We start from the raw sequence: 55,102 nt of genomic DNA on the forward strand, positions 1-55,102 counted from the left end.
CATGGTGCAGGACCTCACCGCCCTCGACATCGCCAACGCCTCGCTGCTCGACGAGGCCTCCGCCGTCACCGAGGCCGTGCTGCTCATGCGCCGCTCCGGCAAGAACAAGGGCCGCACCGTCATCGACGCCGACGCCCTCCCGCAGACCGTCGCCGTCGTCCGCGGCCGCGCCGAGGCCCTCGGGTTCGAGGTCGAGATCGCCGACCTCTCCGCCGGCCTGCCCGACGGCGACATCAACGGCGTCGTCCTGCAGCAGCCCGGCGCCTCGGGTGCCCTGCGGAACCACGCCTCCGTTATCGCCGCGGCCAAGGAGCGGGGCGCGCTCGTCACGGTCGCCGCCGACCTCCTGGCCCTCACGCTCATCACCGCGCCCGGCGAGCAGGGCGCGGACATCGCCGTCGGCTCCGCGCAGCGCTTTGGCGTGCCCCTCTTCTTCGGCGGCCCGCACGCCGCCTACATGGCGGTGCGCAAGGGTCTCGAGCGCATGCTGCCCGGACGCCTCGTGGGCGTGTCGAAGGACGCCGACGGTGCTCCCGCCTACCGCCTGGCCCTCCAGACCCGCGAGCAGCACATCCGCCGCGAGAAGGCCACGAGCAACATCTGCACCGCGCAGGCGCTGCTGGCGATCGTCGCGTCCATGTACGCCGTGTACCACGGCCCGGAGGGGCTCACGGCGATCGCCCGCACCACCCACCAGCGCGCCGTCGCGCTCGCCGCGGCTCTCGAGGGGACAGGCGCGGCCGTCGTGCACGAGGCGTTCTTCGACACCCTCCTGGTCCGCGTGCCCGGCAAGGCCGCCGAGTACGCGGACGCCGCCGAGGCCGAGGGCTACAACCTGCGCCGCGTGGACGCCGACCACCTCGGCATCTCCTGCGACGAGACGACCACGCCGGAGCACGTCGCGGCCATCGCCGCTGTCTTCGGTGCAACAGCCGAGGGGACCGCCCGCGGGGAGCGCCTTCCGGAGGACCTGCGCCGCACCTCTTCCTTCATGACCCACCCCGTGTTCTCGCGGCACCGCTCCGAGACGGCGATGCTCCGGTACCTGCGCAGGCTCTCGGACAAGGACCTCGCCCTGGACCGCACCATGATCCCGCTGGGCTCGTGCACCATGAAGCTCAACGCGACGGTGGAGATGGAGTCCATCTCCTGGCCCGAGTTCGCCTCCATCCACCCCTTCGCGCCCGAGAGCCAGACCGAGGGCTGGCGTGAGCTGATCACCGACCTCGAGGACCGCCTCGCGGAGATCACGGGCTACGCCCGCGTGTCCCTGCAGCCGAACGCCGGGTCTCAGGGCGAACTGGCGGGCCTCCTGGCCATCCGCGGCTACCACCGTTCGCGCGGCGACGAGAACCGCACGGTCTGCCTCATCCCGTCCTCGGCGCACGGCACCAACGCCGCGTCCGCCGTGCTGGCCGGGATGAAGGTCGTGGTGGTCGGCACCGCCCGGAACGGCAACATCGACCACGACGACCTGCTCGCCAAGATCGAGCAGCACGCCGACAACCTCTCGGCCATCATGATCACCTACCCCTCCACGCACGGCGTGTTCGAGGAGGACGTGCGGTGGGTCTGCGAGAAGGTGCACGACGCCGGCGGCCAGGTGTACATCGACGGCGCCAACCTCAACGCGCTCGTGGGCCTCGCCCAGCCGGGGGCCTTCGGCGGTGACGTGTCCCACCTGAACCTGCACAAAACGTTCTGCATCCCACACGGCGGCGGCGGACCCGGCGTGGGGCCCGTGGCCGTCGCCGCACACCTCGCACCGTTCCTGCCGGGCGACGCCAACCGCGACATCGTCACGGACGGCGGACCGGACGCCGCGGGCGGGACGCCCGTCTCGGGTTCGATGTACGGTTCGGCCGGCGTCCTGCCGATCTCCTGGGCGTACGTGGCCCTCATGGGCTCCGAGGGGCTCACGAGCGCGACGGCCCACGCCCTCCTCGCAGCGAACTACGTGGCCGCACGCCTGACCGAGCACTTCCCCGTGCTCTACACCGGTGTGCAGGGCCTCGTAGCGCACGAGTGCATCCTCGACCTGCGCCCCCTGACCGCCGCCACCGGCGTGACCGCCGAGGACGTCGCCAAGCGCCTGATCGACTACGGCTTCCACGCCCCCACGCTGTCGTTCCCCGTCGCGGGGACCCTCATGGTGGAGCCGACGGAATCCGAGGACCTCGCCGAGCTGGACCGCTTCGTTGACGCGATGATCTCCATCAAGGGCGAGATCGACCGCGTGGCCGCCGGGGAGTTCGGCATCGAGGAGAGCCCGCTGCGCCAGGCGCCCCACACCGCGCAGGTCCTCATCGGGGACGAGTGGACGCAGGCCTACCCGCGCGAGCTCGCCGCCTACCCCCTGCGATCGCTGCGCCATGACAAGTACTTCCCGCCGGTGCGGAGGATCGACGGCGCCCACGGCGACCGCAACCTCGTGTGCTCCTGCCCGCCCATCGAAGCCTTCGAAGACTAGGAACCCCTTGAGCGAGCAGAGCAGACACACGGCCCTCCACACACAGCACGAGGCGCACGGCGCATCGTTCACCGACTTCGGCGGGTGGCAGATGCCGCTGAAGTACCGCAGCGAACTCGAGGAACACCACACCGTCCGGAAGGCGGCGGGGCTCTTCGACCTGTCCCACATGGGCGAGGTGCTCGTCACCGGTCCCGAGGCGGGCGAGTTCCTCAACTACGCCCTGGTCAGCAATCTTGCGGTCATCGCCGTCGGGAAGGCGAAGTACTCGCTGATCTGCACACCCGAGGGAGGCGTGATCGACGACCTCATCACGTACCGTCTCGCCGAGGACTCCTTCCTGGTGGTGCCCAACGCCTCCAACGCGGGCGTCGTCGCGGAGGAACTGCGCGTACGGGCCAAGGGCTTCGACGTGGCCGTCGAGGACCAGTCCGAGGCCACGGCCCTGATCGCCGTGCAGGGCCCCACGGCCGAGGCGGTGCTCCTGGACCTCGCGCGGCCCGAGGACGCGGACACGATCCGGGGCCTGAAATACTACGCCGCCGTGGAGCTCGAGCTCGCCGGCCTGCCCGTCCTGCTGGCGCGCACCGGGTACACCGGGGAGGACGGCTTCGAGATCTTCATCGGCAGCGGCTTCGCCGTACGCCTCTGGGACGAGGCACTGCGGGCGGGGAGTGCCCACGGGCTGCTGCCCTGCGGCCTCGCGGCTCGCGACTCCCTGCGGCTGGAGGCCGGCATGCCCCTCTACGGGCACGAGCTCGGCCTCGGGACCAACCCCTTCGAGGCGGGTCTCGGACCCGTGGTGAGTACCAAGAAGGCCGACGACTTCGTGGGACGTTCGGTCCTCGAGCCGCTCAAGGCCGTTGAGCCCGCGCGACGCCTCGTGGGCCTGCGCGCCATGGGCCGCCGGTCGGCGCGCGCCGGGTACGACGTCGTCGTCGACGGCACGCGGGTGGGGTCGGTGACCTCCGGCCTGCCGAGCCCGACCCTCGGCTATCCGGTGGCCCTGGCCTACGTGGCGTCGGAGTACTCCGATCCCGGTACGCAGGTGCAGGTGGACCTGCGCGGCCGCCCGGAGCCCTTCACCGTGATCGCCACCCCGTTCTACAGGCGCGAGAAGCCCGCCGGTAGCGCGCAGTGACGATCAGCGCCTTCGACCTCTTCAAGATCGGCATCGGCCCTTCCAGCTCGCACACCGGCGGACCGATGACCGCCGCGTACCTGTTCACCGAGCTGCTCCGTGCCGAGGGGATGCTGCCCGACGTGCAGCGTGTGCAGGTGGACCTCTTCGGGTCGCTCGGGGTCACCGGGCACGGTCACGGGACCGTGAAGGCGGTTCTGCTCGGACTCGAGGGGGACCAGCCGCACCTCGTGGATCCGACGTCCGCCGACGCCCGAGTGGCCTGCATCGGCGAGTGCCGGTCATTGAATCTGGCCGCCGGGTACCGGATCTCCTTCGACCCCGAGACCGACGTGGTGCTGCACCGCAGACAGCGCCTCGACTACCACACCAACGGTATGCGATTCTCGGCATATTCTGCACAGGGCATTATGCGGGTGAGGGAATACTTCTCGGTCGGTGGTGGGTTCGTTCTCGACGAGGACCAGATCGGTACGGAGACGGCCGATTTCGCCCCCCTGCCGGCGTCCCACCCCTTCGACACCGCGGACCAGTTGCTGGACATCTGCCGGTCCACGGGCTGGTCCTTCTCCGACGTCGTCCTCGCCAACGAGCGGGCCTGGCGGCCGGAGGCCGAGGTGCGGGCCGGCCTGCTGGAGATCTGGGCCGTCATGCAGGACACCATCCGGCGTGGTACCACCACCGGCGGCATCCTGCCGGGCGGCCTGAGCGTACGCCGCCGCGCCGAGCGGCAGCGCCAACTGCTCGAGAAGGCCGACGACCCCTCCGACCGGCTCGGCACCATGGAATGGGTCACGCTGTTCGCCCTCGCGGTCAACGAGGAGAACGCCGCGGGCGGCCGCGTGGTCACCGCGCCCACCAACGGTGCCGCCGGGATCATCCCGGCGGTCCTGAAGTACTACGTGGACTTCGTGCCGGGAGCGGACGACGACGGCGTGGTGCGCTTCCTGCTCGCCGCCACGGCCATCGGATCACTGTTCAAGAAGAACGCCTCGATCTCCGGGGCCGAGGTGGGCTGCCAGGGAGAGGTGGGTTCGGCATGCGCCATGGCCGCCGGCGCGCTGGCCGAGGTCCTCGGCGGGACGCCCGAGCAGGTGGAGAACGCCGCCGAGATCGGGATCGAGCACAACCTCGGGCTGACGTGCGATCCCGTGGGCGGACTCGTGCAGATCCCCTGCATCGAGCGGAACGCCGTCGGGGCCATGAAGGCCATCACCGCAGCGCGCATGGCCGTGCGCGGCGACGGGCAGCACCACGTGTCCCTCGACGTGGCGATCAAGACCATGCGTGATACGGGTGCGGACATGATGGACAAGTACAAGGAGACCGCACGCGGCGGGCTGGCGCTTAACGTCGTGGAGTGCTGACCTGAGCACGGCCGGGCTGCCCGTCCGCATCGAGGTGGTTCCCGGGGACGGCCTCGTGGAACGGTTGCGCGCGCACGTGCCCGCTCCCGCAGCCGTGACCGTCACGTGCCTGCCGCAGCATGGTCCGCGGAAGGCGGTGGATGTGGCGGTGGGCCTGGCAGGAGCCGGGTACACGGTGATCCCGCATCTGGCCGCCCGTTCGGTCACGGACCGCGCCGAGCTCGCCCGGTACGTGGGGCAGTGCGGTGACGCCGGCATCACGGACGTGTTCGTGGTCGGCGGAGACGCTGCCGAACCCGCGGGTCCCTACGCGTGGAGCGGCGCATTGATGGAGGACATCGCCGACCTCTCGGGCGGGACCCTGCGCATGGGGATCGCCGTCTACCCCGAGGGACACCCCGGGACGTCCGATGCGGAGCTGGCCCGGACGCTGCGCGCCAAGCAGGAACTGGCGTCCTGGTGCGTCACCCAGCTCTGTTTCTCGCCCGCCACACTGCGCGCCTACCCGTCCCGGTTGCGCGAGGCGGGCATCGGTCTGCCGGTGTGGGCCGGCGTCCCAGGGCCCGTGCGCATGAGCCGCCTCGTCCGGCTCGCCGGACGGATCGGGGTAGGCCAGTCACTCGGGTTCCTCCGGCGATCGGTGGGCGGAGCGGGCGCCGGCTCGGTGGTCCGGCAGCTGCTCTCCTCGGCGTCCTACGATCCGGCGCCGCTGGTGGCTGCACTCGACGGCGCCGGCTACGCGGGAGTGCACCTGTACAGCTTCAACGACCTCGCGGAGCTCGTCTCCTCCGGACTCACGCGGTCCGCCGGCTAGGTCCGGAGGCGCGACGCCGCGCTGTGCCGGCTCACCCGGACACGGCACGAGCGCAGAGCGGAATATCCACGGAGAACTATGTCACCGACCTTCCTGCCGCCGATCGGACCGAGTGGGTGGCCGTCAGGAGAACAGGAGGCAGCGCGCCTTAATGCCGGGTGAACTCTGCCGGACAAGTCCGCCGGACGCCGCCGTTCCGGGGATTTCGGGCACTCGGCGCCCCTAGCCTTGCAAGAGTTCGAGCAGGCGGAGTGAAGGGCGATCGATGGAACAGGTGACGGACACCCCCGTGGTCTCCGGCGGACCGAGGGAGCGGACCGGCCACAGGTCACAGCCGTCGTCGCCCGCCGCCGGCCCTGCTCCGCGGCCGGTGCAGCGCAGGCACCGGACCCCCTGGAAAGCCTGGCTGCTGTTCCTGCTCTTCGCGGGGCCCAACGTGGCCCTGCTGGTGATCTTCACCTACAAGCCGCTCCTGCAGTCCCTGTACTACTCGACGCTGCAGTGGAACATCGGCTCGGCGGTCGCCATGCCCGTCGGCTTCCAGAACTACGCCGACTGGTTCACGGACCCGACGACGCCCCGGATCATCGCCGTGACGCTCGTCTTCACGCTCGCCACCGTGGGCGGCGGTATGGTGATCGGGCTCCTCCTCGCGCTCGTCCTCAACCGCAGGCTGCGCGGCACCGGCGCTGCGCGGACCGTCGTCGTCGCGCCGTACGTGCTGTCCGGCGTCGCCGTCGGGCTGCTCTGGCTCTTCGTGTTCGATCCGAACTTCGGTGTCACCGCGGCCCTGCTGCGGCTCGTGGGCCTCGCCTCGCCGGACTGGTACAACGACCCGCAGTGGGCGCTCGCCATGGTGATCGTGGTCTACCTGTGGAAGAACGTGGGCCACGTGGCGCTCATCTACCTGGCCGCCCTGCAATCGGTGCCGCGGGACCTCGTGGAAGCCGCCTCGATCGACGGGGCGACCTCCCTGCGGTCCTTCCGGTCCATCGTGCTGCCGCTGCTCGGTCCCACCACGTTCTTCCTCGCCATCACCACGCTGCTGACGTCGCTGCAGTCCTTCGACATCATCCAGGCCATGACCAAGGGAGGACCGCTCGGGGGGACCACCACGATGATGTACCAGATCTATCAGGAGGGCTTCCAGAGCGGGCGCGCCGGCTATTCGTCGGCGGTCGCCACCATCCTCTTCGCGGTCCTGCTGCTCGTGACGTTCGCCCAGCTGAAGTACGTCGACAGGAAGGTGCACTACTGATGGGTGCCACGACAACGCAGGCGGGCGTCGCGCGGCGCCGGACACCCACCCCCTGGGGGAGCTACCTCACGCTGACGGTCGCGGTGGCCGTCATGGTCCTGCCCCTGGTCTGGATGGTGCTGGCGGGCTTCAAGGACCCCGACGAGATCTACAGCTCACCCATCCAGTGGCTGCCCGCCACGGTGGATGCCACGAACTACGCATCGGCGATCAACGCCGTGCCCTTCGGGAACTTCTTCCTCAACAGCGCCATCACCACCGTGATCGGCGCCGGCCTCAAGATGATGCTGGGCCTGACGACCGCGTACGCGCTCGTCTTCCTGGACTTCCCGCTCAAGAAGCTCGTCTTCGGCGTGGTGATCTTCGCGCTGCTCGTGCCGCAGCAGATCGTCATCATCCCCAACTACACGCTCGTGGCCGAGCTCGGCTGGATCAACACCTACCAGGGCATCATCGTGCCCGGCCTCGCGAGCGCCTTCGGCACCTTCCTCTTCCGCCAGCACTTCCTCACACTGCCTGCCTCCATCCTCGAGGCGGCCGCGCTCGACGGCGCCGGCCACTGGACGCGCCTGTGGCGCTTCATCGTCCCGATCTCGGCCCCGACCATCGCCGCCGTGGCCCTCGTGTCGATCGTCGCCGAGTGGAACGAGTACCTGTGGCCGCTGCTCGTCGTCGACCGCGCCGAGATGATGACCCTTCCCGTGGGACTCACGCTGCTGCAGAACAACGACGGCATGGCCGACTGGGGCGTCCTCATGGCCGCCACGGTGCTCGTGACCGCCCCCGTCCTCATCGCCTTCTTCGCCCTGCAGAAGCGGATCGTCTCCGGCCTCACCGCCGGTGCCGTCACCGGCTGAACCCCACCTGTTCCCTCCGATACACCCCTACCACCCAGGAGTCCCCATGTCCCCGCGCCCGCAGATCGACCTCGACCGCCGCCAGTTGCTCCAGTTCACCGCGCTATTCGGGGGCGCCGCCGCACTCGCAGCCTGCAGCGGCCCGTCCGTCAGCTCCGACGTCTCCGGCGGTGCCGCCACGGAAGCCGCCACCGACTGGGCGTCGGTCACCCCGGCGAAGGAGATCACCTGGTGGAGCAACCATCCGGGTGCCTCCAGGCCCGTCGAGGAGGAGCTGATCAGGCGCTTCACGGCCGAGAGCGGCATCAACGTTAACCTCGTCACGGCGGGGGCCAACTACGACGAGGTGGCCCAGAAGTTCCAGGCCGCCACGGGCACCGGCAACGGGCCCGACGTCGTCGTCGCCAGTGACGTGTGGTGGTTCCGCTACATGATCAACGGGCAGACCCTGCCCATGGATCAGATCGCGGAGCACCTCGGGTTCGATACCGCGGACTACAACGAGACGCTCTACAGCGACTACCGGTTCAAGGACGCACACTGGGCCGTGCCCTATGCGCGGTCCACCCCGCTGTTCTACTACAACAAGGACGCCTGGGCCGCGGCGGGCCTGCCGGACCGCTCGCCCGAGACATGGGACGAGTTCATGGAGTGGGCCCCGAAGCTCGCCGCCGGTGGCATCACGCCGCTCGGCCTCGGCAAGGGCACCTCGTGGGCCGCCTGGTGGTTCTGCAACTTCCTCTGGGGCAGGGGAGGCGCGTACTCGGACGAGTGGACCATGACGCTGGACACCCCGGAGGCCCTGGACGCCGCGAAGTTCGTGCAGTCCATGATCTTCGAGGACAGGGTGGCCGCCATCGCGGCGACCGACAACGCCGTCGACTTCGGTGCTGGGCTCACGGGCTGCACGATCGCCTCCACCGGTTCGCTGACCGGGATCCTGAAGGCCGCGAAGTTCGAGGTGGGGACCGGGTTCCTCCCGGCGGGTCCCGAAGGTCCGGCCTGTCCCACGGGCGGTACCGGGGTGGCCATCAGCGCGGACCGTACGCCGGAGCAGCAGCTCGCCGCGGGCATGTTCCTCAAGTTCCTCACGAGCACCGACAGCACCGCATACTTCTCCTCGAACACCGGCTACATGCCCGTGCGGACCTCGGCACGCGACAGCAGCATCATGGCCGAGGTGTACGCGAAGTCACCGCAGTTCCGTACCGCCGTGGACCAGCTCGAGACCACGCGTGTTCAGGACTGGGGCCGCGTGTTCGTGCCGGGCGGGGACAAGGAGCTGACGACGGCGCTGGAGAGCATCATCCTGCAGCAGGGCGACCCTGCGACGGCCTTCGCGACCGCCAGCACCGCGATCCAGCGCTCCTTCGAGCAGAACGTGGAGCCGTACCTCTAGAACCGCGGGCGCGGTCGGATCCACTCCCTCTCCCACGCGGCGAGCAACGGCAGCGCGCCTCGTCGACCCCGACGCTCCTCGCAGAGGGACGTTCTGTCTGCGTCTCGAAGCAGGCCAGCCCCTCGCTGATTCGTACTCCTAATCCATCCTGCTGTCGTGTCGACTTGGGTGGGTCTCGGCTTCCGCCCAGAGCTGGTGGAAGTGGTTGATGGGTCCGTTGCCCTGCCCGACCTGCAGTTCATCGGCATGGGTAAGGGCATCCTGCAGCCAGTTCTTGGTGTCGGAGAGTGCGCGGGTCCAATCGCCGGTCCTCGCCATCACGGTGGCGATGGCGGAGGACAGTGAACACCCGGTTCCGTGTGAATTCCTGGTGTCCACCCGGGGGGTGATGATCTCGAAGACCTTTCCGTCGTGGGTGCTTCCCAGTCGTCCGGAGGTGTCGACGAGTGCGTCGGGGCTGCCGTCGGCGTCCAGGTGGCCGCCCTTGACGAGCACCACCGTTCCGGAGGTAGTGGACAGTTCTCGGGCCTGGTCGAGAGCTACGGGCCACTGTGCGGTGATCGGTCCGCCCACCAGGACGGCTAGTTCGGGAAGGTTGGGGGTCACCAAGTGAGCCTGGCCGACCAGTTCGCGCAACGCGGTCTCGGCGTCAGCGGCCAGGAGCCGGTCCCCGCTGGTGGCAACCATGACAGGATCCAGCACCACCAGAGGCGGCTGTACCCGGCCGAGCCATTCCCGGACAACGGTGATGGTCGCTACGTCTCCCAGCATGCCGATCTTCACCGCATCGATCGTCACATCGTCACTGACCGCATCGAGTTGCTCTCCGAGGAACGTCGGTGGTGGGGTGTGTACGGAACGAACGCCCCGCGTGTTCTGCGCCACCAGGGACGTGACGACCGCCATTCCATATCCGCCGAGGGCGGCGATGCTTTTCAGGTCGGCCTGAATGCCCGCGCCACCGGTCGGGTCGGTTCCGGCGATGCTGAGAATCCGAGGAACTTCACGCGGGTTCAGATCATTCAGGAACACCATGCCTCCTTCAACGCCTCTGCCGCGGACCTGGGATCCTTCGACGCGCAGATGGCGGATACGACGGCCACCCCGACGGCACCGGCATCTCGCAGAGGGCGTAGATCAGCGCCACTGATTCCCCCGATCGCGACACACGGCAGGGAACTTGCCGTGACGAGGGCACTGAAGCCGCTGATCCCCAAGGGCTCAGGATGATCGGGCTTGGTAGCGGTCGCATGAATGGCACCGACCCCTAGGTAATCCACCATCCCGACCGGAAACCGGTGCGCCGCGCGGATCTCGGCCGTGGTTGCCGCACTCAAGCCGACGATGGTCTCCGGTCCTACCAGCGCCCGGACGAGGTCTGCCGGCACGTCGGACTGACCGACATGCACCCCGGCTACCTGCGCTCCCGCGGCCCGAGCCGCCAGGAAGATATCCACCCGGTCATCGACCAATACCGGCACGGTGCCTCCGACAGAATCCGCGACAGTCACGAGCAGGTGCAGCAGGTCCCGCGCGGAGGCTTCCTTGTCCCGCACCTGGATCATCGTGGCACCGCCGGCCACGGCCTCGGCCGCGACTGTCGCGACCGATCGTGGGCTGCACTGCGCCGTATCAGTCACCAGGTACAGCGGCAGGTGCTGGCTGAGGTCCGCCCTGAAGCCCTGGCGGATCATCGTGCGGAGCCCGATGCTTCGACGGAACGGAGGTCCAGCCTCATGATGACGTCGTCAGGTGTGAGGCCTGCAAGCATGTCGAGGAAGCTCACCGCGAAGCTCCCCGGGCCGTGTGCCTGCGCCGCAGCCTGCTCCGCTGCAATGGTGTAAGCACCGGTGGCTGCTGTCGCGGCCAACACTGCATCATCGGTCAGCGACGCGAAAGCGGCCATCACCGCACCCAACGCGCACCCGCCACCCGTGACACGGGTCAGGAGGGAGTTCCCATTGGCTGCAGCGACCATCTGTCCGTCCGGTCCGACAAACAGATCGACCGCACCGGATACCGCCACCGCCGACCCGGACGAGGCAGCCAACTGCCTGGCGGCCTCGAGAGCGGAGGCGGGCTCTTCGGTTGAATCCACTCCCCGGCCCCCGGTTCCTACCCCGGCCAGAGCCAGGATCTCCGACGCGTTGCCGCGGATGATGCTCGGGCGGTGGGTGACAAGCTGATGGGCCAAGTGTGTGCGGACGGTCAGAGATCCGATTGCCACCGGATCGAGGACCCATGGGGTGCCGGCGGTATCGGCGGCCTGCACGGCCTCGACCATCGCGGCCCGCTGCTCCTGCCCTGGGGTGCCCAGATTGACCAGGAGCCCCGATGCTACGGAGGCGAATTGCCCGGCCTCCTCCGGTATGTCCACCATCGCCGGAGCTGCCCCTAGGGCGAGCAGCACATTGGCGGTGAAGTTGGTCACCACCGCGTTGGTGATGATCTGCACCAGAGGGCTCCGGGCCCTCGACTCCTCGAGCAGTGCGGCACAATCCGATGATGTATAGCGAATAGCCATCCGCGACATCCCTTCGCTAGTTCGAACTAGATCAGGTTCAACGGGTATCGATTCTCAGCTGCACCATTGGCGGGCAGCACCCCGTGTCACTACTGCCACCCTAGCGTTTCCCCGCACAACGCATGGAACAGCAGCCACTTGTGGAAAGGCGCGTGGCTCCCGTCGGAGCCAGCCGGAGCACCAAGGCCCCGGCGCTGCCATGATCGTCTGAATCCACCCCGTCCCGCCGATCCGGCCGACCCTCCTCCAGCCGGCCAGGGTTAGTGTGGAGGTAGTGACACGGGGTGCCGGTTCCCACCGGCTGAGATGACACCCGTTGAACCTGATCCAGTTCGTACTGGCGAAGGGATGTCCTCCCGGCCCCTGCGGGTGTCGGTTCCGCATTCTGTCGCCCTGAAGCCAGGGAAGTCCCTTCATGCAACTCAGAGAACAGGTCGTGTTAATCACCGGTGGCGGCCGCGGACTCGGCTCCAGCATCGTCGATGCCTTCGCCGCCGAAGGCGCACGGGTGGTGATCAACTACCGCGTCAGCCACGACAGCGCCCAGGAACGCGCAACTCGTATCGGTTCGTCACGGGCTGTAGCGCTGGAAGCTGATGTCACCGATCCCGAACAGGTACGCGCCATGCTCGAACACGCGCAGCAACACTTCGGAGCCCCGATCACCACCGTGGTCAACAACGCGCTAGCGCCCTTCTCCTTCAACGGAGACGCCCGCCCGTATGCAGCTGAGATTGATTGGGATGCGTTCGAAGCCCAGTTCTCCGGAAGTGTCCGAGGAGCCCTGAACACAATCCAAGCCGCTCTGCCCGGAATGCGGGAACAAGGGTTCGGGCGGGTCATCAACATCGGCACCAACTTGTTCCAGAACCCTGTGGTGCCCTACCACGACTACACCGCGGCGAAAGCGGCCCTGCTCTCGCTGACCCGGACTCTGGCCAAGGACCTGGGCCAGCACGATGTCACGGTGAACATGGTCTCTGGCGGCCTGCTGCGCACCACCGATGCCAGCGCAGCCACCCCCGAGGAGGTGTTCGACCTCATCGCGTCCTCCACCCCGCTGGGACGTGTCACCACACCGCAGGAATTCGCGGACACGGTCCTTTTCTTCGCCTCTCCCTGGGCCCGGGCGATCACCGGGCAGAACCTGGTGGTCGACGGGGGCCTCGTCATGGACTGACCCCGGAAACAACCCGGGCCGCACAGGTCTCGGAGCATCAGTGAGCCCATGAAGCGCCCACGATCAGGTTGCCAGCCGAGCGACCTGTCGCGTGCCTGGTCGGTACACCGTCGCACATCCACCGAACCGACCAGGTCCGGCCGAGGCGGTCGGCATTCGGCTTGTGCTCCTGACACCTCGTCGCACCGTCCGGGACTCCCGGAACGATGCGGGGATCGGGAACGCAGGTGATCGCCCATCACAGGAGGCGAGGGCAGGAGCAGCGGCGTTCCTCGAATCAACAGGCTCAGGGGTGGTTCCAGTGCAACGAAGAACATAGGGCCATCCCCTACAGGACCTCGGCGTCGGGACCTCAGAGGTCTTCCGAGAAGACCCGGTCTGATCCACGGATGAGGTACGAGTCGAGGTCGGGGGCGGCGAGTGTCCTGCCGGCGGTGGGCAGTCCGCAGCCGATGATGAGGCCTCCACTGCCATCTGAATGTGGCTCGGCGACATCGCCGGGCTGGTTACGGTCTTCCTCACTGCGTTCACGGTCGTATGGGCATACGAGTTCCGTCTTCATCCGGCTGCTGCCCAGCAGGTCCGGCACCGCCTGGCATGAGCTCACCCCTGGACGGGCTCGGCCCGACACTCGACCTGCCCGAACGCCTCGCCGCGATCGTTCCTCAGCGCCCACGCCCCCAACACGCCCGCCCGCTAGGCGATCCCGCACTGGGAGGCAGGACCAGGTGGTGCTGCGATGACTGGCTGAAACCGCTGATCTCGTATGGGACATAAGGAGCGCTTCTGAGCGTTCCCGATTCAGGTGGGGGACCAGTGTGTAGCAGCAGTGAGTACAGCGGTAGCGGCGAGTGTGGCGCGCACTGTGTTCGCGGTCGTCCAATGGTGGCTGTAAACGTTCCAGAAAGTTGAACCGTCTCGTTCGAGTCGCCTGTTGAGTGGGACATTGACTGTCATCGTTACGATGGTGCTCGCCAGGGATGCCCCCGCGATGACCAGTTCGATGGTGTTTCCTCGGGGTGCTGCGGTTATGGCGGAACCGGTGGCTGCCAGGGCGGCGACTCCGAACATCACGATGAAGGGTCCGCGTTCTGCTTTCCTGTTGATCTGGATCATTGCGGCGGTGGCACCTTCATCGTCGAGGCGTCGTAGCGCGGGAATGACCATTGCGGAGAAAGCTGCGTACACGCCGCCAAGAAGACCTGCGCCCACGACTGTGGCGACCTGGATCACGACCAACCTCCGGCTTCGACGGTGCGTTGCGCGTAGGTCTGCAGTGATGAAGGCTGACGGTCGAGGAGGACCTGGATTCCGTCAGTGAGTGAAGCGTTGCGGCCGTCGAGGATGTCCGTGAAGAGGTGTGCCAGAGGTTCGGCTTCTTGGGCTGGTATCCCGTCGGCGGCGAGATCCTCCACGAAGGTCGGAACATCGACCGATTCAAAGGTCACCGGCCTGCGACATGCCTCAGCGAGGATTTCAGCTGCTTGCGCGAAGGTCAGCAGCTCCGGCCCCGATAGCTCGTACGTGGCATCGAGTGGGGCCGATCGGGTAAGGGCCAGCACCGCGGCGTCGGCGACGTCGTCCAGATCGACAAATGCTTCTGGTACATCAGGTGCTGGCAGCCGCAGCCGACCGCGACGAACGGGTCCAGAGAGGAAATGCTCGGAGAAATTCTGCTGGAACCAGGAACAGCGCAGCACTGTGGTCGGCACGCCGCCACTGCGCAGGGCCGCTTCGCTCGCTCTCGCTCCCTCCTCACCCCGGCCCGAGAGCAGTACGAGCCGCTCGAGTCCTGCCTGTGCTGCCAGAACACCGAGGGCTTCCATTTTTGCGGGAACTCCGGGAAAAGCGAGGTCGGGTGTGAAGCAGACATAAGCTGCCGTGCTACCACGCACAGTGGTCGCCCAGGTTCCACGGTCGTCCCAGTCGAAACCAGTTCGACGTGATGCGAACCGGACCGGCGCAGCGGTAACGGTCAGGCGGTCGAAGACCCGTGAGCCAGAACGCCCGGGCCCTCCGAGGATGAGAGTTGTCATAGCCCCAGTACATAGGCCACTGGCTGGACGTCAAATGGTTCAGACGCTGGACTTACTTCGTCATCGTCTACATTCATGAGCATGGATCCCTTGACGCATTTTCTGGACGGCCCTCGCGCTGTGGGTGCTTTCACCCTGGCGATGCACATGAGTGCTCCCTGGGGCGTCCGCGTCGACGATCACGCCGCACTGACGATCGTCGCCGTCACCCGCGGCCAGGCCCGGGTCGATGAGATGCTGTTGACCGCAGGTGACGTCGCCCTGATCCGGGGCCCAGAACCATACTGCGTGACAGATGACATCGCCAGCATGCCCTCCATCACGATCGGCCCCGGTCAGCAGTGCACCACTGTTGATGGTCGTGATCTTCGAGATGAATTCAGGCACGGCATCCGGCACTGGGGCAACACCTCAGATGGTGGAACATCCCTTCTCATCGGCACGTATGAGCGTCCGGACGAGGCGGGTGGCCTCGTCGCTCGCGCCCTTCCCGGACTGGTCGTCGTATCGCACGCAAGAGCCGACGGCGCTTTCCTTGATCTGCTCGAGCGCGAGATCACGAATGATGACCCTGCGTCTCAGGTCGTGATCGATCGTCTTCTCGACATACTCGTCATCAACACCATCCGTAGCTGGGCCAACGACCCGACCCACCCTCGGACGCCCACCTGGCTCACGAGCAAGGACCCTCTGGTGAAGCGCGCCCTCGAGTATCTTCATGCCGAGCCCGCAGCACCATGGACTGTGGAACTCCTTGCCCGGCAAGTGAATACTTCCCGCGCATCACTTGCCGCCCGCTTCCGCTCCGATGTAGGCGAACCACCCATGACCTACCTCACCCGCTGGCGCCTCACCCTGGCCGGAGACCTGCTCCACTCCCTCGACACGACAGTTGCAGACGTCGGCCGCAGCGTCGGATACAACAACGCTTACGCCTTCAGCACTGCCTTCAAGCGTCAAGTGGGCGCAACACCATCAGAGTTTCGTCGACACCGTCCTGTGTTGTCCCCGGATCACTGACTGTACGGCTCACACGATCACGGTCCTGCCGTTCCATGCCACGACTGACCCCGATCACCCCGCTTCCTATATGAGAACGATTCTCATATAGTGAGAGCATGCACCTCGTTCTCATCACGTCCCTCGATGCGCTGAGCCGCAACAACGCCGCGTCGGTCTTGGCGGATCTCTCGCCCGGCACGCCCGTCGTTCTGCACGATCTGCTCGACGGCGGCGTGGTGACACGTCGCGTTCATCGCAACAGTGCGTTGGTGGAGCGCGAGTCGACGGTGCTCGAGCATGGGTGCCTGAGTTGCACCGTCCGATTCGATCTCGTGCCGGCTCTTCTCCGTCTAGCCGCTGCAGGTGCAACTCGAGCGATCGTAGGGCTGCCACCTGGCACCACCGCCGAGAACGTTCTTGATGGCCTCAACACTGCGGCGCCGCGGTCCTTCGCCATCGACACCGTTGCACTGGCGGTCCGACCCGAGGATGTCGAGGACCAGCTGTGGGACCACCACACCCTGTTCGCATCCGGCTACACCGCCGTTCCCGAGGACTCCCGGACCCCGGGCGAGTTCCTCATAGGTGAGTTCCTTTTCGCCGACACGGTCCTGACCGCGACGAGCGATCTCCTGCCGAGCGACCCTGAACTCCTGCTGCGGGGCGTGCAGCTCATCGGCGAACTCGCCCCGCATGCCACCATGGTGTCGCTTGCGGGCATGACAGGCCTAGGCGGCCTTGGGGAACATGATGACGGGCAGGCCCGCACCCGCAGCCTTCCGGGAATGGTCCTGGCGCCGGTGAGACCATCGGCTTCGTTCTCGGCGGCAGCCTCCGAGGCATCAACGGAGCCGTTTCGGACCGTTGAGCATCGCGTTGAGAGACCCCTGCATCCCGATCGTTTCCGGACCGCCCTCGGCGCGATAGCCCGAGGCTGCTGTTTCGTTCGCGGAACCGTCTGGATTGCAGGCATGCCCGATACCCGTGTCGCCGTGCAGGGGGTTGGTCCGCGTGTGGCACTGGCGAACGGCGGCGCTTGGAGCATTGACGCGCGCCACGGCGAGTGGTGCCGCGGCACGCACCTGGCCCTCACCGGTGACGACCTGGATGACGCCGGCATCGCCGGCCTGCTCGATGCCTGCGCCCTCACCGATGAGGAACTCCGATCCATGCCATCCCCGGGTGCTGCCAGCACCCCTCACCAGGCCTGACCACCATCACCACCGACAGCAATCCCTGAAGGAGCATGATGAAAGTACGCAATTCCCTCCGAGCGTTGAAGAAAGTCCCGGGAGCCCAGATCGTCCGACGTCGCGGCAGGACCTTCGTCATCAACAGGAAGAACCCGCGCATGAAAGCCCGGCAGGGATGACCCCATGGAACAGGGGTCGACACCGGATGGGGCGTCGGAGACGAGGCGCGCAAATGGGAGCGGCAAGCAATCGGCCGGCCTCGTCATAGCGCTCTGCGCGGGTCACCGATGCGCCGCACTGACCCGTATGTGCGGTGGCACTGATCTTGCAGCAGCCGTCGCCCGCTCCCGGGGAGGCGTACTCGTTTCCGCGCCGTGCTTGGGCCAGTGCGCCCAGGGCCCTGTCGGTGTGATCGCGCTTCGCTCTTCGCGTGCCGACATCACCGGCCCCTCCGTCTGGCTGGGTGGCCTCGACTCCACCGGGCGCCTGCAAACCCTCAGCGACTGGGTGGAGCAGTGGCAACCCACCGAAGAGAGTGGCGGCGCACTGCCACAGGACCTCGAAGCCGCCGTGCTGGGATCCGGCCCTCCGATTCGCCTGGCCCTGACCGACCACTGAGATCGAAGGACTGCGGGACGGAGAAGCAGATACGGCGGGCCGGAGCACCCCCCTACGGCCCGCCACCGCCAGGCTTCCAGATGGAACAGTTCAGCACCGGACCCGTGAGGGGCCGGTGCTGATCCCCAGGAGCTGAGGGCGGTCCGAGGCGGGCAGGGGTGTCCTAGTGCTCGTCGTAGTGGTCGCCGTGCTCGGCGTGGCGGTGGCCGTCATGGACGTAGTCGGTGTGGTCACCGTGCTCGACGGCCTCGTGGTTGCAGTCCTCTGCGCCGTGGGTGTGGTCGGCGACGCTGTGCTCGGCGTGCTCGTCGTGCTCGTCGTAGTGGCCATCGTGCTCGGCGTGGCGGTGACCGTCGTGGAGGTAGTCGGTGTGATCGCCGTGCTGTACGGTTTCGTGCGTGCAGTCAGCGGTGCCGTGCTGGTGCTCGTCGAGGGTGTGCTCGGCCTTGATCTCGTTGCTCATGCTGATCTCCTTGATGCGGGTGTGCCCGCGCATGTGATGGCTCTGCCTAGTGGCTGTGGTTCGTCGTCGGTGAAGCCTCGACCGTATGGGCGATCGCATCATCGATGACGTGGGCTACGTGCTCGTCGGTCAGCGCGTAGATCGCTTCGCGTCCTGACCTGCTGACGGTGACGAGGTTCATGCTGCGCAGCACCCGCAGGTGCTGCGACACCAGAGGCTGGGACAGCCCTGTCGACTGGACGAGGGAGCCCACGGACCCCTCACCACCGGCGAGGGATGTCAGGATTCTCAGCCGGGATACCGTGCTGAGTGCCTTGAACAGCTCCGCTGCCTGTTCGAGCTGAGCGTCATCCGTCATGCAAATACATAAACACGTATGCATGTGATTATGCAAGCGTGGCGGCGACCTTGCCGTCCTCATGCGGCGTGCCAGACGGGATCAGGCCACTACTGCTGCGTCTTCCTCAACGGTGTTCCTCTTCTGGCGACGGGGCTTTGTGGGGAGGGTGAGCCCGGAGGCGGAGACGGCCAGGACGGAGGCGAGGATCAGGGCTGATGCCGGCGCGAAGACGGCCCAGGGAGCGCGTTCGACGTAGGCCATGCCTTCGGACAGGACGAGTCCCCAGTCGGGGCTGGGCGGGTTGGCGCCGAGGCCGAGGAAACCCAGTGCTGCCAGGGCGAGGGCGGTTCCGGGGAGGCGGAGCATGGCGTGCCGGAAGAGGGGGCCGATGATGTGCGGGAGGATGTGCCGGGTCAGGGTTCGGGCGCGTCCCACGCCGAGGACCGGGAGAACGGCGACGAACGGCAGGCTCCGGGCCTGCAGGGTCAGGGCGGAGGTGTGCGCGGCCAGGGGCGCCCAACTCACCAGCGCCACGGCGAGGGCGGCGCCCCCGATGGACGCCCCGGAGATCGCGGCGACGATGATCCCGGTGATCACGGGCGGCGCGGCGTTGGCGACCTCGAGCGGCCCTGTGCCCAGGCGTGGCAGGGATCCTATCAGGATGCCGATCAGCAGGGACACCAGTACCACGATGAGAGCTGTGCCCACGGTGGACACGGTGCCGTGTCCGACCCGTGCGAGCAGGTCGCGCCCGCTGGCGTCCGCCCCGAAGGGCAGGGCCCAGCTCGGGGGTGCCAGACGCGGATGGGCTGAGATGAAAGGATCACGCAGGACCCCGGCCGCAGTGAGCAGCCCGAGGAGTATTGCCGCTGTCAGGGGCACGGCGAGGTCCCGACGACGGAATGCGGGAGGGACGACGGCGACGGGTACGACGCCCAGACGCCCGGCAGGACCGAGCAATACCTGGCGGATCAGTGCCGCGACCATCCCGGCGAGGATCGCCAGGACGAGGAGGGAGAGGACGCCGGCCTGCAGCACGGGGATGTCCTGCGAGGTGGCAGCACCCAGGGTCGCCCGTCCTATGCCCGGGATCGCGAAGACCCGCTCCACCGCGACCGCACCGCCGGTGAGTCCGACGATGACCAGCGCGGCCTGGCTGGAGACCGTCGGTAATGCCCGCCGCAGGAGCCCGACCGCGATCTGGCCGCGGGTGAAACCGGCCGACAGCCATGCGGACACCCACTGTTCATCCCCGGCGGAGCCGATGGCGTCGGCCAGGAGTTTACCCAGCAGCCCGCCAGCGGGCAGGCCCATGGCCAGGGCGGGTAGGACCGCGTAATGCAGTCCCAGCCATCCCGACGGCGGGAACCAGCCGAGCCAGACCGCGCCGATGACCAGGAACAGGGACGCCAGCAGGAACTCGGGCAGGGCTGTCGCTGTCGTCGCCAGCAGGCCGGCACCGCGTCGGCGTTCACCCTTCGAGGTGCGCAGGAGCGCAGGCAGGGAGAACAGCCCGGCGACCAGTAGGGCGACCGTTCCGGCGCAGATCATGAGCGTCACCGACACACCGAGGGCGCCGAGCGTCCCGGGCAGCACGGGGGAATTGGAGATCCAGGACCGGCCGAAGTCCCCGGTGAGGATCCCGGAGAACCAGTCGACGAAGACCAGGATCGGTCCCCGGTCCAGACCGAGTTCGGCCCGGACCATCGCCAGTGATTCAGGTGTTGCTTCCAGGTCGGCGTACCGGGCGCGAAGGACCGTGTATTCCGGGCTCTGCCCGGACAGCCAGGGCAGCATCCCGATCACCATCACGACGGCCAGCAGCGCTCCCGCCCGTGACAGGCCTACCAGGACGGCACTGGCGGGAAATACCCTGGCGGGGATGCGTGTCACTGCTCGATGCGGGTGTCGCCGGTGACCAGCGTCCGCTCACGAGGGTCCCGGGCCGCGCCGTCCACGCCTGCCGCTTCGCCCTGGATGACGCGCTCGTGCAGCATCGGGATCGCAGCGTCCCGGGCAAGGATCTCCGCTTCGGCGGCGATGATCGCGTCCCGTCGTTCGGCACCTGCCGGCAGCGCCGCCGCCGTCTTCAACGCCTCATCGACGGCAGGGTCGCAGAACTGCGAGATGTTGAAGGACCCCTCGCACGCGAAGTCGCTGTACATGTACGCCACGGGGTCCCCGGAATCGAGGACCGTGGCACGGGACAGGATGAACGCGTCGAACGTGCCGTCGAGGGCGTCGGCCTCGATGAACTGGTACTCGCGCACGTCCTGCTCGACGACGAACCCGGCTGCTTCGAGCTGCTGCTCGAGCTGTACGGCGACCTCGGGAAGTTCCGCACGATCCGTGAACGTGCCGAGGCTGATCCGCACACCATCGACCGTGGCAGGTGCGGGCCGATCCTCGAGGATGGCCTGATAGTCATCGTCGCGTTCTTCTGCCGCCCATGGGAGTGCCGGGCCGAGGAGCCCTTCGGCGATGTCCGCCCGGCCCTCGTACACGTTCGAAACGATGGTCGCCCGGTCGATGGCCTCCCGGGCCGCAGCGCGCACCGCGGGGTCCGCGAACGGCCCCGATCCGGTGTTCAGGTACAGGGTGTTCGTTCGCGGCATCGGTACCTCGAACACCAGGTCCTCATCGATCTGCGCGACCTGGCTCACCGGGATCGCTTCCACGACGTCGGCCGTCCCGGTCCTCAGGGCCGCTGCGCGCGCGGTACCGTCCGGCACGAACTGCACATCGATCCCTGCGGCTGCGGCTGCGTCACCCCAGTAGTCCTCGTTGCGGTCCAGCGTCGCCCCCGACGTACCGTCGACGGCGGTCAGGACGAACGGACCGGTCCCGGTGCCGACCGGGTCGACGGCGTCACCTTCGTAGGCGTCGGCGGCCAGGATGGAGAGCTGGGGGCTGGACATGCGCTGCGGCACGAGCGGGTCCGCGACCGCAGTCGTCACGGTCACGGTCATCTCGTCGCTGGCGACAGCGGTCAGATCCACGCCGTCCAGGATGCGCGGTGTGGGGGACGCCTGCGCGGCGGCAGTCAGTGATCGGGCGACGTCCTCGGCGGTCAGCGGGGTGCCGTCGTGGAAGTCCACCCCGTCGCGGATGGTGAACGTCCACTCCGTGGGGGCGGTCTGTTCCCACTCCGAGGCCAGAGAGGGTTGCGCTTCCCCGAGCTCGTCGAGGACGACGAGGGTTTCGGCCGTGGACCAGCGTGAGAGCTTGAACGCATCATCGCTGAGCGGGGTCAGGCCCGAGCGGGGCGGCTGCAGCATCGCGATCGACACCCGCTCCTCTCCCCCCTCACCGCTGCTCCCCGTAGCCCCGGCGGACTCAGGAGATCCGGATGAGAAGCAGCCCGTCAGCGCGAGGCAGCTGATGGTCGAGACGGCGAAGAGGGCAAGGGAGCGGCGGTGCGTCATGGCTGAACCTTCTGATCGAGAACGGGCGGAAGAACCCGGGATGAGGAACGTGCGGGCGGTGCAGGACGTGCAGGAGCGGTCGGGAGGAAGCGGGGCAGCAGCGCCGCGCTGAAAGTTGCCAGGAGGATCAGGAGGGCCCACCCGGAGGCACCGCCCAGGGTGTCGCGGAGGACACCGGTCAGGCTGTTGCCAACCAGTACGGCGATGCCCCCGCAGCTGGCAAGGAGACCGTAATAGGCGCCCAAAGACCGTTGACCGGCGAAGCGGTGGACCTGCTGCATACCGGCGGGTCCGACGAGCATGTGCCCGAGACTGAGGAGGATGACCAGTGTGATCGGCCCGGTCATGGTCGGAAGCCCTGGCACGAGATGCATCCCGGTACTGCCGAGGAGGGCGATCGCTCCGAAACCTGCCGCGATGCAGATGAAGCCCGAACATAGAGCCGAGGCTGGGCCGAGGCGGGCTGCAAGAGCGGACATCGGCAGCTGCAGCGCGATCGTCAGGACCGATGCGAGGGTGAACATCACGGCCAGCACCCCTGCACCGGAACCGCCGTCCTCGAGTTCGAGGGGCAGCGCGAAGTACAGCTGGTTGTAGGCCAGCAGGTTGGTGCTGAAGAACGCAGCGAAAGCGACGAAACGGCGATCCCGCAGACAAGCGAATGCACTGCGCAACCCTGATCCCTCGCGCCCGGGTCCGGCGCGGATCCCGACATCAGTCTCCGTCCCGGCAGCGTGTCCCGGCAGGAGGAGCCAGAGTGCGACGCCGACGGCGAGGAAGAGACAACCGGCCGATACCGCGACTACCGGGAACCCGAAGGGTAGAAGCCCGATGCCGATAAGGGGCCCGGTAACAGCACCGATCTCGCCGAACAGCACGAGCCAGGCGAACAGGTTCCGTCGCGGCGCGTCCTTCGCTCCCGTGCCGTTCGTGGATACCGACGCGCGGTCGAGTGTCCCGATGAGCCCTTCGACGGCCGGTGAGAAGAAAGCGCCCCCGATGCCGGTGAGCACGGCGCTGAGCAGGAAGGGCCAGAAGGTCTCGGACGTTGCGAGCCCGAAGTAGCCGGTGGCGCGGATGATGCAGCCGGTCAGGATGCTGCGGCGTGGCCCCCAACGGTCGGCGATGACCCCGCCGAGGAGGAACATGCCCTGCTGGCTGAAGGTCCGCGCCCCGAGAACGAGGCCGACCGCGGCGGCACCAAGACCGAGGTCCTCGCTCATGACAAGGGCGAGGAAAGGGACGACCGCGTAGAAGCCGATGTTGAACACCAGCTGAGTGGGCAGGAGCAAGGACGCCGAGGCGTGGTTCCTCGGAGGAGCGCTGTCGGTCATCGAACGACAGCACCGGGTGACAGTCGTGCGGCATCGAGTTCGCGGGTCGCCTCGTGCTGCGGATCATTCAGGATCCGCTCGGTGGGGCCTTCCTCCACGATCCGCCCGCCGGCGAGGACCGCGGTCCTGGCACACACGGCGGCGATCGCGTCGAGGTCGTGGGACACGAACAGCAGCCCCAGGTCGTGCTCGCTTATCAGCATCCGCAGGACATCGAGCACCTGATTGCGTAACGGCAGGTCCAGCCCGCTCACGGGCTCATCCGCGAGGAGGATCGCAGGACCGACCACGAGGGCCCGGGCGATCGCCACACGCTGGTTCTGCCCGCCGGACAACTCGAACGGCCGCTTCCCGGAAGCTGTCGCGGGAAGCCCCACCCGGGACAGTGCGTCACGGATCCGGGCCGGGTGCTGTCCGTCGACACCAAGGCAGACGAGGGGCTCGCGCAGGAGCTGGTCCACGGTCAGCCGCGGATCGAGGCTGCTCGCCGGATCCTGTGGTACGTACTGCACCTGTTGCCGGTACCAGCGCAGTGACTTCAACGGGCCAGGGCGGATTACCCGGCCCTGCAGCATCACCGACCCGGAATCCGGTGTCTCGAGGGCCAGCAGTGTGCGCAGGAGAGTCGACTTGCCGGAACCGGAGCTGCCCACCAACCCTACGCTGCTGCCACTGGAGACCTCCAGCGACACCCTGTGAAGGATCTCGGTGGAGACACTCCTGCGGAAGGCTTGCCCGGGCCGCGACAGGGACAGTCGTATGTCCCGCGCTGTGAGAGTTGCGGTAGGAGTGGGGGTCATACGGCCGCGATGCTTCCACGAGCGGCTGCGTCCCCTGCTGACTCCATCAGCGCACGTGCATGAGGGTGAGCGGTACTGCCGGCGAGGTGAGCGAAGGAACCCTGGTCGACCACGGTTCCGTCGTCGATGACTACAGCGCGCGAACATAAGGAAGCCGCCGCCGCGACGTCATGGGTGATGAGCAGAATGCCTGCACCGGCGTCTGCTGCCTTCCGAAGGGCTGAGAGTACGAGTTGCCGGGAGACGACATCAAGGGCCGTGGTCGGTTCATCCGCGACCAGGAACGACGCCCGACAGGCCAGCGCCTGAACGATGCAGACACGCTGCCGTTGGCCGCCGGAGAGTTCCATCGGGAAGCTTTGCAGGACGCGGAGCGGATCGGCGAACCCGACATCCCCGAGCGTGGACGCAGCCAGGGACATCGCGGCTGCCCGGGTCGTGGCGGCACCTGATCGGAGAAGAACAGGAACAAGCTGCCGACCGATCCGCACCAGCGGATGAAGGGCAGTGAGGGAGTCCTGACGCACAGCGGCCAACCCCGGGCGAAACCTCGTGGCGAGAGGAACGTCCTGACCCTGGATCTCCAGGTGACCCGTGGCCCGTGCGCTTCCCGGAAGAGATCCCGTGATGGCTGCGGCGGTCAGCGACTTACCCGACCCGGATGATCCGATCAATGCCACCACTTCACCGGGAGCAACTGACAGGGACAGATCCTTCAGGAGCAGGCGGTCACCGACCCGTACGGACAGACCATCGAGGGTAAGACTCACCGCACATACCTACCCTCATACTCGTGACCAGCGTTGTCGCCAACGTTAGCGACAATGAGTATGGTTCTCAAACGACGTCCGAACAGCAGCGACACACTGTCGTGGGCCTGCATCAGGATGAGCGCGCTGTGGAACGGTCACGCGGCGGGGAGGCATACCGGGGAATCATCCCCGGGGCCGACATCGTGTTCGCCGGCGACGACGAGGCCAGCCTCGACGCCGCCGCGCAGGTGATGCGGTCACCGGGGCCGAACGAGGAACGGCCGCCCCCGGAGGGACGGCCGCTTCCACCGCTGAAAAGTGCTCGGGGTGCTCAGACGACGGCGGCTGCCGGCCTCTGGCGCTGCGGGCCGAGTTCGCTGACGATGCCCCGCAGGAGGCTGCGGAGCTCGAAGGATTCGAGTCCCTCGCCCACCATCAGGGTGCGCTCGATGTGCTCGGCCCGGTTGAGGGCCTCGAGGCCCGCGGCGGTGATCGTGATGCGCTGGCTGCGGCGGTCGATGCTGTCGCGGATGCGGGAGATGAAGCCCTGTCGCTCGAGCTTCTCGATCGTCTTGCCGATGGTCTGCGCCTGGACGTGCACGGCGACGGCGAGCTTCGCGCCCGTCATCGTGCCCTGGCGGGACAGCACGCCGAGGGTGGTGTAACCGGCATGGGTGATCCCGATGTCGAGCAGCTTCTCGTTCCACGCGTGGTCCACGAGGCGGGCAGCGGTAGTGAGCAGGCGGCTCGTCGACCACTCTTCCAGTTCAGACATGCGATCTTCCTTCCAAGGCTTGAAACACCCGGCCGATACTGCTGACCAGCGCCGGCCGGGTGTCGTGACCTTGCGCCTGACCGCTACTACAGGGGGACGGGATCAGCCGCAATACCTTCATCATGCACTTCGATCTTCAAGTTTTCCCGGTGTCCCGTCCGAAGCTTGCGACAAGATCCCGGCCCCGAGCGGGCTGGTGCGCGCCGTGAACGCGATGATCTCCGCCGCGACGGGACGCGCCGCGGAGTGCTGGACCACGTGCCCCTGGCCGTCGATCTCCACCAGCGTTCCGTCCTGAGCCCGGGCCGCGAGTTCGCGACCCCACCGGCGTCGGGCCACGGGATCACGCCCGCCCCGCACCACCAGGACGGGGCAGGGGAGCTGCTCGACGGCCCGCTCCAGCGGGTACTGCATCATCGGCTGGAGCTGCCGCAGGTACCAGCGCAGGCCGGTGCGGATGTAGTCCGTGAGCACGATCGCGTTGGAGGAGGGGCGCTCGCGGAAGGCGTCGTGGCCGAGGGAGACCCCCTGCTGCACCACGGTGCGTCGTCGCCGGTCCACCACCGGTCCGATCAGGACCACCCGCTCGGCGATGGAGGGCTCCTTCAGGGCGGCCGCCGTGACGAACTGCCCGCCCATCGAATGACCTACGAGCGTGCACGATTCCACGCCCAGCGCGGCAAGCGCCTCGATGATGAAGCTCGCATGGTCCTCGACGCCCAGCTGGGTCCGCGGCCGGGGATCCGGCCCGTACCCCGGCAGATCCACGGAGTGCACGACGGCGTCGGCCGAGAGTTCCGCCCGGAGGCGGTCCAGGTAGCGGTGCGTCATACCCAGGCCATGGACCAGGACGTACGGGCTGCGGGCGGTGGCGGGCGTCTCTGGTCCCGGCGTCGTGCGGATGCGGACGGTGCAGCCGTCCACCTGCACGGTGCTGAATGTGGTCGGATGCATCCGGGCAGTCTACGGGGGCGCCTGTGCCGTTTCTCAAGATTCGTTCAAGCAAACCGGCCGTTCACGGCCTTCGGAGCCCCGATCTGTGGAACTCTTGTTCCATGTCCGTTCCCACGTCCCAGCGCACGGCGCTGATCGTCGAGGACGATCCTGATATCCGCGAACTGCTCTCCACCACGCTGCGCATGAACGGTTTCACGACCATCGAGGCCGCGTCCGGACTCGACGGCCTCGCGGCGCTGAAGGAGCATCAGCCCGACCTGATCACCCTCGACCTCAACCTCCCAGACCTCGACGGCGTCGAGGTCTGCCGGCAGTGCCGTGCCTCCAGTGACGCCTACATCGTCATGGTGACGGCCCGCCAGGACGAGATCGACCGGCTGATCGGCCTCGAGATCGGCGCGGACGACTTCATCGGCAAGCCGTTCAGCCCGCGGGAGCTCTCCGCGCGCGTCTCGGCGATGTTCCGCAGGCCGCGCACCGGCACCGGCATGGCGCCGCCACAGGAGCCGGCGGACGACGGACTGCTGCGCCACAACGATCTCACCATGGACGTCGAGGGACGGGTCGTCGCCCTTAACGGGCAGGAACTCGCGCTCACGCGCATCGAGTTCGACCTGCTGGAGACCCTCCTGACGGGCGCCCAGCGCGTGTGGACGAGGGAGGCGCTGCTCAATCGCGTGTGGGGTGACGGCTGGAGCCAGGACCACCACCTCGTCGAGGTGCACATCCGCAACCTGCGCAAGAAACTCGGCGAGGACATGAGCAACCCCCGCTTCATCCGTACCGTGCGCGGTGTCGGATACCGGATGATGCCGGGCGACATCCGGCGCTGACCGGCGTACCGCCGGTTTGGGCGCGGATGGAACACTTGATACGTGGCTCATCTCGACGTCTCCGGTATCGACTACTTCCTCTCCGACGGCAGGCAACTGCTCAACGGTGTGGCCTTCAAGGTGGGTGACGGGCACAAGACGGCCCTGATCGGCCCGAACGGCACCGGCAAGACGACCCTCCTGCGCATCATCTCCGGCGACCTCGCCCCGGACGAGGGAGCGGTCAGCCGCTCGGGGTCCATGGGCATCATGCGGCAGTTCGTCGGCCAGGTACGCGACGACACGACCGTCCGGGACCTGCTGGTCTCCGCCGCGCCGCCCGCGCTCGCCGCGGCCGCCCAGCGGATCGACGAGGCCGAGCTCGCCATGATGGAGGCCGACGACGAGCCCACCCAGATGAAGTACGCCCAGGCCATCGCCGACTGGGGTGACGCCGGTGGCTACGAGCTCGAGACCACCTGGGACGAGGTCACCATGGCGGCCCTCGGCGTCCCCTTCGACCGCGCGCAGTACCGGGCGGCATCGTCGCTCTCCGGCGGTGAGCAGAAGCGCCTGGTGCTGGAGGCGCTGTTCTCCGGCCCCGACGACCTCCTGCTCCTCGACGAGCCGGACAACTACCTCGACGTCCCCGGCAAGCGGTGGCTGGAGGCGAAGCTGCGCGAGTCGAAGAAGTCGGTGCTGTTCGTCAGCCACGACCGCGAACTGCTCGCCAACGCCGCCACGCGCATCGTGACGCTCGAGCCCGGGGCGCTCGGAGCGTCGTCGTGGACGCACGGCGGCGGGTTCGAGACCTACCTGAAGGCCCGCGCGGACCGCAACGCGCGTTTCGAGGAGCTGCGGAAGCGCTGGGACGAGGAGCACCTCAAGCTCAAGGAACTCGTCAACATGTACAAGAACAAGGCCGCGTTCCGCTCGGACATGGCCAACCGCTACCACGCCGCGCAGACGCGCCTCGCGAAGTTCCTCGAGGCAGGGCCGCCCGAGGCGATCCCGCTCGAGCAGAAGGTGTCCATGCGCCTGCAGGGCGGACGGACCGCCAAGCGCGCCGTGGTGGCGCAGAAGCTCGAACTGACCGGACTGATGAAGCCCTTCAGCACCGAGATCTGGTTCGGGGACCGCGTGGGCGTGCTGGGCTCCAACGGCTCCGGGAAGTCCCACTTCCTGCGCCTGCTCGCGGCCGGCGGATCGGATCCGGACAAGGAGCACCAGCCCGTGTCCGACGTCGACATCGCTGCCGTGCCGCACGAGGGCACCGTGAAGCTCGGCGCGCGCATCCGGCCCGGGTTCTTCGCCCAGACGCACTCGCGCCCCGATCTCCTGGGGCGCACCCTCGTGGACATCCTGCACCGCGGCGACGAGCACCGGTCGGGGCTGGGACGCGAGGCCGCCTCCGCCGTGCTGGACCGCTACGGGCTGGCTGCCCAGGCCGAACAGCCCTACGACTCCCTCTCCGGCGGGCAGCAGGCCAGGCTGCAGATCCTGCTCCTGGAACTCTCCGGTGCCACGCTCCTGCTGCTCGACGAGCCCACCGACAACCTCGACCTGCATTCGGCGGAGGCGCTCGAACGGGCCATCGACGCCTTCGAGGGCACCGTCATGGCCGTGACCCACGACCGCTGGTTCGCCCGCGGCTTCGACCGGTTCCTCGTCTTCGGATCCGACGGCAAGGTGTACGAGACGAAGGAGCCCGTCTGGGACGAGAGCAGGGTGGTCCGGGCGCGCTGACCGGCCTCATCCACAACTCCTTCCACAGGTTTGTCCACAAATTGTGGACAAGTGACGCATGGTCACCGAGCTCCGCGTTTGTGGCACACACCGGCGCCCGCCTACGGTGGCAGGGTGAACCCCGCCGTCCGCGCCGCCATGATCGCCACCTACGCCATCTTCGGGCTCAACGGCCTCGTGTTCGCGAGCTGGGCCGCACGCATCCCCGCCGCCTCCGGCACCCTGGGACTGGGGGCAGGGCAGATGGGCGGCCTCCTGCTCGTGGGCGCCGTCGGCTCGGTGCTGTCCCTGCCCCTGGCAGGTGTTCTCGCGGCACGCGTCGGCACCGGTAACACCGTGCGTATCGGCGGGACCGCGGCCGCGATGGCGGCGACCCTCGTCGCGCTCGGCCTGGCCACCGTCTCGGTGCCGGTGGTCGGCGTCGGACTGTTCCTGTTCGGGTGCGGCATCGCCCTGTGGGACGTGGGGCAGAACATCGAGGGCGCCGACGTCGAACGCCGGGTGGGGCGCACGATCATGCCGCGCTTCCACGCGGCCTTCAGCGGCGGGGCGTTCGTCGGAGCCCTCATCGGGGCGGGACTGTCCGCCGTCGACGTGTCCCTCGCCGCGCACCTCGTCGCCGTGGCCGTCCTCAGCGTCGTGGTCTCCCTGCGGGCCCCGCGCTACTTCCTGCCCGAGACGACGGCGGACGGCGATACGATCGCTCAGGCGCACGACGGCGCCCGCCCGCGGAGGTTCGGCGCATGGGGAGAGCCCCGCACGCTGCTGATCGGCCTGGTGGTGCTGGGTGCCGCGCTGACCGAGGGCGCCGCGAACGACTGGGTGGCCAAGGCCAGTGTCGACGGCCTCGGGACCGCGGAGAGCACCGGGGCGATCATGTTCGCGGTGTTCGTCGCCGCCATGACCGCGTTGCGTTTCCTGGGCGGCCCCCTGATCGACCGCTTCGGCCGGGTACGGGTGCTGCAGGCCAGCCTCGGGTCGTCGCTCGCCGGGCTCGTCGTCTTCGTCGCCGCACCCACCGTTCCCCTCGCCGCCGTCGGGGCCGTCCTATGGGGCGCGGGTGCTGCACTCGGGTTCCCCATGGGCATGTCGGCGGCCGCGGACGATCCCGAGCGTGCCGCCGCGCGGGTCTCGGTGGTCTCCACCATCGGCTACACGGCGTTCCTCGCCGGGCCGCCGCTGATCGGGTTCCTCGGCGACGCGGTGGGCATCCGCAACGCCCTGCTGGCCGTCGGTGTCGCCGTCCTGGCGTCCTTCCTGGTCGCGCCGGCCGCCCGTGAGCGGCCTGCGCAGATCGAGGTCACATTGCGGACAGGATCTGACCGAACCCCCTAGGTCCGCCCGAGCGCCGGTCCTACCCTCGTTGCATGGCGATTATCGAGGCAGAAGGTCTGAAGAAGATCTATTCGTCGAAGAGCGGGCCCGTCCACGCACTCGACGGCATGAACCTTTCCGTTCCCCGGGGAACAGTCAAGGCCCTCCTGGGGCCCAATGGTGCAGGCAAGACCACCGTGGTGAAGATCCTGACCACCCTCATCCAACCGACCGCCGGGACCGCGCAGATCGACGGCATCGACGTCCTGCGCGATCCCAAGGCGGCCCGCCGCATCATCGGCGTGTCCGGCCAGTACGCAGCGGTCGACGAAGGCCTGACCGGCTTCGAGAACCTCGAGATGGTGGGCAGGCTCTACCACCTGGGGCCGCGTGAGTCGAAGCGCAGGGCGCAGGAGCTCATCGACCAGTTCGAGCTGACGGAGGCGGGCAACCGACCCGTGAAGGGCTTCTCGGGCGGCATGCGACGCCGCATCGACCTGGCCGGGGCACTCGTGATCAAGCCGAAGATCCTCTTCCTCGACGAGCCCACCACGGGGTTGGACCCCCGGAGCCGGCTGGCCATGTGGGGGATCATCAAGGACCTCGTCAACGACGGCACCACGCTGCTCCTGACCACCCAGTACCTCGAGGAGGCAGACCAGCTCTCCGACGACATCGCGGTGATCGACGGCGGCAGGACCATCGCCGAGGGTACGGCGGACGAGCTGAAGTCCCAGATCGGCGGACACCGCGTGGTGGTGTCCCTCGTCGATGCCGCTCATGCGGGCGCCGCGAGGGAGATCCTCGGACGCCACGGCGACGGCGAGCCGGGCATCGGCGGTGACGGCCGCACCGTGGAGGTGGCGGTCACGGACGGGCCACGCGCCCTGCAGTACATCCTGTCGGATCTGGGCGAGAGCGGGATCGACCTGCACGACGCCGGGATGAGGCGGCCGAGCCTCGACGACGTCTTCCTGACGCTCACCGGCCACCGGACCGAGGACGTCGACGAGGCAACGACCCAGAAGGAGACGGCAGCATGAGCGTCCTGGCACCCGAGGACAGGCAGCCCGAGAACCGGCGGTCCGCCGTCCACGCGGCCCCGTCCGAGCCGCCGTCGGAGCTGTCCATGTGGTTCTCCGACGGCTGGACCGTCACCAAGCGCAACCTGACGAAGCTGAAGCGGTCACCGGACATGCTGATCTTCGCCGTCCTCCAACCCATCATGTTCGTGCTGCTGTTCAGCCAGATCTACGGGGGGTCCATCCAGGTGGAGGGTGCCGACTACACGCAGTACCTCATGGCCGGGATCTTCGCGCAGACGGTGATCTTCGGGTCCACCTTCTCCGGGTCGGCGATGGCCCAGGACCTCAAGGACGGCATCATCGACCGCTTCCGGACCCTGCCGATGAGCTCCTCCGCGGTGCTGATCGGGCGGACCAACAGCGACCTCGTGCTCAATGCGCTGTCGGTGGTGATCATGATGGCCACCGGCTTCGTGGTGGGATGGCGCGTCAACGCGTCCGTGGGCAGCTTCCTGGCCGGTCTCGGACTCCTGCTGCTGTTCTCCTACGCGTTCAGCTGGGTGATGGCACTGCTCGGCATGTCCGTGAAGTCCCCCGAGGTCATCAACAACGCGTCCTTCATGATCCTGTTCCCGCTGACCTTCATCTCCAACGCCTTCGTGCAGTCGCAGAACCTGCCGAGCGCGCTCGAGACCTTCGCCAACTGGAACCCGGTCTCGGCCCTCGTGCAGGCGGCCCGGGAGCTGTTCGGCAACACCGGCACCGTCCCCGCCCCCGATGTCTGGCCCATGCAGAACGCGGTGCTGACCGTCCTGGTCGGGGCCGTACTGATGCTCGTGATCTTCGTGCCGCTCTGCGTCAGGAAATACACCCTGATCAGCAGCCGCTAGCGGCATCGTCCGAAAGGGGTACTGCTCCCCCTCGGGGTCATCCCTGGGGCCGGTGATTCGTCACCGGCCCCAGGCCTACTGTTGGTGGTATCGGCCCGCAGGCGCGGGACACCCCCGAACCATCCCCAGTCTAAGGACGCACCATGATCGAGGCCCAGGCCCTCTCCAAGCGGTACGGCGCGAAGACCGCCGTGGACGCCGTCTCATTCACCGTGCAGCCCGGCAAGGTGACGGGCTTCCTCGGCCCGAACGGTGCCGGCAAGTCCACCACCATGCGCATGATCGTGGGTCTGGACAACCCCAGCGGCGGCGGCGTGACGGTCAACGGCCGTGCCTACGCCCAGCACACCGCCCCGCTGCGCGAGGTCGGTGCGCTCCTGGACGCGAAGGCCGTGCACACCAAGCGCTCGGCCTACAACCACCTCCGCGCCATGGCGGCCACCCACGGCATCCCGAACAGCCGGGTCAAGGACGTCATCGAACTCACCGGTCTCGGTCCCGTCGCGAAGAAGCGCGTCGGCGGTTTCTCGCTGGGCATGGGCCAGCGCCTCGGGATCGCCGCGGCGCTCCTGGGGGACCCCCACACGGTGATCCTGGACGAGCCCGTCAACGGCCTGGACCCCGAGGGCGTGCAGTGGGTGCGCCACCTCGCCAAGGGGCTCGCCTCCGAGGGCCGCACGGTCTTCCTGTCCTCGCACCTCATGTCGGAGATGGCCCTCACCGCGGACCACCTGATCGTGATCGGACGCGGTCGCATCATCGCCGACGCCCCCATCCAGTCGATCATCGACGGACAGGGCAAGGTGCGGGTGCGGGTGCGGGCCGACCGCCCGCAGGACCTCCTCGGCGGCCTCGCCGGCGAGGGGGTCACCTCGCAGGTCCTCGAACCGGAGCTGGTCGAGATCACCGGGGTCGAACCCCGCCGCATCGCGGAGATCGCGCTGCGTGAGCGCGTCCTCGTGTACGAGCTCACGCCGCTGCAGGTGTCCCTCGAGGACGCCTACATGCAACTCACCCAGAACGAGGTCGAGTACCACTCCCACACCCCGACCGCCGCCGACCCGGCCGCGGCACCCTCGGAAGGACGCTGATCATGGCAACGTCGACAACACCGGCCCCCGCCCTGCAGCGGCCTCGGCCCGACCGGAACCCGGGCCCGGGCGTGAACTTCGGCCGGGTCCTGAAGTCGGAATGGATCAAGGTCACCACGGTCCCCTCGACCGTCATCCTCATCGCCTGCACCGTCGTGCTGATGGTGGGCATCTCGGCCCTCCTGGCCTGGCAGACCACCTTCCTGTTCGAGGCCCAGAGCGACCCGGAGATGGCCGCGCAGATGCAGGCCCAGGGGGCTCCCGATCCGAACGACATCGTCCGGGACATCCCGGGGTCGGGGCTCACGTTCGGGCAGTTGCTGATGGCCTCCCTCGCCGTGGTCCTCATCGCGTCGGAGTGGGCCACGGGCATGATCCGGTCCACCATGGTCGCCGTCCCCCGGAGGACCCCCGCCCTCCTCGCGAAGCAGCTCATCATGGCGGTGATCTCCTTCGTGATCGGTGCGGGCTCGGCGCTGATCGCCTACTTCATCGCCCAGCCCATCCTTGCGGGCTCGGATCTCGATTTCGGTCTGGGCGATGACGGAGTGCTCCTCCACATCGTCAACACCGGGTCCGTCCTGGCGCTCGTGTCCATCTTCGCGATGTCGATCGGCACCCTGATCCGCAACACCGCGGGCGGCGTGGTCACCTCGATCGGCATCCTGCTGGTCCTGCCGATCGTCGTGGCGATCTTCGGCAGCGGCACCGAGTGGGTCGTGGACGCGGCACGCTTCCTGCCCAGTTCCGGCGGGGAGCAGATGGTCGCGACGACCATCGCGGACGGCGCCTTCAACCAGTGGCAGGGAGCCCTCGTCCTGGGCGGGTGGTCGCTGCTGCTCCTCGTGGTGTCCCTCATCGTCACCAAGAAGCGGGACGTCTAGGACCACCGATGGACGCCACCGTTGAGTGAGGTCGGGCCGGTGAAGGAGACCGCGGAGCAGACGCCCGCGGTCTCCTTCACCGAACTCAACGCCCGTCGGCTGGGGCCCGTCCGGCGGTTCTTCCGCGGGCATCCGCGGGCCATGGATGCCGTCGTCATCCTGGTGTTCGTCCTGTTCGCCTTCCCCGGCGCGCTCTTCCTGATCATCGACGGCGACAACTGGTTTGGGCTCCCCGGCGTGGTGCTGGGGGCCGCTGCGCTGGCGTTCCGCCGGGACCGGCCGCTGCTCGTCCTGGCCTTCGTGGCGATCCTCGACATCCCCGTCAGCGTCCTGACCGAGGGCTCGGGCAGCAGCGGCGTCGCGACGATGTTCGCCCTGTACACCGTGGCGGCCAGCTACCCGCTGCGACAGGCGCTCGCCGCTGCGGCGGCGGCCATGTTCTTCTCGGTCGGAGCCCTCTTCCTCATCCCCGTCAGCGCCTTCGCGGAGGCCCCGGGCGTGATCTGGCTCCTCAGCGGCTTCATCGTGATGTTCCTGGCCGTCGCCGCCGGCGTCGGCATCACGGTCCGGCGCGATCGCGAGCACGAGAGCGAACTGCGCGAGTGGGCTGCGCGCAATGCCGAACTGGCGTCCGCGGGGGAGCGCAACAGGATCGCGCGCGAGATGCACGACGTCGTCGCGCATTCACTGACGGTCATGGTGGCGCTGTCCGACGGCGCCGCCGTCGTCATGAAGCGCGATCCCGACCGCGCCGCGGCGGTGCTGGGTGAACTGTCCGGCACGGGCCGCACGGCGATCGCCGACATGCGGCGCGTTCTCGGGGTCCTCCGCGCGGAGGCTGCGAGCGAACCGCTCGGACCACTGCCGGCGTCGAGCTCCCTCGCCCAGCTGCTGGACGGCTTCCGCGCGGCGGGACTGCCGCTCAGGGTGACGACGAGCGGGCCGAGGCTCCCGGACGATCCGGCCTTCCAGCTGACGGTGTACCGGATCCTTCAGGAGTCGCTGACCAACGTCCTGCGCTACGGCAAGGGGGTTACGCTGGTGGACATCTCGATCGCCCGGACGGGCGACGCGGTCTCCCTGCGCGTGGTCGACGACGGGCGGGGAGCCATGGGGCCGGAGGTGTCCCTCGGCTCGGGCCAGGGCATCGCCGGTATGCGCGAGCGGGCCGCCATCTACGGCGGTTCGGTGAAGTACGGGGCCCGTACGGCGGGCGGCTGGCTCGTGGAGGTGCAACTGACAGTCCCCGGCGCCGACGGCGGGACGGGTAACCAGCGGGGGAGAGACAAGGATGACCACGCACGACAGCACGCAGGGCACGCCCATCAGGGTTCTGCTCGCTGACGACCAACCCCTGCTGCGGATGGGTTTCCGCCTCATCCTCGAGGGCGAGGCGGACCTCGAGATCGCCGGTGAGGCGTCCACCGGCGCCGAGGCCGTGCGCCTGGCCGCGGAGCTCAAGCCGGACGTGGTGCTGATGGATGTCCGGATGCCCTACCTGGACGGGATCGAGGCCACGCGCCAGATCACGGCATCGGCGTCGGGCTCGCGCATCATCATCCTGACCACCTTCGACCTCGACGAGTACGCGTTCTCGGGTCTGCAGGCGGGCGCCTCGGCGTTCCTGCTGAAGGACGTGGCCCCCGAGGACCTGGTGCACGCGGTGCGGATCGTCGCGAGCGGGGACGCCGTCGTCGCCCCGCGTGTCACGCAGCGGCTGCTCGAGACCTACGTGCGGTCGCTGCCGCCCGCCCATACGAGGACGGCCACGCCGGACCGGCGGCTCGCCGAGCTGACGCCCAGGGAGCGGGAGGTGCTGGAGGCGATCGCCGGAGGGCTCTCCAATGCCGAGCTGGCGGCGCGGTTCTACCTGTCGGAGGCCACGATCAAGACGCACGTGCGGCGCATCCTCACCAAGCTGGATCTGCGGGACCGGGTGCAGGCCGTGGTGTACGCCTACGAGAACGGGATCGTGGTGCCGGGCCCGGCGCACTGATCCCCGATGTCGACCGGTCAGGGACAGGTGAGCACGCGCTCGAGGTTCTGCCCGGTCCAGGACCCGACGGTCGCACGGATGCGCAGAGTGTAGTTCCCCACCGTCGAGGACGCGCGCGTGATCGTCGTGGCCCGTGACGTCGCCGGCAGGTTGTTGGTCGTCACCTGGCCGCTCGGTGCCGTGAGGGTCACCGTGTAGCCCGTGGCGCGGTTCACGGCGCCGAAGTCGGTGAGCGTCACCGTCATGGAGAGTTTGTTCGTGGTGCAGGAGAAGGTTCCCGTGATACCGACCGGCGCGGGGATGGCGTAGGTCCTGACCTCCATCGTCGCCGTCGCCGAGCCGACGAAGGCCGCCTGCGCGATCGTGGGGGCGAACGTGAAGATCACGGCACAGACCACGACGCCCACGAGGAGTCGGAGACGATGCAGCGGGCGCGGGGTGCTGTGCCGGCTCATGGTCGTTCTCCTTCCTCGAGATCCCTCGTGGGACGCAGCTGTCCCGGTGCCCTGGGCGGGCCCCAGGACACCGGGACCGGGACTAGCGGTCGGTGGCTGCGCGCTGCGTGGCGACGAAGGTGAAGCCGACGTTGTTCGTGAGGCCCTGGAAGGTGTTGTCCGCGGTGGTGGGGAGCTTGGTGGTGACGCGGAGGTTGTCGGCCTTGGTGCTGGTCATCGAGGCGAGGTTGTTCAGGACGACGTTGGCGCCGATGATCTGGCGGGCCGGCAGGACCGTGGTGACGGTGCCGGAGCAGGCGTAGGTGTAGGCGGTGACCGGCGCGGGTGCCGCAGGGATCGCGGTCTCCGTCCAGGGGACGCTGCAGGCGTCGATGGTGACCTGCAGGCCGTTGAGGGCGTCGGTGGTCAGCAGGTTGGGGGTCGTGGTGGCGGTGGTCAGGGTGACGCCGCCGAAGTTCTGGTTGCCCGTGTTCGTCAGGGTGGCCACGCGCTGGATGGAGTCGCCCGGGACGATGCCCGCTGCCGCGACATTGAGGCGGTTGGCGGCGCCTGCCTCACCGAGCTTGACCTCGACGGTGCCCGCGGTGACCGTCTCGCTGGCCGACGTCGTCGAGGTGAAGGAACCGTAGGTGCCGAGGCCGGCAACCGAGGCGGCCACGCCCAGCAGCGCCACCGAGGCGAGGACCTTGCCCGAGGTGGACTTCAGGGTGATGCGGGAGGTGCGTGCCATGGTGAGACCCTTTTCGTGAATTCGTGCCGGTGTCCTCCGGTCCCCCCAGCGGGGCCCGGTGCGTCTGACGACAACTCTGGTCGCTGCGGTTCAACTGCAGCCCGGGTTCCCGCGAACGGTCGGCGAACCTCCCGCGAAGGAAGACCGAAGACCGTGTGAAGACCGAAGGAAAGATGAAGGGGCACCGAAGGCGGGACGCCGCGAGGCCTTCCACAGCACCCCGGCGGCACCATGGATCACGAGCCGGACGACCCGACGGCGTCCTCCGTGGTGCACATCTGGTTGAATCGGAGGATGACCCGAGCACCCGCGCACATCCAGGACCTCGGCGCCTACGTGTCGGCGTCGCCGTCGAGCTTCCACGCGGTGGCCGAGGCCGGACGGCGCCTCGCGGCAGCGGGATTCAGCGAGTTGACGGAGCAGGACGCCTGGGAGGGCGGATCCGGCCGGCACTTCGTGATCCGCGACGGTGCGCTCATCGCCTGGGTGGTGCCGTCGGGCGCAGGTCCCACCACCGGCTTCCACATCCTCGGCGCCCACACCGATTCGCCGTCGTTCAAGCTCAAGCCGAAGCCCACCACGGGCAGGTACGGCTGGCTGCAGGCCGGCGTGGAGGTGTACGGCGGGCCGCTGCTGAACTCCTGGCTCGACCGCGAGCTTGCGCTCGCAGGCCGACTGACGCTGCACGACGGCAGTGAGCGCCTCGTCGCCACGGGGCCGCTGCTACGCTTCCCGCAGCTCGCCATCCACCTCGACCGCGCAGTCAATGACGGCCTGGCCCTCGACAAGCAGCGTCACATGAACCCGGTGTGGGGCCTGGGTGACCCGTCGGGCGCCGATCTCCTCGGTCTCCTCGCCACCGGTGCCGGCGTGGATCCGCAGGACATCGGCGGATTCGACGTCGTCGTCGCCGACACGCAGGAACCCCGCGTCTTCGGCGCACAGGGCGAGTTCTTCGCCTCCGGCCGGCTGGACAACCTCTCCTCGGTGCATGCAGGGCTCACGGCGCTCATCGCCGCGGCGGTGGACCAGCAGGCGGAGGGGCCCATCGCCGTGCTCGCGGCGTTCGACCACGAGGAGGTGGGCAGCGGCTCCCGCTCAGGTGCCAGCGGTCCGTTCCTCGAGGACATGCTGCTGCGCATCTCGCTCGGCCTCGGTGCCGGGACGGAGGAACGCCTGCGTGCCCTGGCGTCGTCGTTCTGCGTGTCGGCCGACGCCGGCCACGCCGTGCACCCCAACTACGCGGAGCGGCACGACCCCGCCAACCTGCCCGTCCTCAACGGCGGTCCGCTGCTCAAGATCAACGCCAACCAGCGGTACACCACGGACGCCCCCGGCGCAGCCCACTGGTCGGCGCTGTGCCGCGGCGCCGGCGTGCCGTACCAGGAGTTCGTCTCCAACAACGTGATGCCCTGCGGGTCGACCATCGGCCCGCTGACGGCCACCCGGCTGGGCATCCGCACGGTCGACGTCGGGACGCCCCTGCTGTCGATGCACTCGGCGCGCGAACTGTGCGGCACCGAGGACCCGGGTCACCTGGCCACCGCCGTCACCGCCTTCTTCGGCGGCGTCCGGTAGCGGCTGTCCACAGGAGTTCGCCTCCGCTGGATCGTCCGGTAACATTGGTACGTCTGTGCCAGCGCCTGTCGACGGTAGATACCGTGGACGGCGGCCGGACCAACGCTAAAGAACCTCCTGTTGCGGAAGGACCGCGACCGCTTAGCCCAGAGGAGGTGGGTTCACACATGCGTGCTTATGAACTGATGGTAATCATCGACCCCGATGTCGAGGAACGCTCCATCGACCAGACACTCGAGAAGTTCCTCAATGTCGTCCGCAACGGCGGCGGCACTGTGGACAAGGTGGACATCTGGGGACGTCGGCGCCTCGCCTACGAGATCCAGAAGAAGACCGAGGGCATCTACGCCGTCGTCAACTTCACCGCCACGCCGGCCATCGCCGCTGAGCTCGATCGTCAGCTGAGCCTCAACGAGACGATCATGCGGACCAAGATCATCCGCCCCGAGGAGCAGAAGGTCTCTGCCGAGTAATCTCGGTAGACCTTTCATCCAACCACCCCGCTCCGGCGGGCAGTGACTCAAGGAGGCACCATGGCAGGCGAAACAGTCATCACGGTGATCGGCAACCTCACCAACGACCCCGAGCTGCGGTTCACGCCGTCGGGATCGGCGGTCGCCAACTTCACCATCGCGTCCACTCCTCGTACCTTCGACCGCCAGAGCAACGACTGGAAGGACGGCGAGACGCTGTTCCTCCGCGCATCGGTCTGGCGTGAGGCTGCGGAGAACGTCGCGGAGACCCTGACCAAGGGAACCCGCGTGGTTGCCCAGGGCCGACTCAAGTCACGGTCGTACGACACCAAAGAGGGCGAGAAGCGCACCGTCATGGAGCTCGAGGTGGACGAGATCGGTCCGTCCCTGCGCTATGCGTCCGCGAAGGTCACCCGCACCCAGCGCTCCGGCGGCGGGAACGGTGGCGGCGGCTTCGGTGGCAACTCCGGCGGCAACCAGGGTGGCGGCTTCGGCGGCAACTCCGGTGGCTCGAACTCCGGTTCGGGTTGGGGTGGCGGCCAGCAGGCCCAGCAGCCTGCGGATGACCCCTGGGGCGCTCCCTCGGGTGGGAACTCGCAGGGCTGGGGCAACGGCGCCGACTCCGAGCCCCCCTTCTAGGCTCTCCCCCAGGCAGCACCGCCCCGTTCCCGGGACGCCTGCCGCAGTTCTGCAAGGAACTGGTACTTCCCATCCCGCAGAATCGTTCTGCGGGCTCCAACAGAAAAAGGAGCACCACGATGGCTAAGGCTGAACTCCGTAAGCCCAAACCAAAGTCCAACCCCTTGAAGGCCGCTGACGTCACCGTCATCGACTACAAGGACGTAGCCCTGCTGCGTAAGTTCATTTCCGATCGCGGAAAGATCCGTGCCCGTCGTGTCACCGGTGTGACCGTGCAGGAACAGCGCAAGATCGCCCAGGCAATCAAGAACGCCCGCGAAGTCGCGCTCCTGCCGTACTCCGGCGCCGGCCGCGGCTAGGGAAAGGGACACACAATGTCGAAGCTCATTCTGACCCAGGAAGTCACCGGACTCGGTGCAGCAGGCGACGTCGTCGAGGTGAAGAACGGTTACGCACGTAACTACCTTCTGCCCCGCGGCTTCGCCCTGATGTGGAGCAAGGGTGGCGAGAAGCAGGTCGATTCGATCAAGGCTGCCCGTTCCGCCCGCGAGCACGCATCGCTCGAGGACGCCCAGCGCCAGGCTGCCGCCCTCTCGGCCAAGCCCGTCACCCTGACCGTGAAGGCGGGCGGCTCCGGCCGCCTGTTCGGCACGGTCAAGGCCGACGACGTCGCCAAGGCCGTCGAGGCCGCAGGCCTCGGCAAGATCGACAAGCGCAAGGTCGAACTGCCGGCCCACATCAAGTCGGTCGGCTCGTACCAGGCCAACGTCCGTCTCCACGAGGACGTAGCAGCGGTCATCGACCTGGACGTCGTCGCCAGCTAGCTGCCAAGCGCCGGCAGCGGCGCGACCAGGTCCACGAGCAAGCCCCCGCCCACGGCGGGGGCTTGCTCGCGTTGACGGCGCCGACGGCCATGCGTGCGCGGTTGACCACCATGGGCCGCCAGGCATACGACCCTCGAGCATGCACGCGGACGACTTCTCGCAGGCCGTCCCGGCCGGGGTACGTACTCCCCGGCACATATGCCCTCGTCCGGCGCCGCTGTGATCCGTCCGGCGGGCGGTGGAAGGGTGGCACTTGGGCCATATAGGTCACCGGAGCGTTCAACCGGGCTCCTTCGGCGAGTTGTCAACAGCGGACCTGTGGACGGATCGCTCGGAAAAATACTTTTGATCCACAGCCCGGGGATAACGTTTGCGCAGGTCAGGCACGGTTTGTGCGAGAGAGAATGTTTCTGTCCACAGGGTTGTCCCCATCCTGTGCACAAGATAGCCCCTGCAATCCACAGCATCTTCCTAGTTATACACAGCCCCTGTTGGGATGGCGCTTTGCGGCCTCCGGGCGGGGGGCTACCGTTGCGGGAGACCGCCAGGAGTGAGGGTGTCGGGTGATAAGCCTGACCTATCAGACCCGTCCGGGCGTCCGGTGGTCCGCTACGGCGAACGCCGCCTCGCAGCAGGAGAAAGGCCCTTCAGTGTCCCTGGCACATGCAGATTCATCGACGGACACACGTAGCCCGGAGTTCTCGCGCACGCCTCCCCAGGACCTCGTCGCCGAGCAATCGGTGCTCGGCGGCATGATGCTGTCGAAGGACGCCATCGCGGACTGCGTGGAAGTCCTCCGCGGACTGGACTTCTACCGTCCGGCCCACGAGAGTATCTACGAGGCCATCATCGACCTGTACGGGCGGGGGGAGCCGGCCGATGCCGTCACGGTGGCGGACGAGCTCACCAAGCGCGGCGAGATCTCGCGCATCGGTGGCCCCGCCTACCTCCACACCCTGATCCAGTCTGTGCCGACCGCGGCCAATGCCGGGTTCTATGCGGAGATCGTGCGCGAGCGGGCAGTACTCCGACGCCTCGTCGATGCCGGCACCAAGATCGTGCAACTCGGATACTCGAACGACGGCGAGGTGGACGACCTCGTCAATGCCGCGCAGGCGGAGGTCTACGCGGTGGCCGAACGCCGCACGGCCGAGGACTACGTGGCGCTGAAGGACATCATCGAGGGCACTGTCGACGAGATCGAGTCGGCGGGGCACCGCGGTGAGGGCATGACGGGCGTACCCACCGGATTCTACGAACTGGACGAGCTGACGCAGGGCCTCCATGGCGGACAGATGATCGTCGTGGCGGCGCGTCCGGCAATGGGAAAGTCGACGTTCGCGCTGGACTGGGCGCGGTCGGCCGCCATCAAGCACAACATGGCCACCGTGTTCTTCTCCCTGGAGATGGGACGCAACGAGATCGCCATGCGCCTTCTGTCCGCGGAGGCCACCATCGGGCTGCAGGACCTGCGCAAGGGCACGATCAAGGACGAGCAGTGGGGTAAGATCGCCACGACCATGGGGCGCATGAACGACGCCCCGCTGTTCATCGACGACAGCCCCAACATGTCGCTCATGGAGATCAGGGCCAAGTGCCGGCGGCTGAAGCAGCGCCACGACCTCAAGCTCGTGGTGCTCGACTACCTGCAGCTGATGTCCTCCGGCAAGCGCGTGGAGTCCCGCCAGCAGGAGGTGTCGGAGTTCTCCAGAGCGCTCAAGCTGCTGGCCAAGGAACTCAACGTCCCCGTCGTCGCGCTGTCGCAGCTCAACCGTGGCTCCGAGCAGCGCACCGACAAGCGCCCGCAGGTGTCGGACCTCCGGGAGTCCGGTTCCATCGAGCAGGATGCGGACATGGTCATCCTGCTGCATCGGGACGACGTCTACGACAAGGAGTCGGCCCGTGCTGGCGAGGCGGACGTGATCGTGGCGAAGCACCGTAACGGTCCCACCAAGACCCTCGTGGTCGGCTTCCAGGGCCACTATTCGCGCTTCAACAACATGGCCGCGGACGGCGGGGGCTATTAGTCCTTGCGGGGCCCGAGCTCGTTGATGACGGTCTTGAGGCGGTCCCGCAGGTCCTGAGAGGCCAGCCCGTCCTCGGCCATCAGCTCGTGCTCGATGTTCTTCGCCCGCTCCAGGGCTTTCAGGCCGGCCGAGGTGATGGTGATGCGCTGGCTCCGGCGATCGGCGGTGTTGCGCAGGCGGGTCACCAGACCGCGCTTCTCGAGGCGGTCGAGCGTGCGGCCCACGGTCTGTGCCTGTACATGGACGAGCTGCGCCAGGCGGACGCCCGTCAGTGTTCCCTCACGTTCCAGGACTCCCAGGGTGGTCAACCCGGCGTGCGTGATGCCGATGCTCAGGAGCTTCTCGTTCCATGAGTGTTCGACGATGCGGGCCGCGGTCGTTAGCAGGCGGCTGGTCGACCAATCGTTCAACTCCGGCACGATGGCGTTTCCTTCCCCTTGGTTCTGCGCGATGTGATCGCTTGTCCAGTTACTACTTACTGTAGACAACTTTGCACCAAATAGACAGCATGCTTATTATCGTCGTCGAGCGGTGCCCGGCGTCAGCGTGTGTATACCGCAGAACGCCCTGCACGGGATGCGAGGAAGGCCCGGAGCAGTGCTCCGGGCCTTCCTCATGCTGCCGTTGTGCCTAGAGGTTGTTGCCGCGGCGCGTGTCGTCCACGCCCTCGACCTCGATCTCTTCCTTGCGGACGTCGGCGCTGACCGTCTCGTTGGTGGTCACCGTCTCCTTGTCGAGGCGTACGCGCTCGACGGGAACAGCTTCCTTCTCGACGACGGGGCGCTCGGCGTGGAGGACGACTTCGTGCTCCTCCTCGCTGATGGCGGGGCCGTCGTACGCGTCGCCACGGTTGGCGTCCGTGATGGGCTCGCGCTCCACGCGGACTTCCTCACGGCTGACCGGGACGGTCTGCGTGACGTTCTCGGTGACGACGTACTTGCGCAGGCGCGCACGTCCCGCTTCACGGCGCTCGGTGCCGACGCGGAGCTGCTCCTCCGAGCGCGTCATGGCATCATCCGTGGTGGGGCCGGACGTGTCGTGACCGACCGTGCCGCGTCCGCTGCTGGTGTCCGAGAAGGTGCTCGTCGTGTCGGTCGTGCCGGCGTGGCGGCCCGAGTGCGTGTCGATGTCGACATCGCGATCGCCGTGGCCGACGGTCGTCGTGTCGGCGTAGCCGGTGGTGCCGCCGCCGATCTCGTAGTGGCGGTAGAGGCGATCCTCTTCCTCCGGGCTCAGGTTGCCGTCGGACTCGACGCGGGGGGCGTCCTTGACCTGGTGCTTGGAGTAGGGGACGCGCACGTCGTGACCCTCGACGTCGGCGCCCTGAAGCGGAACGAAGGACTCCGACGTGCCGAAGAGGCCCGTCTTCGCCGTGACCCAGCTGGGCTCACCGGTCTGATCGTCCAGGTAGACCTGCCCGATCGCGCCGATCTTCTCTCCGTCGGATCCGAGGACGTTGCCGCCGTTGCCGAGCAGGGTGTCGATGTGTTCCTGAGTAATCATTTCCTTCTCCTTCTGAGTAATCTCACTGCGAGGGGTATGGAATTCCGGTTGCACCGGGGCGGAAGCCCCTGCGAACCACCGGCCTCTAGAGTAAGCATACTTAGTACTCAATGGGAAGCAGGCTTAGCGTTCGGGCGCGAATTCAAGTCTCCGGGCGGTATCGCGGGGCACCCTCGCCCGGCATGACCTCCCGGACCGGTCGGGGTTTCCGTAGGCTCAGGTGCTTCCGTATGATGGCAGGAAGGTCCAGCCACCGGCCGAACAGTCTCGATCGAGCCGATGCACGACGTTCCAGCGGAGCCTCCTTCCGTCCAGCGGGTCGCACGCCCTCGGGCAGTACCGCGGGCCCGCCCGGAGCGGCGGACTAGGAAGCCCTGCCGGCGCCCTGGACCACCATGCTGTCGGCAATGGTCGCCGAGCCCCTGAAAGGGCGACAATGCCAGCAGAACAGCCCCCACACATCACCTCCGTCATGATCGCGGCAGCGGATCTCGAGGACGCCGAGTTCCAGCGGGACAGGCTTGCGCTTCTCTGCGGCGAAGCGATCCGCCAAGCACTCGTTGCCGGCTCCACGCACGCCGAGGTGGCCAGGGCCGCGAATCTGAGCGAGAACGAGGTGCGGCGGCTCGCAGGGACGCCGCCCATCGGTCCGGCGGTACTCGAGGAGGTAGCGCTCCTCTCCGCCGTCTCCCTGGGTCTTCCCTCCGTCGCCGAGGTGGTCCAGCTGGTCGACGGCCCGGTGCTCGCGGAACCTGCCGCCCGTGACCTCCGTGAACCCGATGCAGCCTTCTGACACCTCGCCCGGCCCCGGGATCGACGGTGGCGGGACCGCCCTGCTGGTCATCGACATGCAGAACGCCTTCTTCGAGGACGCCGCTCTCGCGAGTGCGCAGGATGCCCTCGTCAAGGCCTGCAACAGGCTGATCGAAGCCGCGCACCGCGGGAATACGCCCGTCCTGGTGGCGCGCACCGAACATCTGCGGAACCGCTCCACGTGGACGCGCTCCATGCTCGATGATGACCAGGGGTTCATCTTCCGCGGCTCGCACCAGGCCGAGACCGTCGCCGGATTGCGCGTCGAGGGGCTGGAGACGGTGACGAAGACCCGGGACAGCGCCTTCTTCGGCACCGACCTCGCCGCGCGCCTGAAGGACCTGGGTGTGGAGCGGCTCGTTCTCGCAGGGGTATCGACCCACAACTGTGTGGCGCACACCGGAGCGGACGCTTTCGCCCATGACTTCCGGGTCAGCTACGCGCTGGATGCGATCGGCAGCACCAACGACAGGTACGCGGAGGCGATGCTCGAGATCCTGTCGGTGGAGTATCGGCAGCCGATCATCGGGCAGGCGGAGGCTGAGGCGCTCCTCGGCTGAGCGGTCCGAGTGCGCAGAGCCGCGGGCGGGGAGTGCCGAGCTACTGATCACAGCGGCTCAGGCGTTCCCGGGACTGCCACCGATGGGGTCCGACGCGCGCCTCATCGTGCCGCTGTGCGGCCCGCAGTGCCGCTGTACGGCGCCGTCGTCGTGTGACAGGACAGACGACGACGGCGGCCGCCGGGAGTGTCCCGGTAGCCGCCGTCGTTCGGTGAGCGGTGTGTCAGCTCTGCTTGACGGTCGACGTCGCGTCCTGGGCGCTGCCCTTGACGTCGCTCGCAGCCTGCTGGCCCTCGTTCTTCACGTTCTGCACCGAGTCGGTGGCCGACTCCTTGAGGGACTGGACGGCCTCCTGCGCGGGCTCCTTGATCTCCTCGACGACCTGCTTCGCGGCCTCGGTGACCTTCTCCTTGAGCGGAGCGGCCTGCGACTTCAGCTGCGATGCCGCCTGCTGCTCCTTCTGGCTGGCCGGGATGATGCTGGCGACCAGCAAGCCGGCTCCGAAGGCGATCAGCCCGGCGGCGAGGGGGTTGCCCGCGGCCTTGCTGCTCAGCTGACGGGGTGCTCCCTGCACGGCCTGGCCGGCGTGGTGTGCCTTGTCCAAAGCGCTCTCCTTCACGGAGCCGGCGCCCGACTGGGCGTGGCCCATTCCGCTTCCGGCCTTGTTCTTCGCGTGTCCGGCCTTATCAGCAACCGTGTCCTTCACGTCCTCGGCCTTTCCGAGCACGGAATCCTTCACGTCTTCGGCTTTGCCCATGACGGTCTCCTTCACATTGCTGAAGCTGTGCTTGACCTTCTCGGTCTGACGGTGCGCGATGTTCGCGGGGTTCACTTTGTCCGCAACGGCGTCGACGTCCGTACCCAGTTCCTGGCGGGTGCGTTCGATATCTGCGCGGATCTCGTCGGGTGTCTGGCTCATCGTGTCTGCTCACCTGGTTTCAGTGTCGGCGGAATTTCTTTGATGGTCTCCGCAGTCTGGGGGAGACCCTTGACCTTCTGGACTTCCTTCTTGCCCTTCATCGCCAGCACTGCGGCGATGATGCCCCAGATGACGGCGACGATGAGGGCGGCCCAACCGATCGGCATGAGCGCGGCGAGTCCGTACATCAGGGCGAGGGAGAGGAACAGGAGGACGAAGTGACCGCCGACGGCGGCACCGGCGAACATGCCCGCACCCTTGCCCGCGTTCTTCGCCGACAGGGTGGCCTCGGCCTTGGCCAGGGCCACTTCCTGACGCATGAGCTTCGAGAGGTCCTTCGTCACCTCCCCGAGCAGTTCGCCCACCGAGGCGTTGGCGGAACGCTGCTCCGCCTCCGTCGGCAGGGGTGCAGCGGCCTGGTGCGCGCCGCCCGTGTATGCCTCACTCATCAGCGCAGGCTCCCGTCATTCGGGAGGGTGCCCACAGGAGGCGTTCCCGGCGGGATGGTGGGGTAGTCGTCCGTGGGGTCGACGAAGGCCGGGCTGGACTCGGCGACGTGCTGTCCGCGCGTGGTCTCGCCGAAGCCGGCGGAGGCGGGGGTGCCGCTGTAGGCGTCCGAACCCACCTCCGTGTACCCGGGGTAGGTGCCCGTGGTCGACGTGCCGGTGGAGGCCGCGCCCTGGCTGCCGGAGGTGTTGTCCGAACCGGGGTTGCCCGTGAGGCCACGCGTCAGGCGACCGACGACGAGGCCGGTGCCCGCGGCGATGGCGAGGAAGGTGCCGGGCTTGCGGCGGGCGTAGGACTTGACGTCCTCGAGGATGTCGGAGGCGTCGCGGCCTTCGAGCCAGCTGGCGGCGGACCCGGTGCGCTGCGAGGCCTGCTGCACGAGGCTGGAGACCGTGTGGTTGTCCGACTTCTCGGCCATGGACTTCAGTTCGTCGGCGATGGCGCGGATGCCCTCGGTGAGCTTCTGCTGCTGCGATCCGGCCTGGCTCTTGACCTCGGAGGTCACCGTGCCGAGCAGGTTCTTCGCCTGCGAGCCGGCCTCGGCGGCCACGTTCTTCGCCTCGGAGGCGGCGGTGCCGGCCACGTTCTTGGCGGCGTCCTTGCCCTCCTGGCCGACCTGCTTGGCCTGGTCCTTCGCGACGGAGGTCTTCGAATCAGCGGAGCCGGAGTTGCCGCCGGTGGTTCCCGTGGTGCCGACCTCGGTCGCCCCGAGGTTCGAAGTGGACGACTCGTTGCCGGTCGTGGAGGGGACCAGGGGATCCTGCGGCCAATTCTGCGTAGTCATGGTTCTTCCTAACGTTGATATTGCCGTTATAGCGGACGCTCCAGCGTGTGCTCGATGCAATGGTGCGGCATCCCATGCTGGCCGTATGACCAAAGCTAAGCATGCTTACATTCATTCACGCAAGCTCTTTTCCCAGATTCCGCAACTTCAAAATAAGTAGACTTAGTACCTTTCGGAGATCCTAGAGGTGCCCCTACCGTAGAAGCAACAGGACCTCGTGCGGGCGCCTCCAGAAGGAGCGGACCCGAGACCGGGGGGCCGACGTGGGGAGGGAGCACCCGTGTTTCTCCGTCATACGCGCCGATGCCGCCGCCCACGCACCCCGATGCGCGGTCCTACGGCACCACGGAGATCCCGAACACCGTGGAGAAACTCGCCGGCACCGTCCAGGACAAACTGAACCGCGAATAACCGTTCGCGCTACCCGAAGAGAAGGAGATCCTGATGGCAAATACGAACAACCGGACGGTGGAGGGTGGCAAGACGACCCTCCAGCGCGCCGCACAGGCCGTAGGCATCGTGTTCCTGCTGGTCGGAATCCTGGGGTTCATCCCGGGGATCACGTCCAACTACGACACGATGAGGTTCGCCGGACATCAGTCGGAGGCGATGCTGCTCGGTATCTTCCAGGTCTCGATCCTGCACAACATCGTCCACCTGCTGTTCGGCATCGCGGGTCTCGCCATGGCACGGACCGTCTCGGGAGCACGCTCGTACCTGCTGGTCGGCGGCATCATCTACGCCGTCCTGTGGATCTACGGCCTCTTCATCGGGCAGGAATCGGCGGCCAACTTCGTCCCGGTGAACAGCGCGGACAACTGGCTGCACTTTCTCCTGGCCGTCGGCATGATCGGGCTGGCCCTCGCCCTGAGCCGTGGCTCCCGCGACACGGCCAGGCGCACCTAGGAGCCGTGTACCCCTGACGGGGTGACGCACGCTTCCGGGCCCGTCCTGCCGGAAGCGGCGACGACGCCGGAACCCGTGGTACGCCTGTACCGCGGGGCCGGCGTCGTCGTCTGCCCTGTGGTGTCCACCACGTCGTAGGGGGGAAGTATGCTGGCCCCGGCCCGGTGGGTCGTTCCCGACAGAAGAGGTCCTCGATGAAGCAACCCGCACCGCGTGGCGAAGCCAGCACCCTGCTCCTGGCCGTCCTCACCGGCACCGTCGACTCCCCGGGGGACGCCCTCTCCCTCCTCGAGTCCGCGGTCGGGGCCGCGGTGACACGGACGCCGGACATCCTGCACGACGACGACCTCCAGCTCGCTCTCTTCTGCCTCTACGAGCTCCACTACAGCGGAATCGAAGGCGCGGGCGACGACTGGGAATGGAATCTCCGACTGCTGGGTGTGCGGCAGCGCATCGAGGTGGCTTTCGAGGCGCGCGTGCGGGACGAGGTGGTGCTCGGCGAGCTGCCCGATGTGACCGGTGAAGCCGTCTGCGCGGAACTGTTCCGCATGACCGCCGGGGATTCCGGCCCCAACATGTCCCGCTTCGTCGCGAGGACCGCCACGGACGACCAGCTGCGCGAGTTCCTCGTGCACAGATCCATCTCCCAGCTCCGGGAAGCCGATCCGCACACCTGGGCCATCCCCCGCCTCGCAGGACGGGCGAAAGCGGCCCTGGTGGAGATCCAGGCCGACGAGTACGGCAACGGCCTGCTGGCGCGCATGCACTCGTCCCTTTTCGCCCGGACCATGCGCGAGCTCGGGATGGACGACACCTACGGCGCCTACCTCGATGCCGCGCCGGCCATCACGCTGGCGAGCAACAACCTGATGTCCCTCTTCGGTCTCAACCGTCGACTGCGGGGTGCGATCGTGGGGCATCTCGCCGCCTACGAGATGACGTCGTCCCAGCCCAACCGACTGTACTCCCGGGGCTTCACCCGGCTCGGTTACGGTGAGGCCGCCACCGCGTACTTCGACGAACACGTGGAGGCCGACGCCGTCCACGAGCAGATCGCCGGCCGCGACATGGCCGGTGGGCTCGTCGAGTCCGATCCCCATCTCCTTGCCGACGTCCTGTTCGGTGCAGCGGCGGCCCTCGCCGTCGACTCCATCATGACGGAGCGGATCATGGCCGCCTGGGAGGACGGCCGCTCCTCCCTGCTCCCTTCCGAGGCGATGGCCCCATGAGCGCCGACCTGAGGAACGAGGAGCGGGACCCCGCGCCGGGGCGCCCGCTGAACTCGGGTGCAGCAGCTCCGGTGTCCGTCGTGGCCTGCCCCGATGGACCCCTGCTGGTCCGCGGCGACTTCGTGCTCGTCGGAGCGGACGGCGAGGAGCTGCCCCGTACGCGCCGGACCGTGGCACTATGCCGGTGCGGGGCGTCGACGCTGAAGCCGTACTGCGATGGTTCGCACAAGTTCACGGGCTTCCGGTCGGACGTCTGATCCCAGCACGGCCGCGGAAGGCCGGGCGGCTCGAAGGGTGCACGCGGCTCAGCCTCCGGTCGACCGGTACATTCCGATCACGGCATACTGACGGGAGCGACCAGGAGGGGGTGCGGCAATGGACCTGAACAGCGACGTGGGGGAGTCCTTCGGGAACTGGACGTTCGGTCATGACGCGAGCATCATCGGGTCGGTGTCCAGCGCGAATGTGGCCTGTGGGTTCCATGCAGGAGACCCGGCCGGCATCCGCGCCACCTGCTCCGCCGCCGCCGCCGCCGGCGTGACCGTCGGCGCCCACCCCGGGTACCGCGACCTCGCCGGATTCGGGCGGCGGTTCATGGACGTCGACCCGGGCGAACTCACCGACGACGTCGTCTACCAGGTCGGGGCACTGCAGGCCCTGGCCCGTGCTGCCGGAACCTCCGTGCAGTACGTCAAGCCGCACGGCGCGCTGTACAACACCATCGCCGTCCACGAGCGGCAGGCCCGCGCCGTGGTCCGGGCGGTCCGCGAGGTCGACGACGCAATGCCGCTGCTGGTGCTCCCCGGCTCCGTGATCGAGACCGAGGCCCGTTCGGCAGGACTGCGTACGGTGGCCGAGGCCTTCGCCGACCGCGCCTACCAGCCCGACGGCGCGCTGGTGTCCCGGCGTGAACCCGGCTCGGTCCTGCATGCCGAGGCGGAGGTCGTCGAGCATGTCCTGCGCATGGCGACGGACGGCGAAGTGGTGGCGATCGACGGGTCCCGCATCCGCATCTCTCCCGAGAGCATCTGCGTGCACGGGGACACACCGGGCGCCGTCGCCATGGCCGCGGCGGTCCGCCGGGCCCTCGTCTCCGCGGGCGTGGACGTCCGTGCCTTCGCCTGACGCCGCGCCCGGTGGCACGGGCGGACCGGATCGAGCTCTCCGAGCCGTCGGTGACCGCGCCCTGCTCGTGGAACTGCCCGGCCTGTCGGAAGTGCTCAGCGTGGAGGCGCAACTGCGGCAGCACCCCGTCGAGGGTCAGGTGGACGTAGTCGCCGCTGCGAGCACTGTCCTCGTCACCGTCGAGGACCCATGGCAGGTCGCCGCCCTCGAGGCCCGGCTCCGCACGATCGATCTCTCCGTGGCCGCTGCGCTGGACGACACGCTCGTCACCATCGAGGTGCGTTACGACGGCGAAGACCTGGCCGACGTCGCCGCGCGGACAGGACTCAGTGAGGAGGCCGTGGTCGCTGCTCATACGGCAACACCGTGGGTAGCCGCCTTCGGCGGCTTCGCGCCGGGTTTCGCCTATCTAACCGGCGGCGATCCGCGGTTGGAGGTCCCGCGGCGGGATTCCCCCCGGACAGCCGTCCCTGCTGGCTCGGTGGCGCTCGCCGGCCCGTTCTCGGCGGTCTACCCGCGGGAGTCGCCCGGCGGCTGGCAGCTGGTCGGACGGACCGACGCCGTGCTGTGGGATGCCCGCCGGACGGATCCGGCGCTGATCAGGCCCGGCAACAGGGTCCGGTTCACCGTCGTCCGCGAGCTCGTCATGGTCCGGGCGCCCGCGCCGGCCGGCGGCGCAGCGGCTCCCGCCCCTGAGGGGTCGACGCGCCAGACCGCGGATGACGGGGAGGGTGCCCGCGACGTGTCGGCTCGTCGGGCGGAGGCCGGGCTCACGGTCGTGACGCCGGGCCTCTCCAGCACGCTCCAGGATCTCGGCCGTCCCGGTCTCCTGGCTCTGGGCGTCGCCGAGGCGGGAGCACTGGACCGCGCGGCCTCGCGGCAGGCGAACAGGCTGGTGGGCAACACCCCCGGCGCCGCGGTGATCGAGAGTGTCAACGGAGGCCTCGTGCTCGAGGCCGGGGAGGACCAGGTGCTGGCCGTCACCGGCGCCGACGTCGGCCTGGTCATCGGGATGCCGGACGACCAGGAGCGCGACGCTCCCCTGTGCGCGCCCTTCCTCCTCCGCGCGGGTGAGGTGCTGCGGCAGTCCCCGCCGGCGTCGGGGCTGCGCACATACACGGCCGTCCGGGGCGGCTTCGCGGCGGAGGAGGTGCTGGGCAGCCGCTCCTCCGACTCGATGTCGGGGCTCGGCCCGCCCGCACTCACCGCCGGGATGCAGCTGCCGGTGGGGCAGCCGGCCCCGAGATCGGCGGTCGGCGACCCTGAGGAGCCGCGGCCGGCACGCACGCCCGAAGTGCTGCGCGTGCTCCCCGGTCCTCGTGACGACTGGTTCGACGACGGGCTGGCGCGCCTGTGCGGGACCGTATGGACCGTCACCGCGCAGTCCAACCGGATCGGCCTCCGGCTCGACGGGCCGGCCCTCGTCCGGACCCGGGCCGGGGAGCTGCCGAGCGAGGGCACCGTGCGCGGCGCACTGCAGGTACCGCCGTCGGGCCTGCCGGTGCTGTTCCTCGCCGATCATCCGGTCACGGGCGGATACCCGGTGGTCGGCGTCGTCCCCGCTGCCGACCTGGACCGTGCGGCGCAGCTCGCACCGGGGTCGACCGTGCGGTTCCTGACCTGCGGATCGGGATCGGGCTGAGGGCGAGGCGATGGACCAGCAGGTCCGGGCCACCCCTCCGGTACTGTGCCCGGGCCAGGCAAGAGCGCCAGCGCAGGCCGCTTTCCTCACGACAGCCCGATGCCCCGTCGATCCGGGTGGCGAGTGCGAGGAAGCGGTGCACGCAGAGTTTCGCCGTCGGAAATGCTGCCGAAACGGCTTCTGCGTAGCGTGGGGTGCACCGTACATTTCAGGAGGCTGCCATGCAGACGCTGCGGGTTCGACAGGTTCCCTGGGCCAATCCCGTGGGCATCGGTCTGCGGGAGGCTCTCCGTGCGGAGCGTGACCGCGGCCGCTCACCCGTGCCCCTGCCGGCCGCAGTGGACGACGGCGCCGGTATCGCCGTCTTCCTCATCGCCTACGAGCTCGCGACCGGACAGCCCGTGGGATGCGGAGGGCTGCGGCTCCTGGAGGGCTCCCATGCCGACATCGACTACGTCTACGTCCTGCCGTACGCGCGCTGGTCCGGCGTGTCGAGGGCGATCACCGAGGAGCTGGCGTCCTGGGCGCGGGGACACGGCATCACATCGGTGGGTCCGGGCGACGCGCTCGAGCAGCTGAACGCCCTGCGGCTCTAGCGATCCGGCCCTAGCCCCCGGCCACCGACTGGATGATCATGACGGTGGCACCTCCGGGCACCGCGGTTCCCAGCCCGTCCAGGCGGCGGACGTCCTCGCCGTCCACGTAGATGTTCACGTAGCGCCTGAGGGCCCCGGTCTCCTCCCGGATGCGCTGGTCGAGCAGGGGGCGTCCCTCGCCCAGGCCGTCGAGCAGTGCCGAGACGTCGCCGTCATCGGGCACGCTCATACTGACCTCGCTCCGACCGTCGATGTACGGACGGAGGAGCGTGGGGATCAGGACGGTCACGGAGTTCGTCGCGGCCACGGCGGTACCCATCAGGCCGGGACGACGGCGGCACGCACCGAGAGCACGTCCGGCAGGTTCCTCGCCACCTCGCGGAAGGTGCGGCCCTCGTCCGCGCTCGCATAGACGGCCCCGCCGCGTGTGCCGAAGTACACGCCCGCGACCTCCGCGGTGTCCACGCAGGCGGCGTCGCGCAGGACCGCGTTGTACTCCGCCGTCGGCAGCCCGGCGTCGCCGGCCTCCCAGGTCGCGCCGCCGTCGTCGGTCCGGTGCACCTTCAGATGCCCGTCGGGCGGGATGCGCTCACCATCGGCCTTGAGCGGGATGACCCAGGCCGTGCCGCTGCGGCGGGGGTGGGACAGCATGACGAAGCCGAAGTCCGCCGGCAGGCCCTCGGCGATGGACTGCCACGAATCCCCGCGGTCCGTGCTCGCGTACACCCCGTGGTGATTCTGCGCGAACAGGCGGTCGGGGTCGACGGCGTCGCGGGCCACCTTGTGCACGCACTGGCCGAATTCCGGATTCGGGTCGGGCATGAAGGGGGCACTGATGCCCCTGTTGCGGGGCTGCCAGAAGGTTCCGCCGTCGTCGGAGCGGTAGACGCCGCCGGTGCTCATGGCCACATGGACCGTCTCGTCGACGGGACTCGGCAGGACCGTGTGGGCGGCCGCCCCGCCGAACCCGGCGCCCCACTCGCCGCGGTGGGGGTGGTCCCACAGACCGCGGTTCAGCTCGAACGTCTCCCCGTGGTCCGTGGACTTCCAGACCGAGATGGGCTGGCACCCGGCCCAGACCACGCCGGGGCGGTGCTCCGCGTCCGGCTGGATCTGCCAGATGCGCTCGAGGGCGGCGCCGTCGTCGCTCCCGAACCGGATGCTGCCCTCCCGGGGTTCGGTCCAGGTCTCACCGAGGTCGTCCGAATGCGCGATGCACGGCCCGAAATGCCACGACATGCGTCCGGCGAACAGGCGCGTGCGCCCGCCCCGCGTGTCGATCCCGACGCTCGGGATCTCCTCCATCAGGAACTTCGGTTCGGAGAGCGT

At 68.3% G+C, this 55,102-nt stretch carries 58 protein-coding genes and 2 riboswitches (2 of these 60 running past the window's edge); of the genes, 35 read left to right on the forward strand and 23 right to left on the reverse strand.

Annotated elements, in window-relative coordinates; genetic code table 11:
• From gcvP to ACX80N_RS14350, 7 genes are all read left to right on the forward strand, one after another.
• Positions 1-2,470 carry the 3' portion of an aminomethyl-transferring glycine dehydrogenase gene (gcvP, locus tag ACX80N_RS14320; RefSeq protein WP_459339924.1) on the forward strand. Its footprint begins 398 nt before the window's first position, so only the last 2,470 of its 2,868 coding nucleotides appear in the window; the start codon falls outside the window, past its left edge; it ends in the stop codon at positions 2,468-2,470.
• Between the two features lie 7 nt (positions 2,471-2,477).
• Entirely contained in the window at positions 2,478-3,611 is a 1,134-nt protein-coding gene (gene gcvT, locus ACX80N_RS14325; protein WP_459339925.1) for a glycine cleavage system aminomethyltransferase GcvT, read from the forward strand.
• A complete protein-coding gene (locus tag ACX80N_RS14330; protein ID WP_459339926.1) occupies positions 3,608-4,978 on the forward strand; it encodes an L-serine ammonia-lyase in 1,371 nt (456 codons plus the stop codon). Before gcvT ends, ACX80N_RS14330 begins: the two co-directional genes overlap by 4 nt.
• A gap of 55 nt (positions 4,979-5,033) precedes the next feature.
• Positions 5,034-5,792 carry a methylenetetrahydrofolate reductase gene (locus ACX80N_RS14335; protein ID WP_459339927.1) on the forward strand — a complete coding sequence of 253 codons (759 nt, stop codon included), beginning with the start codon at positions 5,034-5,036 and terminating at the stop codon, positions 5,790-5,792.
• A 265-nt stretch (positions 5,793-6,057) separates the two neighbouring features.
• Complete coding sequence (locus ACX80N_RS14340) at positions 6,058-7,050, forward strand: carbohydrate ABC transporter permease (protein WP_459339928.1); 993 nt, start codon at positions 6,058-6,060, stop codon at positions 7,048-7,050.
• Positions 7,050-7,907 (forward strand): carbohydrate ABC transporter permease, encoded by an 858-nt coding sequence (locus tag ACX80N_RS14345; RefSeq protein ID WP_459339929.1) that lies wholly within the window; start codon positions 7,050-7,052, stop codon positions 7,905-7,907. Before ACX80N_RS14340 ends, ACX80N_RS14345 begins: the two co-directional genes overlap by 1 nt.
• A 46-nt stretch (positions 7,908-7,953) precedes the next feature.
• Positions 7,954-9,306, forward strand: a complete 1,353-nt coding sequence (locus ACX80N_RS14350) for an ABC transporter substrate-binding protein (protein WP_459339930.1) — start codon at positions 7,954-7,956, stop codon at positions 9,304-9,306.
• Positions 9,307-9,444: 138 nt separating this feature from the next.
• On the opposite strand, the gene thiD is transcribed toward ACX80N_RS14350, so the two are convergent.
• The 3 genes from thiD to thiM form a co-directional block, all read right to left on the reverse strand.
• Positions 9,445-10,341: a bifunctional hydroxymethylpyrimidine kinase/phosphomethylpyrimidine kinase gene (gene thiD, locus ACX80N_RS14355; protein ID WP_459339931.1), complete on the reverse strand. Its 897-nt coding sequence runs from the start codon at positions 10,339-10,341 to the stop codon at positions 9,445-9,447.
• A complete protein-coding gene (gene thiE, locus ACX80N_RS14360; protein ID WP_459339932.1) occupies positions 10,329-11,000 on the reverse strand; it encodes a thiamine phosphate synthase in 672 nt (223 codons plus the stop codon). The genes thiD and thiE overlap by 13 nt, the downstream gene beginning before the upstream one ends.
• Entirely contained in the window at positions 10,997-11,839 is an 843-nt protein-coding gene (thiM, locus tag ACX80N_RS14365) for a hydroxyethylthiazole kinase (protein WP_459339933.1), read from the reverse strand. Before thiM ends, thiE begins: the two co-directional genes overlap by 4 nt.
• Positions 11,822-11,924: riboswitch (TPP riboswitch) on the reverse strand. Its footprint overlaps the gene before it by 18 nt.
• Before the next feature lie 176 nt (positions 11,925-12,100).
• A riboswitch (TPP riboswitch) is annotated at positions 12,101-12,196 on the forward strand.
• Positions 12,197-12,245: 49 nt separating this feature from the next.
• On the opposite strand from thiM, the gene ACX80N_RS14370 reads away from it, so the two are divergent.
• A complete protein-coding gene (locus ACX80N_RS14370; protein WP_459339934.1) occupies positions 12,246-13,010 on the forward strand; it encodes a 3-oxoacyl-ACP reductase in 765 nt (254 codons plus the stop codon).
• A gap of 801 nt (positions 13,011-13,811) precedes the next feature.
• On the opposite strand, the gene ACX80N_RS14375 is transcribed toward ACX80N_RS14370, so the two are convergent.
• Positions 13,812-14,243: an anthrone oxygenase family protein gene (locus ACX80N_RS14375; protein ID WP_459339935.1), complete on the reverse strand. Its 432-nt coding sequence runs from the start codon at positions 14,241-14,243 to the stop codon at positions 13,812-13,814.
• Positions 14,240-15,046, reverse strand: a complete 807-nt coding sequence (locus ACX80N_RS14380) for an SDR family oxidoreductase (RefSeq protein ID WP_459339936.1) — start codon at positions 15,044-15,046, stop codon at positions 14,240-14,242. The genes ACX80N_RS14375 and ACX80N_RS14380 overlap by 4 nt, the downstream gene beginning before the upstream one ends.
• A gap of 75 nt (positions 15,047-15,121) precedes the next feature.
• Between ACX80N_RS14380 and ACX80N_RS14385 the strand changes: the two genes are divergently transcribed.
• The 4 genes from ACX80N_RS14385 to ACX80N_RS14400 all read left to right on the forward strand — a co-directional run bounded on the left by ACX80N_RS14385 (position 15,122) and on the right by ACX80N_RS14400 (position 17,859).
• Positions 15,122-16,066 (forward strand): AraC family transcriptional regulator, encoded by a 945-nt coding sequence (locus ACX80N_RS14385; RefSeq protein ID WP_459339937.1) that lies wholly within the window; start codon positions 15,122-15,124, stop codon positions 16,064-16,066.
• Positions 16,067-16,164: 98 nt separating this feature from the next.
• Positions 16,165-17,259 carry a GTP-binding protein gene (locus ACX80N_RS14390; protein WP_459339938.1) on the forward strand — a complete coding sequence of 365 codons (1,095 nt, stop codon included), beginning with the start codon at positions 16,165-16,167 and terminating at the stop codon, positions 17,257-17,259.
• A 38-nt stretch (positions 17,260-17,297) separates the two neighbouring features.
• On the forward strand, positions 17,298-17,420 hold the full coding sequence (gene ykgO / locus ACX80N_RS14395; protein ID WP_459339939.1) for a type B 50S ribosomal protein L36: 123 nt from the start codon (positions 17,298-17,300) through the stop codon (positions 17,418-17,420).
• A 229-nt stretch (positions 17,421-17,649) separates the two neighbouring features.
• Entirely contained in the window at positions 17,650-17,859 is a 210-nt protein-coding gene (locus ACX80N_RS14400) for a hypothetical protein (protein WP_459339940.1), read from the forward strand.
• A gap of 163 nt (positions 17,860-18,022) precedes the next feature.
• Here ACX80N_RS14400 and ACX80N_RS14405 read toward each other — a convergent pair whose 3' ends face one another.
• From ACX80N_RS14405 to ACX80N_RS14445, 9 genes are all read right to left on the reverse strand, one after another.
• Complete coding sequence (locus tag ACX80N_RS14405; protein ID WP_459339941.1) at positions 18,023-18,322, reverse strand: hypothetical protein; 300 nt, start codon at positions 18,320-18,322, stop codon at positions 18,023-18,025.
• Between the two features lie 46 nt (positions 18,323-18,368).
• Positions 18,369-18,680 carry an ArsR/SmtB family transcription factor gene (locus ACX80N_RS14410; protein ID WP_459339942.1) on the reverse strand — a complete coding sequence of 104 codons (312 nt, stop codon included), beginning with the start codon at positions 18,678-18,680 and terminating at the stop codon, positions 18,369-18,371.
• 81 nt (positions 18,681-18,761) lie between these two features.
• A complete protein-coding gene (locus ACX80N_RS14415; protein WP_459339943.1) occupies positions 18,762-20,555 on the reverse strand; it encodes an ABC transporter permease subunit in 1,794 nt (597 codons plus the stop codon).
• Entirely contained in the window at positions 20,552-22,087 is a 1,536-nt protein-coding gene (locus ACX80N_RS14420) for an ABC transporter substrate-binding protein (RefSeq protein ID WP_459339944.1), read from the reverse strand. The genes ACX80N_RS14415 and ACX80N_RS14420 overlap by 4 nt, the downstream gene beginning before the upstream one ends.
• A complete protein-coding gene (locus ACX80N_RS14425) occupies positions 22,084-23,421 on the reverse strand; it encodes an MFS transporter (protein ID WP_459339945.1) in 1,338 nt (445 codons plus the stop codon). The genes ACX80N_RS14420 and ACX80N_RS14425 overlap by 4 nt, the downstream gene beginning before the upstream one ends.
• Positions 23,418-24,221 (reverse strand): ABC transporter ATP-binding protein, encoded by an 804-nt coding sequence (locus tag ACX80N_RS14430; protein ID WP_459339946.1) that lies wholly within the window; start codon positions 24,219-24,221, stop codon positions 23,418-23,420. Before ACX80N_RS14430 ends, ACX80N_RS14425 begins: the two co-directional genes overlap by 4 nt.
• Positions 24,218-24,991, reverse strand: a complete 774-nt coding sequence (locus ACX80N_RS14435) for an ATP-binding cassette domain-containing protein (protein ID WP_459339947.1) — start codon at positions 24,989-24,991, stop codon at positions 24,218-24,220. Before ACX80N_RS14435 ends, ACX80N_RS14430 begins: the two co-directional genes overlap by 4 nt.
• Positions 24,992-25,304: 313 nt before the next feature.
• Positions 25,305-25,748, reverse strand: coding sequence for a MarR family winged helix-turn-helix transcriptional regulator (locus ACX80N_RS14440; protein ID WP_105032117.1), 444 nt, complete (start codon positions 25,746-25,748; stop codon positions 25,305-25,307).
• Positions 25,749-25,868: 120 nt separating this feature from the next.
• The gene (locus ACX80N_RS14445; protein ID WP_459339948.1) at positions 25,869-26,702 is read right to left on the reverse strand and encodes an alpha/beta fold hydrolase; all 834 of its coding nucleotides are present in this window, start codon (positions 26,700-26,702) and stop codon (positions 25,869-25,871) included.
• A 101-nt stretch (positions 26,703-26,803) separates the two neighbouring features.
• Here ACX80N_RS14445 and ACX80N_RS14450 point away from each other — a divergent pair, with 101 nt between their 5' ends.
• From ACX80N_RS14450 to ACX80N_RS14490, 9 genes are all read left to right on the forward strand, one after another.
• The gene (locus ACX80N_RS14450) at positions 26,804-27,538 is read left to right on the forward strand and encodes a response regulator (protein ID WP_459339949.1); all 735 of its coding nucleotides are present in this window, start codon (positions 26,804-26,806) and stop codon (positions 27,536-27,538) included.
• 42 nt (positions 27,539-27,580) lie between these two features.
• Positions 27,581-29,263, forward strand: coding sequence for an ABC-F family ATP-binding cassette domain-containing protein (locus tag ACX80N_RS14455; protein ID WP_105032114.1), 1,683 nt, complete (start codon positions 27,581-27,583; stop codon positions 29,261-29,263).
• Between the two features lie 138 nt (positions 29,264-29,401).
• Positions 29,402-30,598 (forward strand): MFS transporter, encoded by a 1,197-nt coding sequence (locus ACX80N_RS14460; protein WP_459340012.1) that lies wholly within the window; start codon positions 29,402-29,404, stop codon positions 30,596-30,598.
• Positions 30,599-30,630: 32 nt separating this feature from the next.
• Positions 30,631-31,620 carry an ATP-binding cassette domain-containing protein gene (locus ACX80N_RS14465; RefSeq protein ID WP_459339950.1) on the forward strand — a complete coding sequence of 330 codons (990 nt, stop codon included), beginning with the start codon at positions 30,631-30,633 and terminating at the stop codon, positions 31,618-31,620.
• An 86-nt stretch (positions 31,621-31,706) separates the two neighbouring features.
• On the forward strand, positions 31,707-32,492 hold the full coding sequence (locus tag ACX80N_RS14470) for an ABC transporter permease (RefSeq protein WP_459340013.1): 786 nt from the start codon (positions 31,707-31,709) through the stop codon (positions 32,490-32,492).
• Between the two features lie 143 nt (positions 32,493-32,635).
• Entirely contained in the window at positions 32,636-33,583 is a 948-nt protein-coding gene (locus ACX80N_RS14475; protein WP_105032112.1) for an ABC transporter ATP-binding protein, read from the forward strand.
• 2 nt (positions 33,584-33,585) lie between these two features.
• Positions 33,586-34,467 (forward strand): ABC transporter permease subunit, encoded by an 882-nt coding sequence (locus ACX80N_RS14480; protein ID WP_157940242.1) that lies wholly within the window; start codon positions 33,586-33,588, stop codon positions 34,465-34,467.
• Between the two features lie 39 nt (positions 34,468-34,506).
• Positions 34,507-35,811, forward strand: a complete 1,305-nt coding sequence (locus ACX80N_RS14485) for a sensor histidine kinase (protein WP_459339951.1) — start codon at positions 34,507-34,509, stop codon at positions 35,809-35,811.
• Positions 35,759-36,463 (forward strand): response regulator, encoded by a 705-nt coding sequence (locus tag ACX80N_RS14490; RefSeq protein WP_459339952.1) that lies wholly within the window; start codon positions 35,759-35,761, stop codon positions 36,461-36,463. The genes ACX80N_RS14485 and ACX80N_RS14490 overlap by 53 nt, the downstream gene beginning before the upstream one ends.
• 17 nt (positions 36,464-36,480) lie before the next feature.
• Here ACX80N_RS14490 and ACX80N_RS14495 read toward each other — a convergent pair whose 3' ends face one another.
• Together ACX80N_RS14495 and ACX80N_RS14500 are read right to left on the reverse strand one after the other, a co-directional pair.
• The gene (locus ACX80N_RS14495; RefSeq protein ID WP_459339953.1) at positions 36,481-36,918 is read right to left on the reverse strand and encodes a hypothetical protein; all 438 of its coding nucleotides are present in this window, start codon (positions 36,916-36,918) and stop codon (positions 36,481-36,483) included.
• An 82-nt stretch (positions 36,919-37,000) separates the two neighbouring features.
• A complete protein-coding gene (locus ACX80N_RS14500) occupies positions 37,001-37,648 on the reverse strand; it encodes a TasA family protein (RefSeq protein WP_459339954.1) in 648 nt (215 codons plus the stop codon).
• Positions 37,649-37,942: 294 nt separating this feature from the next.
• Between ACX80N_RS14500 and ACX80N_RS14505 the strand changes: the two genes are divergently transcribed.
• From ACX80N_RS14505 to dnaB, 6 genes are all read left to right on the forward strand, one after another.
• Complete coding sequence (locus ACX80N_RS14505; protein ID WP_459339955.1) at positions 37,943-39,226, forward strand: M18 family aminopeptidase; 1,284 nt, start codon at positions 37,943-37,945, stop codon at positions 39,224-39,226.
• Positions 39,227-39,393: 167 nt separating this feature from the next.
• Positions 39,394-39,699, forward strand: coding sequence for a 30S ribosomal protein S6 (gene rpsF / locus ACX80N_RS14510; protein WP_105032107.1), 306 nt, complete (start codon positions 39,394-39,396; stop codon positions 39,697-39,699).
• Positions 39,700-39,759: 60 nt separating this feature from the next.
• Positions 39,760-40,338, forward strand: a complete 579-nt coding sequence (locus ACX80N_RS14515) for a single-stranded DNA-binding protein (protein WP_105032106.1) — start codon at positions 39,760-39,762, stop codon at positions 40,336-40,338.
• A gap of 119 nt (positions 40,339-40,457) precedes the next feature.
• A complete protein-coding gene (gene rpsR, locus ACX80N_RS14520) occupies positions 40,458-40,697 on the forward strand; it encodes a 30S ribosomal protein S18 (RefSeq protein WP_005273147.1) in 240 nt (79 codons plus the stop codon).
• Between the two features lie 15 nt (positions 40,698-40,712).
• The gene (gene rplI, locus ACX80N_RS14525) at positions 40,713-41,162 is read left to right on the forward strand and encodes a 50S ribosomal protein L9 (RefSeq protein ID WP_087071874.1); all 450 of its coding nucleotides are present in this window, start codon (positions 40,713-40,715) and stop codon (positions 41,160-41,162) included.
• Between the two features lie 650 nt (positions 41,163-41,812).
• Positions 41,813-43,189 carry a replicative DNA helicase gene (gene dnaB, locus ACX80N_RS14530; protein WP_105032105.1) on the forward strand — a complete coding sequence of 459 codons (1,377 nt, stop codon included), beginning with the start codon at positions 41,813-41,815 and terminating at the stop codon, positions 43,187-43,189.
• Here dnaB and ACX80N_RS14535 read toward each other — a convergent pair.
• Together ACX80N_RS14535 and ACX80N_RS14540 are read right to left on the reverse strand one after the other, a co-directional pair.
• Positions 43,186-43,608 (reverse strand): MarR family winged helix-turn-helix transcriptional regulator, encoded by a 423-nt coding sequence (locus tag ACX80N_RS14535; protein ID WP_105032104.1) that lies wholly within the window; start codon positions 43,606-43,608, stop codon positions 43,186-43,188. The two genes, dnaB and ACX80N_RS14535, sit on opposite strands and share 4 nt — an antisense overlap.
• A 211-nt stretch (positions 43,609-43,819) precedes the next feature.
• A complete protein-coding gene (locus ACX80N_RS14540) occupies positions 43,820-44,692 on the reverse strand; it encodes a DUF2382 domain-containing protein (protein ID WP_459339956.1) in 873 nt (290 codons plus the stop codon).
• A gap of 436 nt (positions 44,693-45,128) precedes the next feature.
• Here ACX80N_RS14540 and ACX80N_RS14545 point away from each other — a divergent pair, with 436 nt between their 5' ends.
• A complete protein-coding gene (locus ACX80N_RS14545; RefSeq protein ID WP_459339957.1) occupies positions 45,129-45,485 on the forward strand; it encodes a hypothetical protein in 357 nt (118 codons plus the stop codon).
• Entirely contained in the window at positions 45,454-46,065 is a 612-nt protein-coding gene (locus tag ACX80N_RS14550; RefSeq protein ID WP_459339958.1) for a cysteine hydrolase family protein, read from the forward strand. Before ACX80N_RS14545 ends, ACX80N_RS14550 begins: the two co-directional genes overlap by 32 nt.
• Positions 46,066-46,288: 223 nt before the next feature.
• Here the strand turns inward: ACX80N_RS14550 and ACX80N_RS14555 are convergent, their stop codons facing one another.
• The 3 genes from ACX80N_RS14555 to ACX80N_RS14565 are packed head-to-tail and all read right to left on the reverse strand — an operon-like array spanning position 46,289 to position 48,275.
• Complete coding sequence (locus tag ACX80N_RS14555) at positions 46,289-46,984, reverse strand: DUF3618 domain-containing protein (RefSeq protein WP_105032101.1); 696 nt, start codon at positions 46,982-46,984, stop codon at positions 46,289-46,291.
• Positions 46,981-47,433, reverse strand: coding sequence for a phage holin family protein (locus tag ACX80N_RS14560; protein WP_105032100.1), 453 nt, complete (start codon positions 47,431-47,433; stop codon positions 46,981-46,983). Before ACX80N_RS14560 ends, ACX80N_RS14555 begins: the two co-directional genes overlap by 4 nt.
• Positions 47,433-48,275, reverse strand: a complete 843-nt coding sequence (locus ACX80N_RS14565; RefSeq protein ID WP_459339959.1) for a hypothetical protein — start codon at positions 48,273-48,275, stop codon at positions 47,433-47,435. The genes ACX80N_RS14560 and ACX80N_RS14565 overlap by 1 nt, the downstream gene beginning before the upstream one ends.
• 444 nt (positions 48,276-48,719) lie before the next feature.
• Here ACX80N_RS14565 and ACX80N_RS14570 point away from each other — a divergent pair, with 444 nt between their 5' ends.
• The 6 genes from ACX80N_RS14570 (at position 48,720) to ACX80N_RS14595 (ending at position 53,773) form a co-directional block, all read left to right on the forward strand.
• Positions 48,720-49,181, forward strand: coding sequence for a DUF4383 domain-containing protein (locus ACX80N_RS14570; RefSeq protein ID WP_459339960.1), 462 nt, complete (start codon positions 48,720-48,722; stop codon positions 49,179-49,181).
• 194 nt (positions 49,182-49,375) lie between these two features.
• Complete coding sequence (locus tag ACX80N_RS14575) at positions 49,376-50,410, forward strand: iron-containing redox enzyme family protein (protein WP_459339961.1); 1,035 nt, start codon at positions 49,376-49,378, stop codon at positions 50,408-50,410.
• The gene (locus ACX80N_RS14580; protein ID WP_459339962.1) at positions 50,407-50,667 is read left to right on the forward strand and encodes a CDGSH iron-sulfur domain-containing protein; all 261 of its coding nucleotides are present in this window, start codon (positions 50,407-50,409) and stop codon (positions 50,665-50,667) included. The genes ACX80N_RS14575 and ACX80N_RS14580 overlap by 4 nt, the downstream gene beginning before the upstream one ends.
• A 118-nt stretch (positions 50,668-50,785) precedes the next feature.
• Positions 50,786-51,535, forward strand: coding sequence for a LamB/YcsF family protein (locus ACX80N_RS14585; protein WP_459339963.1), 750 nt, complete (start codon positions 50,786-50,788; stop codon positions 51,533-51,535).
• Positions 51,522-53,177 carry a 5-oxoprolinase subunit B/C family protein gene (locus tag ACX80N_RS14590; protein ID WP_459339964.1) on the forward strand — a complete coding sequence of 552 codons (1,656 nt, stop codon included), beginning with the start codon at positions 51,522-51,524 and terminating at the stop codon, positions 53,175-53,177. Before ACX80N_RS14585 ends, ACX80N_RS14590 begins: the two co-directional genes overlap by 14 nt.
• A gap of 221 nt (positions 53,178-53,398) precedes the next feature.
• Entirely contained in the window at positions 53,399-53,773 is a 375-nt protein-coding gene (locus ACX80N_RS14595; protein WP_459339965.1) for a GNAT family N-acetyltransferase, read from the forward strand.
• A gap of 10 nt (positions 53,774-53,783) precedes the next feature.
• On the opposite strand, the gene ACX80N_RS14600 is transcribed toward ACX80N_RS14595, so the two are convergent.
• Complete coding sequence (locus ACX80N_RS14600) at positions 53,784-54,080, reverse strand: MoaD/ThiS family protein (RefSeq protein WP_459339966.1); 297 nt, start codon at positions 54,078-54,080, stop codon at positions 53,784-53,786.
• 11 nt (positions 54,081-54,091) lie between these two features.
• Positions 54,092-55,102: the 3' portion of a WD40/YVTN/BNR-like repeat-containing protein gene (locus tag ACX80N_RS14605; RefSeq protein ID WP_459339967.1), read on the reverse strand. The gene runs 84 nt beyond the window's last position; only the last 1,011 of its 1,095 coding nucleotides appear in the window; its start codon lies off the right edge, out of view — the gene reads right to left on this strand; its stop codon occupies positions 54,092-54,094.

The organism is Arthrobacter sp. MDT2-16, assembly GCF_054510925.1.

Excerpts from the sequence above, each read along its gene's own strand:
- ACX80N_RS14340 (WP_459339928.1), top strand. The coding sequence starts at position 6,058 with ATGGAACAGGTGACGGACACCCCCGTGGTCTCCGGCGGACCGAGGGAG.
- ACX80N_RS14345 (WP_459339929.1), top strand. The coding sequence starts at position 7,050 with ATGGGTGCCACGACAACGCAGGCGGGCGTCGCGCGGCGCCGGACACCC.
- ACX80N_RS14350 (WP_459339930.1), top strand. The coding sequence starts at position 7,954 with ATGTCCCCGCGCCCGCAGATCGACCTCGACCGCCGCCAGTTGCTCCAG.
- thiD (WP_459339931.1), bottom strand. The coding sequence starts at position 10,341 with ATGGTGTTCCTGAATGATCTGAACCCGCGTGAAGTTCCTCGGATTCTC.
- thiE (WP_459339932.1), bottom strand. The coding sequence starts at position 11,000 with ATGATCCGCCAGGGCTTCAGGGCGGACCTCAGCCAGCACCTGCCGCTG.
- thiM (WP_459339933.1), bottom strand. The coding sequence starts at position 11,839 with ATGTCGCGGATGGCTATTCGCTATACATCATCGGATTGTGCCGCACTG.
- ACX80N_RS14370 (WP_459339934.1), top strand. The coding sequence starts at position 12,246 with ATGCAACTCAGAGAACAGGTCGTGTTAATCACCGGTGGCGGCCGCGGA.
- ACX80N_RS14380 (WP_459339936.1), bottom strand. The coding sequence starts at position 15,046 with ATGACAACTCTCATCCTCGGAGGGCCCGGGCGTTCTGGCTCACGGGTC.
- ACX80N_RS14385 (WP_459339937.1), top strand. The coding sequence starts at position 15,122 with ATGAGCATGGATCCCTTGACGCATTTTCTGGACGGCCCTCGCGCTGTG.
- ACX80N_RS14390 (WP_459339938.1), top strand. The coding sequence starts at position 16,165 with ATGCACCTCGTTCTCATCACGTCCCTCGATGCGCTGAGCCGCAACAAC.
- ykgO (WP_459339939.1), top strand. The coding sequence starts at position 17,298 with ATGAAAGTACGCAATTCCCTCCGAGCGTTGAAGAAAGTCCCGGGAGCC.
- ACX80N_RS14405 (WP_459339941.1), bottom strand. The coding sequence starts at position 18,322 with ATGAGCAACGAGATCAAGGCCGAGCACACCCTCGACGAGCACCAGCAC.
- ACX80N_RS14410 (WP_459339942.1), bottom strand. The coding sequence starts at position 18,680 with ATGACGGATGACGCTCAGCTCGAACAGGCAGCGGAGCTGTTCAAGGCA.
- ACX80N_RS14420 (WP_459339944.1), bottom strand. The coding sequence starts at position 22,087 with ATGACGCACCGCCGCTCCCTTGCCCTCTTCGCCGTCTCGACCATCAGC.
- ACX80N_RS14425 (WP_459339945.1), bottom strand. The coding sequence starts at position 23,421 with ATGACCGACAGCGCTCCTCCGAGGAACCACGCCTCGGCGTCCTTGCTC.
- ACX80N_RS14430 (WP_459339946.1), bottom strand. The coding sequence starts at position 24,221 with ATGACCCCCACTCCTACCGCAACTCTCACAGCGCGGGACATACGACTG.
- ACX80N_RS14440 (WP_105032117.1), bottom strand. The coding sequence starts at position 25,748 with ATGTCTGAACTGGAAGAGTGGTCGACGAGCCGCCTGCTCACTACCGCT.
- ACX80N_RS14445 (WP_459339948.1), bottom strand. The coding sequence starts at position 26,702 with ATGCATCCGACCACATTCAGCACCGTGCAGGTGGACGGCTGCACCGTC.
- ACX80N_RS14450 (WP_459339949.1), top strand. The coding sequence starts at position 26,804 with ATGTCCGTTCCCACGTCCCAGCGCACGGCGCTGATCGTCGAGGACGAT.
- ACX80N_RS14460 (WP_459340012.1), top strand. The coding sequence starts at position 29,402 with ATGATCGCCACCTACGCCATCTTCGGGCTCAACGGCCTCGTGTTCGCG.
- ACX80N_RS14465 (WP_459339950.1), top strand. The coding sequence starts at position 30,631 with ATGGCGATTATCGAGGCAGAAGGTCTGAAGAAGATCTATTCGTCGAAG.
- ACX80N_RS14470 (WP_459340013.1), top strand. The coding sequence starts at position 31,707 with ATGTGGTTCTCCGACGGCTGGACCGTCACCAAGCGCAACCTGACGAAG.
- ACX80N_RS14475 (WP_105032112.1), top strand. The coding sequence starts at position 32,636 with ATGATCGAGGCCCAGGCCCTCTCCAAGCGGTACGGCGCGAAGACCGCC.
- ACX80N_RS14480 (WP_157940242.1), top strand. The coding sequence starts at position 33,586 with ATGGCAACGTCGACAACACCGGCCCCCGCCCTGCAGCGGCCTCGGCCC.
- ACX80N_RS14490 (WP_459339952.1), top strand. The coding sequence starts at position 35,759 with ATGACCACGCACGACAGCACGCAGGGCACGCCCATCAGGGTTCTGCTC.
- ACX80N_RS14495 (WP_459339953.1), bottom strand. The coding sequence starts at position 36,918 with ATGAGCCGGCACAGCACCCCGCGCCCGCTGCATCGTCTCCGACTCCTC.
- ACX80N_RS14500 (WP_459339954.1), bottom strand. The coding sequence starts at position 37,648 with ATGGCACGCACCTCCCGCATCACCCTGAAGTCCACCTCGGGCAAGGTC.
- ACX80N_RS14505 (WP_459339955.1), top strand. The coding sequence starts at position 37,943 with ATGACCCGAGCACCCGCGCACATCCAGGACCTCGGCGCCTACGTGTCG.
- rpsF (WP_105032107.1), top strand. The coding sequence starts at position 39,394 with ATGCGTGCTTATGAACTGATGGTAATCATCGACCCCGATGTCGAGGAA.
- ACX80N_RS14515 (WP_105032106.1), top strand. The coding sequence starts at position 39,760 with ATGGCAGGCGAAACAGTCATCACGGTGATCGGCAACCTCACCAACGAC.
- rpsR (WP_005273147.1), top strand. The coding sequence starts at position 40,458 with ATGGCTAAGGCTGAACTCCGTAAGCCCAAACCAAAGTCCAACCCCTTG.
- rplI (WP_087071874.1), top strand. The coding sequence starts at position 40,713 with ATGTCGAAGCTCATTCTGACCCAGGAAGTCACCGGACTCGGTGCAGCA.
- ACX80N_RS14540 (WP_459339956.1), bottom strand. The coding sequence starts at position 44,692 with ATGATTACTCAGGAACACATCGACACCCTGCTCGGCAACGGCGGCAAC.
- ACX80N_RS14545 (WP_459339957.1), top strand. The coding sequence starts at position 45,129 with ATGCCAGCAGAACAGCCCCCACACATCACCTCCGTCATGATCGCGGCA.
- ACX80N_RS14555 (WP_105032101.1), bottom strand. The coding sequence starts at position 46,984 with ATGAGCCAGACACCCGACGAGATCCGCGCAGATATCGAACGCACCCGC.
- ACX80N_RS14560 (WP_105032100.1), bottom strand. The coding sequence starts at position 47,433 with ATGAGTGAGGCATACACGGGCGGCGCGCACCAGGCCGCTGCACCCCTG.
- ACX80N_RS14565 (WP_459339959.1), bottom strand. The coding sequence starts at position 48,275 with ATGACTACGCAGAATTGGCCGCAGGATCCCCTGGTCCCCTCCACGACC.
- ACX80N_RS14570 (WP_459339960.1), top strand. The coding sequence starts at position 48,720 with ATGGCAAATACGAACAACCGGACGGTGGAGGGTGGCAAGACGACCCTC.
- ACX80N_RS14575 (WP_459339961.1), top strand. The coding sequence starts at position 49,376 with ATGAAGCAACCCGCACCGCGTGGCGAAGCCAGCACCCTGCTCCTGGCC.
- ACX80N_RS14580 (WP_459339962.1), top strand. The coding sequence starts at position 50,407 with ATGAGCGCCGACCTGAGGAACGAGGAGCGGGACCCCGCGCCGGGGCGC.
- ACX80N_RS14585 (WP_459339963.1), top strand. The coding sequence starts at position 50,786 with ATGGACCTGAACAGCGACGTGGGGGAGTCCTTCGGGAACTGGACGTTC.
- ACX80N_RS14595 (WP_459339965.1), top strand. The coding sequence starts at position 53,399 with ATGCAGACGCTGCGGGTTCGACAGGTTCCCTGGGCCAATCCCGTGGGC.